The sequence below is a fragment of the Bacteroidia bacterium genome, from assembly GCA_016218155.1.
GTDB lineage: Bacteria > Bacteroidota > Bacteroidia > Bacteroidales > GWA2-32-17 > GWA2-32-17.
The window spans coordinates 1-57,671 of record JACREQ010000012.1 but is presented as its reverse complement, the minus strand read 5'-3'; the positions used below and the strand labels follow the sequence as shown (position 1 = coordinate 57,671).

The following is a 57,671-nucleotide window of genomic DNA, read 5'->3' as shown; positions in this document are numbered from 1 at the left end:
CCACCATATTTCTTAAATAAAGATTCCAACGCTTCATATTGAGGAGTAAAACCACATTTAGACGCAGTATTGACAACCAATACCTTTTTCCCTTTCAGGCTTGATAAAGAAAAATCATTCCCATCAATCGTTTTTACAGTAAAATCGTAAAAATTTCCAGTCTGTGCATTAATAATTAAAACACTGAACATAAACATAAAGAAAAATATTTTTTTCATGATTTTTTTAATTTTGATTATTAACAAATTTACAAAATATAAAGCTTATATATTTTTGGTAACAATTAATAATCACAAATTTTATAGTTTTTTAATATAAAGAGTGTTTATTAAAATCCATAAGTTTATTGAAGCGAATAAAATTCACATAGATATTATAGTAGTTTTACTTACTAAATCGGTTATCCTTTCAATGAAGTCATTGCGAAGCATACGAAAAAAAACTGAAGCAACAATTACGAACGAATTTCGTGAAAAAGTTCTCAAGCGCAGCAAAATCACATAATTTTTTAAATTTATAGAAACTAAAAATTCTACAATGAAATTGCAGGGTTTTAACCTTTATCTAATAAATTATAACCCTATTTCTTCACTTACTCTGCACATTGCTTTTACAGCAATTTCAGCAAACTGCGACAATGGAAGTCCAATCTTTTCGCACTCTAAAATATTTTCTCTTTTAACAGATGCAGCAAAATGTTTCTCTTTCATTCTTTTAACAACAGAGCTCGGCTTTACCGAAGCTACTTTTTTATCGGGATATACCATTGTTGTTGCAGTAATTAATCCGGTAATAGTTTCGCAACATGCAAGTGCATACTGAAAAGCTGTTGATCTTGGTAAACCGGCAGCAACTTCGTTATGCATTTTTATTGCATCAATTATTTCAGCATCTACTCCTAAAGGTTTTAATATATTTTCAGCTTCCAATGCATGAATATATGGATCTCCATTTGTAATTTCAACATCAATATCATGAAGTAAACCTGCAAGTGCCCATTTTTCTGGATCATGATTTAACATCACTGCCACATCATACATTACAGCTTCTGATGCAATACAATGAGCAATCATTCTGTCGTTTTTAATATACTTACTTAATAATTCCAAAGCATCTTCTCGTTTCATAAATAAAAATTCAAATTTTAAATACAAAATTACAAAACGAAAAAGAAAAATACTCATAAAAAATTCAACATGCTATATTCCATGTGATTAAAACAGATAAATTGAATTGACAAATCACTAATCAGAATTAATTTCAAATAATTATCTTTGCAATAAATAAAAAACCATATGAGTCTGATAGAATTAAGTGAACAGGAATTAGTGCGCAGACAAGCACTTGAAGAATTACAAAAACTTGGAATAGAAGCATACCCAGCAGAAAAATTTGAAGTTAACGTTACAACATCTGAAATACTTGCTTTTTACAGCGAGGAAAGTAAAAATTTCCAATCTGTTTCTATTGCAGGTAGAGTAATGAGTCGCAGAATAATGGGAAGCGCTTCTTTTGCTGAATTACAAGATGAAAAAGGAAGAATACAGCTTTATTTAAATCGTGACAGTATATGCACCGGTGAAGACAAAACTTTATATAATACAGTTTTTAAAAGACTTGTTGATATTGGCGATATTATTGGCGTTACCGGTTATGTATTCACTACAAAAATGGGTGAGATTTCAATTCATGTTAATGATATTAAAATATTAAGCAAATCGCTTCGTCCACTCCCTATTGTAAAAGAAAAAGACGGTCAGCTTTTTGATGCATTTACAGATCCTGAACAAAGATATAGAAACAGATCTCTTGATTTAATTGTAAATCCAAACGTTAAAGAGACTTTTATAAAACGCACCAAGGTTGTTAACACCATGCGCAATTTTCTTAATGAAAAAGGTTACTTAGAAGTTGAAACACCTATTTTACAACCTTTATATGGTGGTGCAGCTGCACGTCCGTTTAAAACACATCACAATGCACTCGATCAAACATTATACATGAGAATTGCTAACGAGCTTTATTTAAAAAGACTTGTGGTTGGTGGCTTTGATGGTGTATATGAATTTTCAAAAGATTTCAGAAACGAAGGAATGGACCGTTTTCATAATCCAGAGTTCACTCAAATGGAGCTTTATGTGGCTTACAAAGATTACTACTGGATGATGGATCTTGTGGAAGAAATGGTTGAAAAAGTTGCTCTTGCTGTTAATGGAACCACACAGATACAAGTTGGGGATAATGTTATAGATTTTAAACGTCCATGGAAACGATATACAATGTACAGTGCAATTCAGGAGTTTACTGGCATTGACATCTCTAATATGAACGAAGCAGAACTTAGAGAAACTGCATTAAAACTTAAAGTAGGTATTGACGAAACAATGGGTAAAGGAAAACTTATTGATTCTATTTTTGGCGACACTTGTGAAGCCAAATTAATTCAGCCAACTTTCATTATGGATTATCCTATTGAAATGTCTCCTCTTGCTAAAAAACACAGAACAACCGAAGGTTTGGTTGAACGTTTTGAAGCAATTTGTAACAGTAAAGAAATCTGCAATGCTTTCTCTGAACTAAACGACCCTATTGACCAGCGTCAGCGCTTTGAAGGACAATTAGAATTAGGGAAACGTGGCGACGATGAAGCTATGGTTTTAGACGAAGACTTTTTACGTGCTCTAGAATTTGGAATGCCACCAACAGCAGGTTTGGGAATAGGTATTGATAGGCTTTCAATGATTATGACAAACTCTGCATCTATTCAGGATGTTTTGTTTTTCCCACAAATGCGACCAGAAAAGAAAGCTGCAAAAGATGATAATGATAAATATACAGCATTGGGAATTCCTGAAGCATGGGTTAGTGTTATTCAAAAAGCCGGTTATAACACTATTGAACAACTAAAAAATGCTAATCCTAACAAATTACACCAGGAAATGTGCGGATTAAATAAAAAACTAAAACTCGAACTTCCAAACCCAAAAATTGAAGAAGTAAAAGCATGGATTGAAAATTAGTTAATAAGTTATAAAGTTAATGGTTAATAAAAAGAGCATTCTATAATTCAGAACCAGCGGCCTACTGTCATCCTGAGGAGCCTGCGCTGAACTTGTCGAAGGGGAGTCGAAGGAAGGTAGGCAAAGTAAAAGACTTTATCACTTAATGTAACATTTTGTAACGAAATAAAATCTAAATAACAAGTAACAGAACGATAATAATTAACAATATTCAAATATAAATCCTAAATCGAATATCGTAAATCCTAAATATTAAATTATGTCAATAGAAATTCGTGAAGCTATAACCAAAGACGACTTAAAGAAATTTGTAAAATTTCCATTCGAATTATATAAAGGCAATAAATACTGGGTTCCATCAATAATCAAGGATGAAGTTAAAAGCTTAATGCCAGAAACAAATCCTGCTTTTGAAAATTGCAAAGCTAAATTCTGGCTTGCTTATAAAGACAATAAAATTGTTGGAAGAATTGGTGCTATTATTAACCAAACATTTAACGAAAAAACAGGCGAAAAAAACGGCCGTTATACCCGTTTGGAATTCATCAACGATCATGAGGTTGTAAAAGCTTTAACTGAAAAAGCTGAAAAATGGCTTAAAGAACAAGGAATGACTCAGGTTATGGGTCCGCTAGGCTTTAACAATCTTGATTTACAAGGAATGTTAGTTGAAGGTTTTGACCACATACCTTCTATTGCTTCAGTTTATCACATGCCTTATTATTTAGAACATTTAGAAAAACTTGGTTACTTAAAAGAAATTGACTGGGTAGAATTCAGATTGACATTAACGGATGCTCCTGTTGACAAAGCTAACCGTGGTGCAGGATTAATTATGAAACGTTTCGGAATTGAAGTGGTTCAATTTAAAACCATGGATGAATTACTTCCACATTCTAATGAAATTTTTTCAATTCTAAATGATGCTTTTAGCGATTTACCTTTTGTTTCTCCATTCTCACCTAAAATGATGGCATTTTATAAAGAAAAATATATTAAAATTCTAAATCCTGAATTTGTAAAAATGCTCAGACTTAAAGGCGAAATGGTTGGCTTTATAATTGGATTACCAAGTCTATCTGAAGCAATGCAAAAAGCAAACGGAAAACTTTTCCCATTTGGATTTTTGCATATTCTTAAAGCCAGAAAAGGAATAGATGTAATGGATCAATTGCTAACCGGAGTTAAGAAAGAAGTTCTTGCTACGGGGGCTGGTGTTATTTTAATGGCTGAAATTCAAAAGCAAATGCTTAGCAAAGGCATGAAATATATTGAAACTACAGGTATATTTGAGACGAATATTAACGCAATTTCTAATTGGAAAAACTACGAACATATTCAACATAAGAGAAAAAGGTGTTTTAAGAAAGCACTATAATTTAAAAGATTATTAATTTCAAAAATATTCTGTAACTAATTACCTAACAACAAAAATAACTGATAACACAGCTTTGCAAATTCATAAACTATTATTATTATTTGAATAAATTTAAAAAGCTTATTAAAAACCAACCAAAAGATACTTTTTTTGGTTTTCATTTTTTTTACAATTTGCTTTTTACTTTTTTTCTTATTTGACATATTTTACGATTTAAAATTAAATTTCAAATCGCGTGTCCGCAATAAAGATAATATGCTTTTTATGCTTTCTAAATATTATTAAATTAATTGCTAGAAATATTTAGAATAGTGATAATTTGAAGATTACATTTGTCAAGCAACTATAAACAACCATTTGTTCTTAATTCTTGTTAAGAAAATTTTATAGAATTAAGTATTTATGTAACTTGCGTCGTGAAAGCATTAGATCAAATAAAGCATAAAATTGGCAGGTCTAAACTAAAAACCAGCCTTAAAACTCATGAGAGAAATAAATTCTTTCACAACTTTAACACAGCACGCAGTGTAGGAATAATTTTCGATGCAACTGACCATACAAATTATGAATCGGCACGTACTTTTGCTAAATTCCTAACAGAACGCAAAATAAGAATTTATGGTTTAGGCTTTGCTGACAGTAAAGAAGTTATGAATTTTTATTCTTACTATACCGGATTTAATTTCTTTACAATAAAGGATACTAACTGGCAAGGTATACCAAGTAATCATAACATAAACGATTTTATTAATGAAAAAATTGATATTTTAATAGACCTACATCAGGGAGAAAATTTTCAATTAGAATATATTAACGCAATGTCTAAAGCAGAATTTAAAATAGGACCATATACTACTAATCCTAATTATTATGATTTAATGATTGATATAAGCACTAATCCAACTGCTGACTTTCTTTGCGAACAAATAAAACATTATCTATCTATAATTAACCAATAAATAATTATGAAAAGTTTTACAGGAACAGGAGTTGCATTAGTAACACCTTTTAAATCTGATAAAAGCGTAGATTATATTTCATTAGAAAAATTAGTAAATCATGTAATAAATGGTGGTGTTGAATATCTTGTAGTATTAGGTACTACAGCTGAAAATCCTACACTTTCAGCAATTGAAAAAAATACTATCACAAAATTTATTGTAGAAAAAAATGCTGGCCATGTTCCTATAGTTCTTGGTGCTGGTGGATCTGACACTCAAGCTGCAATTGACAATATTAAAAAAGCTGACTTAACAGGAATTGATGCAATACTTTCCGTAACACCGTATTATAACAAACCAAACCAACAAGGACTTTTTGAACACTTCAGTGCAATTGCCAATAATTGTCCACTACCAATTATTTTGTACAATGTTCCTGGCAGAACAGGTGTTAATATGACTGCTGCAACAACATTAAAACTGGCAAACTCATTTAAAAATATAATTGCAATCAAAGAAGCTTCTGGTAACATTGAGCAAATAATGGGAATCATAGAGAAAAAACCTGCACATTTCGAGGTTATTTCAGGCGACGATGGAATCACTCTTCCACTAATTTCTGTTGGTTGTAGTGGTGTAATCTCAGTAGTTGCAAATTCTTTCCCAAAAGAATTCTCAAAAATGGTAAAACTTGCAATTGAAGGTAAATTCAATGAAGCAAAAACTCTTCATTATAAACTTTTAGAATTCTCAAGATTAATATTTGCTGAAGGCAGTCCTGTTGGAATTAAATCTGCTCTTACTTTACAAGGTTTAATTGAAAATCATCTAAGACTTCCTATAGTTCCTGCAAGTAAAGAGTTAGAAGAAAAAATCTCAAACTGGACTAAAGCATTTCACTCTTAATATTTCTGCTTTATAACATCTAAATATATTTTACAATTTGTAATTGAAGTTTTATATTTGCGGTATTCTAGTATTTATTTACCATTATTATTAATTAAAATTAAATTATATGAAAAGGATTAAATCAAAAATCAAGGTATTGCTTAAGATGCGGGTTGTAACAACAACATTAATTGTAGTTATAGTAATATTATTTTTATCAGCATTTGTTAAAGATTTATGGCAATGGGAACCCAGAAATGAAGTATGGGGCAAAAGATGGCCTTTAGAATATAGTTCATTTTTAGAAACTAAAGACACTACATTTAAGAGTTTGCATAATGGTAGTGCAAAAACAGACATGCTAGAAAAAGATCCAAATATGGTAATACTTTGGGCAGGATATGCATTTTCAAAAGAGTACTGTCAGCCACGCGGTCACTTTTACGCAGTTGAAGATGTAAGAAACACACTTAGAACCGGTGCACCTAAAAATGAAACAGAGGGTCCACAACATGGTTCGTGTTGGGTTTGTAAAAGTCCCGACGTACCAAGAGTAATGAATGAAAAAGGAATTGACGATTTTTATACAAAAAAATGGAGTGCATTAGGTTCAGAAATCGTAAATCCAATAGGTTGCTCTGATTGCCACGAACCAGTAACTATGAATTTAAGAATAACAAGGCATACACTAATTGAAGCCTACCAGCGACAAGGAAAAGATATTACAAAAGCAACAAAAGATGAAATGCGATCATTAGTATGCGCTCAATGTCATGTTGAATATTATTTTAAGGGAGATAATAAACGTGTTACATTTCCTTGGGATAAAGGTATGACAGTTGAGGATATTGAAAAATATTATGATGAAAATAACTTTACAGATTACACTCATGCTTTAAGTAAAACACCTATTTTAAAGGCTCAACATCCGGATTATGAATTATACACAACAAGTATTCATTTCGAGCGTGGTGTTACTTGCGCAGATTGTCATATGCCTGGTACTACAGTTGATGGAAAAGCAATTACCGATCATCATATTCAGAGCCCATTAAATAAAATTGAAAATACATGTGGTGTATGTCATTCCGGACACGAAGCAAAAGAATATGTGAAAAATGTTACAGACAGACAAAATAAGATACAAGAAATTAAAATAATGCTTGAAAATCTACTTGTTAAAGCTCATATTGAAGCTAAAGTAGCATGGGAAGCTGGTGCTACAAAAGAAGAAATGGATCCTGCAATTAAACTTATAAGAAAATCGCAATGGAGATGGGATTTCGCAGCTGCAGGAAACGGAAGTTCATTTCATGCACCATTGGAAACTGCAAGAATTATTTCAAACGGAATTGAGATGGGACAGGAAGCAAGACTTATACTTTCAAAAGTATTATTTACGCACGGTGTAACAAAAGTTGAATATCCTGATATTTCAACAAAAGAAAAAGCACAGAAGTACATTGGTTTAGATATTCCAAAATTGGTTGCAGATAAAAATACTTTTATTAATACAGTAATTCCTGATTGGAAAAGTAAAGCAAAAGAAAGAGAAACTAAATACGATACTGAAAAATACTAGTTGTTGATTTTAGGTTAAAAGGGACTGGCTTTAATTTGCTAGTCTCTTTTTTTATTTCTCCATTGCCTCATATACAACATCCAGCACTTTGTTGCGAACTCCAAGATTATTTAATTTTTTGTTTTCTGCATCAGGATAAACACGATTTGAAAGAAAAATATAAATTAAATTACTCTCAGGATCAACCCAAAAACAAGTACCTGTAAAGCCTTGATGTCCGTATGTTTTTAATGAAACAGGTTTTGATACTGGTGAATCTTTAGATTTATCAGGTTCAGGTTTATCAAATCCTAACCCTCTCCTATTCTTTGGACAAAACTGACATGAAGTAAAATCGTTTACCGTAGAATGTTCATAATATTTAACACCACCATACTCTCCTTCCCATAACAACATCTGGCATATTTTAGCAACATCATTTGAATTAGAAAACAATCCTGCATGACCTGCAACTCCGCCCATAAGTGCCGCTCCCTGATCGTGAACAAAACCCCAGACAGTTTGTTTTCTAAAAACAGTATCATTTTCAGTTGGTACAATCTGCAATTTATTATATCTTTTTAAAGGATTATAACCCATTGTTACAGCACCAATTCTTTTATAAATAATGCTATCAGAAATAAAATCCAGTGATTTATGAGTTATTGCTTCTGTAACAGAATGCATCAAATAAAAACCCAGATCAGAATATTTATACTCTTTAACAGGCAGTAATTTTGATTTAAAAATCTGTTTATATATAGAATCTTTATAAGAATTCATTACATACATACTATCAGCAACTTGCAATAATTTTTTCTTGTCAGGTAAAAATGAAAAATAAGTATTTCTTTTTACTTCATTAGTTATTAACCCCGGATAAAAAGGAATCCATGGTACCAATTCAGCCTGATGCGTAAGTATATCTTTGATTAACAGATTTTCCTTATCAGTGCCTTTTAGCTTAGGAAGATAATACCCCAGATTTTTATTATAATCAAATTTTTTAGCATCAAATAAATTCATTAAAACAAGTGTTGTTGATAATGTTTTTGTCATTGATGCTAGATCGTACAAATCATTATTATTTACAGGATATGTTTTATCATAAGTAAAGTACCCAAATGATTTATTATAAATAACTACACCATCTTTTGCAATAAGAACCTGACAACCAGGAGTAGCATGCTTTGCAATTGCATCATTAACTATAGAATCAATTGGTAAAAGTTTTTTACTTTCAATCCCTATATCCTCAGGAATTGAATATTTTAAACGAACCTGTTTGTCTGTTTCAATACCAAATCCATATGGAAAATCGGCAGAAATATTAACCGGTAAATGTCCCTTTGCAGAAATTCCACCAAATAAAACCTGTGGTGCAATCTCAGCAGGATAACGAGTATCGTCATATCCAATAAGAATTGCTTTTATTTTCTTAATGTTATTAATTCGTGAAATACTGTAAGGACTTGCAAAAAGGTTTAAAACAACATTATTTGAATCAGCAAGGTTTGAGATAAAATCAATACTTTGATCAGTAAAATTAAAAGTTCGGAATGAGTATCTGTTGGTTTGTTTTAAAGAAACAATTACAAGATTAAAATTTTTAAGAGTATCCTTTAACTGTTTCAATTCTGCAGTACTTAAATCTTTTTCAACATTAAACTGAGTTATTTTCGCATAAAGACTTAAACTCTCCTGAAATATACCTTTTTCAGTTTTTCCAAAGAATACTGAGGCAATCTTTAAAGTATCTAATCTGTTAAATGGAATGATTTTTTTTTCATTTTTAACAATAGTCAATGAATTTTCTGTAAGTCTTCTGTTTATTAACACATCTTCAGGAGTAAATAAGTCCTTCATTAAATTTGCTGTATCAACATACTGACAATGATCCAGACCAGCCCACTGTTTTACCTGAAGTATTCTTTTTACATGTGCATCAATATCCTGCTCACAAATAATTTCATCTTCAATAGCTTCTTTAATAAGACGAATTCCCATTGGGACTTCTTCAGGACAAAGCAAAATATCATTTCCAGCCAGCAATGCTTTTAAAGCAGCTTCACCTGGTTTAAAATACTTTGTAATACCTTTCATATTTAAACCATCAGTGAAAATTAATCCCTGAAACTTCATTGTATTCCTTAACAAATCATTAACTATTACAGGTGAGAGACTTGTAGGATATTTACTATTAGGATTTAAAGCAGGCACCTCTAAATGCGCTACCATCATTCCCCCTATTCCTCTGTTAATAAGCTGTCTGAAGGAATACAATTCCAAACTATCCAAACGTTTCCGTGTAAATCCAATATATGGTAAATCACTATGAGAATCAGTTTTTGTATCACCGTGTCCGGGAAAATGCTTTCCTACTGCAAGAACATGCATTTCCTGCTGGCCACGCATATATTCATATGACTTTTCTACAACCATTTTTTTATTATCACCAAATGATCGCATGTTAATTACCGGGTTTAACGGATTATTATTAACATCAAGCACAGGAGCAAAATTAATTTGGATACCCATTCTTTTCATCTGTCGTCCTATTGCTTTTCCCATCTGGTAAATCAAATCATTATCCTTAATTGCCCCAAGCTGCATTTGCAACGGGAATCTCATTGTAGAATCAACACGCATCGACAAACCCCATTCTCCATCAATACTCATTAACAAAGGCACAGAAGTAATTGCCTGCAAGTCATTCGACATTTTTGCCAATTTCAATGGATTTGATGATTTAAAAAATATTATACCACCTACTTTGTATTTTGATACAAGTTCTTCAACTTCTGCATAATGTTTTTTATCTTTCTCTGGATGTGCGGAAACCATGAAAAGCTGTCCTATTTTTTCATCTAAAGTTAAAGTGGACAAAACAGAATCTGCCCAGGCTTCAGATTTCTGTGAATAAATCCGGAATGGAATCTTTGTATCATCAACAGGTTCAACAGGAAAATTTTCTTCCATTCTGAATCCTGAAAATGAACTAAGTATACCTGGTAAAAATAAAATAAAAAGCCAGCGTTTCACAAAAATTGATTTTTAACAAAGATATAGGAATAGACATGCGATGTATAAAACGTAATAATTAGTTTTTAACATATAAAAGTTAAAAGATTTTTTCTCTTTATCAAGTTTTTTTATTGTCAGGTCTTTAAACCTTACATCAATATAAATATTATATATTTGTAAAAATAAATTATAATTAAAAATGTTTGGACTACAATCAGCTTCAATTAAAAGTTTAATGCTTCATAAAGTAGGCAACAAAACAGCAAATGAAGGAGTACATATTTCTAAAACTGAGTTAGACTTAAATGAGGAATTAAGAGAAATTCTTAAAAGATATTTCATTTCAGCTTTTAAATCCGAGGAATTCTTTAATCTGAATCACGAAAGTGATTTAAAATTAAATGAAATTTTTTCTTTTGCGTCTGAGATTTTTGATAATCCCGATAGTCTAGTAGAACAAAGTAAAAACATTGCAAAACATTTATACGAACAATCAACTCATCCTAAAGTAAAAGAAGGCGAATTTTATGTTGTGTATTTTGAAGGTGCAATTATTGAAGGTGAATCAACTAATGTTATTGGTTTATTTAAGTCAGAAAATAAGGATACTTTTTTAAAAATTTCTCAGTTAAAAGATAATTTTAACATAAACCTTGAAAATGGAATAAACATTAATAAACTTGATAAAGGATGTTTAATTATTAACAAAGAGAAAGAAAAAGGTTTTTTGGTTTCAATAGTTGACAACCTTAGTAAAGGTAACGATGCACAATACTGGAAAGATGACTTCTTAAATGTTAAACCAAGATCTGACAATTTTTATAATACAAATAATATATTAACATTATGTAAGAATTTTGTTATTGATAAATTACCCGAAGATTTCCAGGTAAGCAGAGCCGATCAGGCTGATTTATTAAATAAATCCGTAAAGTTCTTTCAGAACAATGAAAAATTCAGCATGGATAACTTTACAGATGAAGTGATTGAAGATCCAAAGGTTATAGCATCTTTTAATAATTACCGCCGCGAATTTTCTGATGATTTTGATGTTCCTATATCAGATGAATTTGAGATTTCATCACAAGCATTAAAAAAACAACAAAGAATATTTAAAAGCGTAATTAAGCTTGATAAGAATTTCCATATTTACATTCATGGAAATAAAGAATTAATTGAAAAAGGTTATGATGATGCTACTGGAATGCATTATTATAAAATGTTTTTTAAAGTTGAAAACTAAAAACTATAAATCAGATATGATAAATATAATTAAGATTACTACTATTTGCACATTATTATTATTAACCTTAAACATAAAATCACAGGATTTAATAATTTATAACAATAAAAAAGATACTGTAAAATGTAATATTATTAAAGACAATCGAAAATATATTGAATATCAGATTAACAACGACACCAATGTATATATAATGAATTATGACCAGTATGATTTTTATATAGATAATAAAGATACAGTAAGAAATAAAGATTTGCAAAAAGAAAAAGTTCAGAAGTCTGAAGAAGATTATAAAAAAGATAAAAAAACATTTATTGTAAAATATCCTCTTTTCAGTGCCGGCACCGGAATTGGTCTCGATTATGGTGGTTTTGGTTTAAGAGTAACATCTTTATCTACAAAGCATTTATCAATATTTATTGGTTTTGGTTATAATAGTTTAAATATGGGCGTAAATTTAGGAGGTTTGATACGTTTTTTACCTAGTCGTATGTTTTGTCCGACCTTTTGCGGGATGTATGGTTATAATGCAATGATAGTTATTACAGGTGATAAAAATATAACTGAAACCTATTATGGTCCATCTTTTGGAGTTGGGTTTGAATTAAGATCTAAAAAATTAAAAAACTATTTAAGCTTTGGTTTAATAATGCCTGTCAGATCACAGAACTATGAGGATGACATGAATGCTATAAGACGAGATCCTAATGCTACTATAACAAAAGAACCTGCAGATGCAATCATAACTTTAGGATATCATGTAATTATTTAATTTTAATTTTCAAAAACATGAAAAATAGAATAACTTTATTACTATTTGTTACAATAATAGCACTATTAAATACTTCATCAATATTTGCAAGACAAATTACTTATAATGAAGTTATATCAGTTTCAAATAACAAATTAATTGAACTTAAAAAAGCAGACATTATTTATGTAAATAATTGTGTTGAAATAAAAACAAATAGCATTATTGCATTTGTTGTAAATTTAAATCCCAAAGGCTATATTGTAGTTAGTGCAAATACTGATTTACCTCCAATTATTGCTTATTCATTTGAAAGTAATTTTGGTGAATTAAATGAAAGTAATCCTTTATTCTCAATAATAATTTCAGATTTAACAAATAGAAATAAATACTTTTCACAATCAAATATTGTAAGAAATAATAGTAAATGGGAAGAATTATTAAATGAAAATTACAAGCTACTACCAGATGAAACATTACAGCAATGGCCTGATGTTGGCGATGGCTGGTTAAAAACAAACTGGACTCAAAATGCTCCTTATAGTGACTTTTGTCCGATGGATCCAGTAACAAATGTAAGAAGTATTGCAGGTTGTCCATCTACAGCAATGGCACAAATTTTAAACTTTCATGCTACAACAAATAACACACAATTTAATGATTTTGACGATTACTATCATAATTATGCTGGTCGCCAATACTGGATTGACAATGATTATTTAGCCAGAGATTTTCCATCTTTTCCGGAACTAAATGTATATCTGGATACTTTAGAACAGCATTATTTAAATAACATTTTGCCAACAAACGAGGACAAAGCTGCACTTACATTTGCCTGTGGCATAGCAGCAACTCAGGTATACACCTCTGCCGGATCCGGCACATTTGGAGTAAATCAGGCATATGAAGCATATATGCGTTTTAATTGCACCACAGCTTCACTTCTTGACACTACAAACCTGGATTTATATGACAGATTAATGCAAAACATGAAAGATACACTTCCTGCACATCTGGCAATAGTAAATCCAACATGGACCAGCGGACACAATGTAGTTGTTGACGGATATAATACAGATAATTACTATCATTTGAATTTTGGTTGGGGTGGAAGTTATAATAGCTGGTATTTATTACCCCAGGAAATTCCTTACAATTTAACAGTTATTGAAGGGGTTATTGTTGACATAATGAAAAAAGAAAATACTTCCATTTTCGAATCAGATATTATAAACTCAAATATATCAGTATTCCCAAATCCATTTTCAGAATCGACTATTATTTCATACAATTTAACAAATAACACAAATATTTGTCTTTACATTTTTGATATTACGGGTAAAATTATTTTCTCCAAACAATTTTCAGAAGAAAAAGGTTATAATCAAATTTCAATAAATCTAAATTCCAATCCTGAGGGTATTTATTATTATAAATTAAAAGTTGGTAATAGCCTATATACCGGAAAATTAATTAAAATAGAAGGTAAATAATTATTTCGGGCAACGAAATTCTATTCTAATTTGTCTTAATTATATTAAGACTATTATTTATGAAAAAAATATTTACTATTATCCTGTTAATAAATATATTATATTTTAACAGCTTTTCCCAAAACAATTTATGTAATCTTTCTGATCCCTTTTGTACTGGAACAACATATAATTTTCCTGCAGGAGTTAACCAAGGTTCAGCTCAATCGGGACCAAACTATGGTTGTTTAGGTTCTGAACCAAATCCTGTGTGGTTCTATTTATTAATATACCAATCTGGAAATATACAATTAGAAATGCATACTGTTCCCCAACATGATGTTGATTTTGTTTGTTGGGGACCATTCACTTCTCAAACTACACCCTGCACTTCACAACTTACTGCAACTGGTCCAACACCTTCACATTATGATTCTTTATCAAGTCCTGATTATCCTGCAGGTAATATGATTGATTGCGGTTACAATTCTTCATATCAGGAATGGTGTTATATTCCTAATACTCAAACAGGTCAATATTATATTCTAATGATTACCAATTATTCAAATCAGGCATGTAACATTGTTATGACACAATCAAATATAGGGCATTCAGGTGCAGGATCAACTGATTGTGGTTGCAAATGTCCATCTATTATAGATATGAGCCATAATTCAAATCCATGTAATCCACTTACAAACCAATACTCAGTAAATGGTAATTTAATTTTTTATTTTTACGCAGGAAATTTTGTTATGACAGGTTCTGTTGTAATTGTTGATCAACCGAGTGGTATAACACAAACCATTGATGGACCTTTTACAAATTCATCAAGTCCTTTAAATTATCATCTCGACAGCATTCCTTCTGATGGATTGCAGCATACCATTACTGCAACATTTTCAGATGCGCCAACTTTAACATATTACATAAGCTATGCTGCTCCAGAAGCTTGTAATTTCACTTCAATTAAATCATACAATAATTTGCTTTTAAATGACCTATCAGTTTTTCCAAATCCTGCATCTAATGGCAAGTTCGAAATTAATTATTCATCAAACTATTTTGATGATATAACAATAAGAATAATAAGTATTGAGGGTAAAGATATTTTTAAATCTCAATTAACAAAGAATACTGAATTTATTAAAATACCAGTAGATATTGGAAATAATAATAAGGGGTATTATATTGTCGAATTAATTTCCGGGCAGAATGTTTGCAGAAAATCAATATTAATACAATAGTTTTTATTCTTTCACAGCTAAGAACCTAACAACAATAGCTTTTCCTTTGTGCAATTTACCCTCATCAAGAATAATTTCATGCTCTTTATTTTCCACGAGGTTAAGTCCATTAAATTCTTTTTGCAGCATCTCAGGGCTAAATAAAAGCTGAATTTCCTTTGGTCCACCCGAAGTATTATTTAACTGTTTTGGTGTAAATGCTTCTAATATTATTACTCCACCTTTTTTTAAGGACGAAATAATTTTTAAATAAAATTCTTTTCTGATATTTTCGGGCAAATGAAAATATGATAAAACTACAGCATCGTACTCATCAGGTTTAATTTCAAAATGTCTAACATCATACAAATCATATTGAATTTTCACATTTTTTGATTCTGCTAATTTCATTGCTTTTATTTTGCCAACTTCACTCATATCGAAAGCAAACACATCCCATCCTATACTTGCAGCATAAACAGCATCACGCCCCTCACCTGCTGCTGGAACTAAAATTTTACCGGGTTTAATTTTATTAATTGATTGTTTAAAATAAACATTTGGCTCAACACCATAAATATATTCTTCTGCTGAGAATTTTTCGTTCCAAAAATTTGGTTCCATTTATTTTTAATCTTTAAAAACTTGTTTAAAATAATCTTCAGTAATGTATTTTATTTTTCTTTCAGGAATACCTTTTCTTGCGTTATCATAATCAGGTGTCTCCAACTTATCTACAAATTCCTCTGTAGGATTTACTTTAAATAATGTTATAAAAAATGATTCACGTGTCATAGAATCATAATGTATTGCCATATTAAAATATTTTTTATTCTGAAACAAATTAAAAACAATTAGCAAAACAGCAAATGAGAGCAAAAACAATTTCAATATATTCTTTCTTTGTAACACAAATGAAACTATTGCAGCTAAAGGAATTGCCATTAATGCGTATGAGTCAATAAATGGTCTTAATCCAAATGAACCACCATACCACCAACACCACCATGATGATATTATATAAATATTAACTATGAAGAAAATAAATGTATTCCAAAAGAGTTTTCGATAATTATTAAACAATACGACAAAGCCGATACTTGCAAAAAACATTAATGGTGTATAAATAAACCAACCCTTTCTAAACCCAACCAAAACATCTACAAAATGAGGATTTGAGAAGAAAAAACCTTCATTATCATAAGAATAAAACAACCAGTTTCCGCTTACATATTTCCAATAAAATAATTGAGGAAGCCATACTAAAATCATTAATAACAATATGACAAATATTTTAAAATAATTTTTAAGAAATAAATAAAATCTTTCTTTTATATTAATCAAACTATCTATATTCCAAAGAATAAAAACAAGAACAATTAACCCATTTGTAGGCCTTATTAAAGAAATTAACCCCAATAAAAGTCCTAAATATATTGATCTTTTAAAGTTTGGATTGTCATGCCATTTAATAGTATTCCATATAAAAAACGAGAATAAAGCAAAACTAAAGCTATGTGAATATGCGGCTTCAGCAGTAAGGTAATTAGTAATATTTGTACCAAAAGCAATTAAAAATAACACCCAGCCAATTACTTTATTATTAAAATACAGACTAAGAGTTTTCTTTAATACAAACAATCCCAGAAAAAAATAAGTTAATGAAGCAAATACCAATGCTATTCCATATGGGCGAGTATAACCATCAGATGCATATTCGCTAAAATAAGTACTAACATGTGCTAAAGCAAAAAATGGTAAATACATAAACGAAAGTCCCATTGTAGTTTTAATTACATAATTTCCGTTTTCGAGTTTGTTTCTTGACCTGATTTTATCTGCATAAAATTCAGGATTTTGCTCAATGTATTTTAATGTAAGATCATGATTAATTAAAAAGGCTGGCAGAAAAGCATAGTATTCTTTAGTATCAGAAGCAATAACATCCATTGGACGTTTCCAGAAAACAAAGATAAAATGTAACAACAAATATATTATTGCTATTACTATTATTGAGACATTAGTTCTCCTCATTAATTCCAAATCTCATTTTTTCATAAAAGTATTGAATAAATTCAGAAATAAAATATTGCTGTTATTATTTTTTTCATACCTTTAACTCAACAACATTTTTTAAATATTACAACTATGAAAAAAATTACTGTTCTTCTTTTAACACTTGTATTCTTAACATTCGCTGGCTTTAGTCAGACTAACAAGGACACATCAAGCAAACAGATTAAAAAGATTGAAAAAAGAATTATCATCATGACCGATGATGGTGAACAAGAAAATATTGAGATTGAAAGTGACGGTCCTATGTGTGGTGGCAAAGAAATGTTTAATGAAAACTGTGGTAACAGTTGCAAAAAACATATGCAATTCATAAAAAAAGATAAACACGGAAAGAAAAAACTTAAGGCAACTCATCGTTTATACCCAATGACACATACAAAAAAAATATTTGCTCTTATGCCGGTTATATTGTTCCTATTTGTTTTTATCATATTCTTTTTCTGGCTACGTCGTGAAAACTTCAAACTTTCTGATGCTTTATCTTCAAAGGCTCCAGAAGTATTAAAAACTACAAATACACGCCAGGACCCAAATGATCCTTCAAAAACAATTACCGAAATAAAAGAAGAGATTTATTACTCACGAAGCACAAGTAAATTAATTGCATTTTTAACAGCAATAGCAGGTATAGTTGTTGTAATTTGCGGTTTATCATTCCATGCATACACAATGCTTAGCGGTATTGGAGCAGGTGGCAATAATTCACATCATGGTGGTGGAATGCTAATCATGGTTTTTGTGTTACTTATTGGCATGCTTCCATATATTTTCAGGGCAATGTTTAAAAAATAAGAAAGATCATTTGTGGTTGAAAAAGTTGAAGGCATTGTATTAAGAACAATTAAGTATTCTGATAATTCTTTTATTATACAACTTTTTACACGTGAACGTGGAAGAATTTCGTGTATTGCAAAAGGGTTACGTAGTAAAAGCTCGAAATTTTCACCATCATTTTTTCACCCTTTCTTTGTTATAAATGCAGAAATTTTTTACAATCAAAAAAAGGAAATACACCCCATTAAAGAAGTTAATTTAAAAAATTCTTTAAATAAGCTAAGAGAAGATCATACAAAACTTGCAATAGCAATGTTTCTTGCAGAGATATTAAACAAAGCAGTACGTTATCAGAATACCGACGAACAACTGTATGATTTTTTAGAAAATATGATATACAAATTGGATAATGAAACAAATACTTCAGCAAATTTCCATATTCATTTTCTATTGGGATTATCGCATTTCTTAGGTTTTTATCCGGTAAACAATTATAGTATTACCTATAAATATTTTGATTTACTTAATGCAAATTTTGTAGAGTTTCAATCAGGTTCACAAACTATAAATTCTGAATTTTCAGAAATATTATTTCAATTTATGACTATTGAAAATGAAGAATACTGGAAAATCTCATTGAACAGTACACAACGAAGAAAATTTATAGGAGCTTTGTTAAATTACTATACATTGCACACCGGGACTAATATGGATGTCAAATCGCTTGAGGTATTGACAGAAGTATTTAGTTAAAATTACTTCCTAATACTTTGAAACTTTAACAAAATAATGTTAGAATTTAACCCCATTACGATGAGTATTCCAACTGCCTCCTGGGCTTTGACCTCCATAACTTAAGTGAAGAGTAATAGAAGAATCTCCTAAAGTAAAACTACCTGAAAAATAATCCCAGCTTTTACCATAACCAACTAAGCTATAATCAGAATTAAGTACTTTTCCAAGAGGCCAAAGATCATGGTTATCAATTAAAAAATGTATCAATTGTGGAGAAACTGAATCTTTAATAACATGAATTGTATCAAATCCATTATAATAGGATGATCCTGACATATTATATGAATCAGAGTTATATGAACAACTATAATATCCTACAACTTTATCACGATAATCAGTTTGAATAATAATCTCATTATCTTCTAAATTATCTTCTATATTATCATCTATATTTTTATCTTTTTTGCATCCTAAAAATACAACCAATATTAAAATAAAATATAAAAATCTAATTTTCATTTTTATAACTAATTATAAGTAAAGTTAAACAAATTTATAAAAAGTATAGCAAATGCAAAATAAATTTATTCATCCTCATAAAAAACTATGGCGAAAGTTAATTGGGAACAAAGAATAGAGAACACTACTTTTTAAAAATAAAAGACAAATATGTATTTACTCTATTATTAATATCCTCACTAACTTTTGAGAAATAAATAAACAAACTAAAAACAATAAAAATAATTCCACTTCTGATAATAATATCAACAATAAAAGATTTCATTTCTGGCATGTAATATCCCGGAACATATGCTATTGCAGCAAATAAAAGTATTAAAAGATATTTATAATTAAATGGCTGAAATTCATACTTATTCCATAAAAATATCCATCTCATTAAATTAAAGATAAACAACGAAATAGCATTGGCAATTCCGGCACCTGTTATACCATAAATAGGAATAAATATGTAATTTGTTACAATAACAATTAACACAAATATAGCCATAAACAAGCTCTGAGCTTTATAGTATTTAGATGTAGAAATTATCATAGTATTAACACCTGTTGACATATCTATAAAACTACCTATACAAACCCATAAAATAACAAATTTTCCGACTATATATTTATCATCTAGAATGCGAAAGATGTTATCGATATTTGCCCATATACCAATTAAAAGTAATGCAGAAAAAATCATTTGATTTAAACAACTTTTATAATAAACATCTTTAACTGTATTTAAATCGTTAGTTTTCCATGCTTCTGCTACAACTGTTGACGATATTTTGGCAAGAGATCTTGATGGCATAGTAATTACTACACCAAAAAAGAATGCAATCGAATATATTCCAACTTCAGATAATCCAACCATTCTTTCAATCATTATTCTATCAACACTAAGAATTACAGAACTTGAAAACATAGCTATTATTCCAAATAAACTTACACTTATCATACTCCTTTTTAATTCCGGAGTTACAAATCCTTTGACTCTTTTAAAGCTCAGTTGTCTGTCGTTAAGAACTAATATAACTAATATCAATGTTGGCAAAGACAATGCAATAACATAAGCCAGAACAAAATCCTTAAAATTCAAAAAATGTAAAACATATAATAATATTGCAAAAACTATCAACAATCGCTGTAAAAACTCTTTTAAAAAAGTTCCTCTTACACTCTTAAATAAAACTCTTGAATATGAATCAAATGAACTAAAAATTAGTGTAAAAAAAGTAAGTGGTATAACAAAATATACATATTGCGAGAACAAGCTTGTAGTCTCAGCCAAATTTTCCACCATAAATGGTTTAAGAATAAGAAATAATATTGTAGATAATATCATTCCTACAGATAATGTTGAAATTAATATAAACAAAAAACCATTATGCTTATTTGATTCATTTCTAAAATATGGAAATAGTCTAAGTGTCACGTAATCAAAACCAAGACTGGCAAACTGAGCAAATAACAATGAATAAGCAACAAGTAAACTTAACAAACCAACTTCTTCTGTAGTAAAATACTCTGCAAGCAAAAAAAGATTTGTAACAATACCCAATACAGCACCTAAATATGTAAAAGCTGTACCCTTTATAGTTTGTGCTCTAATTACTCCCAAAACAATAATTTTTTAAACAAAAATATTTATAAATAATGTAGGTTAACGAATTAATTATGGAAAAATTATTGCTATTAATTTCTCGACATTGCAGTTTACATTAAAAAGATTGTTCAATATCCCTTTACGATGCCCTATTTCGTCAATATCAAAAGAAATGTTAAATAAATTATTTAACTGATTTTTGAACTCTGATGAATTTGACGCAATATGACACAAACCTTCTAAACCTGTATTTTCTACCATTAGCTTATTTACCAGACAATGTCTGCCTTTATAAAGTGCAGAAAGTAGTTTCAATTTTATTCCTGAACCATGATATGTAGTTAAAATATTTACATGTGCATTAGTTAGTAAATCATTCATTTTAGATTCATCCGGGTTAGAAACTAACTTAATATGCTTTTTATCGTTTATTGACGAAAATATTTTCTTATCAGGGTTCTTTCCAGCAATAATAAAAGGAATATTTACCGAATCAAAAACTTCATTAATTAAAAACAATGCACTTTTTATATTATCGGAAACAGAAAGATCGCCATGAAAAAGAGCATATTCACCTTTGCCATCAATAATCTGTACATTTTCATGTGGATGAAAAGCAGGAATTAAAACAGAATGACCATACTTATAGCTAAAATACTCTTTATCGGAAGGAGAAATAGCTGCAATGTGATTTGCAGACCGTAAAATTATTTCGTAATTCTTTAATTTTTTAGCCTCAAAATTAAAAAACATTTTCTTAAAGATATTTGATTCTGCATTTGCAAGACTTTTGTAATACTCATGCTCAATATTATGAGTTCTTACAATTATATTTCTGTTCCGAGAAATCAAATCAGGAAGAAAAAATGTTGAATGCAATCCTTCAAACAGAATTGGAAAATTATCAATAAGTAATCTAGTTTTTAACTCAGAAGCATTTCTTGTAGATACAATATATGGTAAAGCTTTTAATGTATAATGCCAGTCTTTTGGACGTTCATAATAATTTACCTCAAAACAAATATCATTAAGAATTTCAGAATGCTCTCTACCATATTCAAAACAATGAAGAATAACTTCAACACCCTGATCATATAATGCTTTAATTTTATAATATACATCAATCACTCCTCCGTAATCTGGCGGATAAGGTATATTAAATGACACTATATGAAGTCGTTTTGCCAACTATTAAAAATAAATATAAATTTTCAAAATCAAAAGTACAAAATTTGAGCATATTTATTGATGAACTAAAATATAAACACCACAATTAATATAAATCGAAAATAATTATTGAGTTATTGATATTTTTATTTAATTTGTACAACAATCTTAAAAGTAAACAACTTATGAAAAATAAAACGATAATTTCTATTATCTTAATTTTCATTCTGAATATTCAAATATCCGGAGTAATTGCTCAGGATAAATTTACTGTAATTAAAGTTACTGGGAATATTGTTATTCAAAGTACGGGTTCGGCATTGGGCATTGGAACAGCATTCGGACAAAATGAAGATTTGCTATTTAAAAGTACCGATTCACGTGCTGCAGTTATTAACCCTAAGCGCGGAAGGTTTTTATTAACTTCTAACAATGTGTCAGAATTTAAAAACTCTAAATCAAATTTCCTACCTGCAACAGGAAACATTAGTGCAAGGGCCGGCTCGTTTATCCTTAATATTAATGATTTAAAAAATTATTTTGAAGGAAATTATGTAATCTTTGATAAAATAAAAATCAAGATTAACCCAGCTGCTTTTCCAATGAATGATAAAAAATATTTTTATATAAGATACAACTATAAAAATGAAACAATAAATAAAAAATTAGGATTCAATGTTGACACATTAATTATTAATAAAGATGAATTACTTACAATTGACGGAAAACAGATTCCAAATCCAGAAATAACCGAAATGAAATTAATGTACATGGAAGAAGGAGAAAAGTATGTGTCGACTCCTATTTGCATTTTTACTCCTATATTTCCAGATTTTGAAATACTAAAAACAGAAGTGAAAATAATTTTAGAACAAATGAAAGATAAGCCTTATAAGGATAAAGTAAATGAAGTTTCGGCATACATTAATGATTTTTATGGAAAACCGGAAGAAAACAATTTAAAAAACTGGTTAAAAGAAAATTTTAACATAACACAATAAAAATTACTTCAAACATTAGTATGAAAGTAACTATACTATTACTCCTTTTAGTTTTTGTTTTTAATTGCTTTTCACAAAACCTTAAATACGAAATAAAATACTACTCTGCCAAAGATTACGGAAAAGGGCTTGAAGCTACTAACAGAGCTTGCGTTCAGGATAAAAATGGAGTGTTATATTTTGGAAATGCCGGCAGAATAATACAGTATGATGGCTCAAACTGGAGCTACATTCCCGTAAAACAAGAAAGTGTATGGATATTCTCTTTAGCAGTAAGTAATGAGAATAAAATATATGTAGGTGCTCAAAATGAATTTGGTTATTTAACTCCAGAATTAACCGGCAAATTAAAATATGTTTCTTTATCAGACAGTTTAAAAGAATCAGACAGGGTATTCTCGAAAATTATCAGAATTCATATTTTAAAAAACAAGGTCGTATTTCAATCAGAAGAAGCACTATTTATTTATGATAAAGGGAAACTAACTACTATTTTTCCTGAAACTTCATTTCACTTGTCATTTCTCGTAAATAATGAATTATTGATTAGGCAAAGAGATATTGGGTTAATGAAATTAGAAAACAATAATTTATTATTATTAAAAGGAAGTGAATTTTTAAAGAATTTTGGAGTTTTCTCTATTATTGAAAATAATGACTGCAATAAATTAACAATAATCACACGTGAAGACGGATTCTGGTCATACGATATAAAATCTAGTGAGAAAGAAAGAATAATATCAATTGATAGCACATTGTTAATATCATCAGAAATTTATGGTGCAATAAAACTTAGTGATGGAAATATTGCTTTAAACACATTATCTAATGGCATTTTAATTACAAATAATAATTTAAATATAATATCTGTTATAAATAAAAATAACGGACTAAAAGTAAATGGAGTACAATCGATATTACAGGATTACCAAGGTAATATCTGGGCACCTCTTGACAATGGGATATCACAAATACAATACTCATCTCCTGTTTCAATTTTCAATAACAAATCCGGCATTACCGGAATAATTACAGATATTGTAAGATTTAACAATGTTCTTTATACAGGAACTTCAGATGGACTTTTCTCAGAACAATCTGCTGATTACGCTACTTCATTTAATCTTTTTAAAAATTTTAATACAGCAGTAAAAAAGCTTTGTGTAATAGAAAATAATTTATTGATCGGAACTCAGAGTGGCTTATTCAAAATAAATAATAATAACATTTCAAAATTATTCGACTTAGATGTAAACACTATTTATTATTCAGAAAAATTAAAATTACTTTTTGTTGCAAGCAAAAATAAATTGATAATTTACAAATATTCGGGTACATTTAATAAATTGGTTGAATTACCTGAAATATCAGAAGAAATCACAAGATTTGAAGAAAAAAGGGAAGAAAATGGAATTACATTGTGGATGGGAACTTCACTTCAAGGAGCTATAAAATTACAAATCAATACTGACCTAAAATATCATATAGACAAATATAATTCAAATGACGGACTAATTGAAAACACATGGACTATTCCTTATAAAATAAATAATAAAGTAGTTTTCTCACAAAAATCGGGACTATTGCAATTTGTTGACGAAAACACTATTAAAAATCAATTACCGGATTCTTTAAAAGATAAACCAGAATTTTATAGAGGATACTTTGATTTTTTTAATATTGACAAAGAAGTAAAACATCCAAATTTGCCATTTTATGTAGTAAATGACAGTAAAAAATATCTTTATGTTAATCTTGATGGTGAATTAGGATTTTTCAACAAATCAAACAATTTTGAATGGATAACAGTTCCATTCTGTATTACAGATATTGGAAAAACAAATATCTTTTTTCACGAAAAAGACAGTATATGCTGGATTGGAGGTGATGATGGCTTAATAATGTTTAATGAAAATTACAAAAAGAATTATTACACTGATTTTAAAGTTATCTTAACATATATCACATGTGGTAGTAATGACTCTGTTTTATTAGACGGATTTAACAAAGTTGAAAACAATAATCAGTTTATTTTAAATTACAATTTAAATAATCTAGAATTCAGTTTTTCTTCACCATTTTATGAGGGGCAGGATAAAATGCTCTATTCATATGTCCTAATAGGTCAGGATACAGCATATAGTCAATGGAATTATTCGAATCATATTGCTTTTAATAATCTTTTGGAAGGTAATTATGTATTTAAAGTAAAAGCAAAAAATGTATATGGTAAAATCAGTTCAGAGTCTACATTTAGCTTTACTATTAAGCCACCATGGTACCGCACAGTTTGGTCATATTTATTGTACATTTTCTTGTTCATTGTTTTTATTTATATTGGAATAAGAATAAACTCGCGTCGCTTAATTGAAAAAAATAAAAAACTTGAAGCAATAATACTTGACAGAACTCAAGAAATAAAACAAAAAAACATAGTATTGATTCATCAGAAAGAAGAAATTCTTGATTCAATTAATTATGCGCTTCGTATTCAAAAAGCAGTACTTCCAGATGATGAATTGACAAAAGAATGGCTAGGCGAACACTTTATTTTATTCAGACCTAAAGACATTGTTAGCGGTGATTTTTATTGGACTACAAAACTAAAAAACAATGTATTCTTTTGTGTTGCTGATTGTACAGGTCATGGCGTTCCTGGTGCTTTTATGTCTATGCTGTGCATTTCATTCTTAAATGAAGTAGTTCTTAAAGAAGAAATAACTCAATCAGAAGAAATCCTAAATAAGTTAAGACTTTTAATAATGAGTTCACTTAAACAAAAAGGACTTTCCGGTGAACAAAAGGATGGAATGGATATAACACTTTGCATTATTAATAAAGAAACATTAGAACTTCAATATTCCGGAGCAAACAATCCACTTTATATAGTAAGGGCAAAAGATAAAGAACCAATACAATGTGATAAACAGCAGGATTTAGAAAATCTTAACTTATATGAAATTAAAGCAGATTCGATGCCTATAGCTATTCATGTAAATATGGAGTCATTTAAAAAACATAAAATACAATTAATAAAAGACGACAGAATATTTCTTTTTTCAGACGGATTTGCTGATCAGTTTGGCGGACCAAAAGGAAAGAAATTTATGTATAAATCTTTTAAAAATGTATTAATTGAAACATGCAAATATGATATTGAAGAACAAAAAAATAGAATTGAAGAAACAATTAATAATTGGATTGATTTTCAAAATCCTGAAAACGGAAAACCACATGAGCAAATTGACGATATTTGTGTTATGGGAGTGAAAATTTAAAAAATTTGTCAGTAATTAGTAAAACAGTGAGCAGTTCCCATTCCCATATATTAATTTATAACTTACACTATTTATAACAAGCGATAACTGACATATAAACAATCAATGAAGACAAAAACAATCTTAAGTTTTATCTTATTCTTCTCATTCATTAATTGCTTCTCTCAATCATGGCAAGCATCATACGAGAAATTCGCACAAGCATATCAGGAACAAAAATTTGAAGAAGCTATAAAAGCAGGAAATCAAACATTAACTGAAATTGGTGTAAAAGATAGTAATTATGTTAGTGTATTAAGATATATGGCATTTGCATATTATAGTATTCAGGATTACAATAAAGCAGTAGAAGCATATAAAGAAACCCAAACATTGTGCAAATTAATTTACGGTATAAACAATTATAATTATATTTTGGTTACATATAATCTGGCAATTAATTACACATATATAGGAAAATATTCAATGGCTTATCCTTTAATGGAAGAAGTTATAAATTATATCATAAAAGACCAGACAAAAAACTCTATGGATTATATAAATACAGCTAATCAGCAAGCTAATATCTATAATATTGCAGGGAGTTATGACAAAGCACAACAAATTTATGAAGATGTTTATGAAGTTGTAAAAAACAACTATGCCGAGACTGATTCAATGTATATGGCAACTGTAAATACTATTGCTCCATTTTATTTTGCACATGGCATGTATGAAAAAGCAGAACCATTCTATACTCATGCAATTGAATTAATGGAAAAAGCTTATGGCAAATTATCACAAAACTATATTGTAACACTTAACAGTCTTGGTGAATTTTATTTAAAAGCAGGCATGTTTGAAAAATCAGAAAAGGTATATTTTGAATTTGTTCAACTATGTGAAAAATTCTATGGTAAGAATACTGCTGATTATGCCACTTCGCTAAATAATCTCGCAGTAGTTTATGAAAAACAAGGCAAAAATAATCAAGCTGAAGATTTATATAAACAATGTTTAAAAGTAAAAGAAAAAGTATATAAAAAAGAAAGCAATTTTTATGCTTTAACACTTTCAAACTTTGCTGTATTATATGATAATATGGGAAAATATACAGAATCAGAAAGTCTGTTAACAGAGGCACTTGACATTTATAAAAAAATATATGGTGAATCAAATCCCAATTATGCAATTGCCCTAAATAATATGGTTTCCATTTATTCGTCAAATGGAAAGTATAAGGAAGCAATTAACTTATCTAAAAAGGCATTGGAGATTCAGAAATCTATTTACGGCGAAAAATATGATGCTTACATTACTTCATTAAATAATCTTGGACTGCTTTATGAGCAAAAAGGAGAATTAGATTCTGCAGAAATACATTTAGAAAAGACTGTAACATTAAGAAAGGAAACTCAAGGGGAAAATCATGCCGATTATGCAGTTGCTATATACAATCTGGCAAATATAAAAATTGCAAAAGGTGAATATCAAGTTGCACAAATATTATTAAAAAAAGCTTTAGAGATTCAGAAAAATGCAGTTGGTGAGAATCATGCTTCATATGCAAATACACTTAATAGCATTGCAGGTTTATATAGCACTATTGGCAATTTCCAACTTGCAGAAGAAAACTATAACAAATGTAAAAACATTTTCGAAAAAATATACGGTGACATGCATCCTGAATATGCAACATTTTTAAATAATTTAGGATTATTCTATTTTCAATCCGGCAACTATGATAAATCAGAAGAAGTATTAAAAAAGTCATTGAATATTGAGTATAATGCATTTGGTAAAGATCATCCGGACAATGTAAATATGCTTAGTAATCTTGCTAATACTATGATGAAGAAAGGTAATAATAAATTAGCAGAAGAATACCTTTTAGAAGCTGTAAGAATTACAAAAGAAAAATTAGGAACAGAACATCCTAATTATGTAACTGCAATATTAAGTCTTGGTGTATTTTATTACGAAACCGGAAGTTATGACAAAACAGAAAAATATTACCTTGAAGCTCTTGAAAAATACAAGAAACTATATGGCGAAAAAAACACAAACTACTCAACAGCTTTAAATAATCTGGGGACATTATATTTAGCAAAAGCGATTAATACTGAAAACGAAAAGGAAGCCAGTGAACTTACAACTAAAGCAGCAGATTATTTTTCAAAATCAGTAATAATTGATAGTTTAACATTAGGTACGGATAATCCGGATTATGCTCTTCACTTAAATAATTTAGCTGAATTATACAGGAATACTGGAAAATACGATAAAGCCGAACCATTATATTTAAAGTCAATAGAAATCGAGAAAAATATTTTCGGTGAAAATTATCCAAACCTTGCTGTATCATATCACAATTTAGCTTTGCTTTACAATGGCGCACAAAAGCTTGATAAAGCTGAAGAATATTGTTTAAAATCCTTAAAACTAAAACAATCGGCATTCGGAGAAAATAATCCTGTATGCTCTGAAACAATGTCTAGTCTGGCATATATTTATGAATGTTCAGGTAACTATAAAGATGCCGAATCATATTATAAAAAATCGTTAGAATTAAATTATGAGCTGATTAAAAATAACTTCTCTTATTTGTCAGAAGAAGAAAAATCAAATTATTTAAAATCAGTTTCAAATTATAAAGATATGTTCACTGCATTTGCAACAAAAAACAAAATATTTAACCTGTCAATTACAGGAATTTTATATAACAATGAACTAATAAGTAAAGGGATTCTGCTAAAATCTTCAACAAAAATTAAAAACGTTGTTCTTAGCAGTAATGACAACGATTTAATAACAAAGTACAATAATTGGATTGGAATAAAACAACAACTCGCTAAACTATACTCTTTACCAAAAGCCAGTCAGTTTGAGAACACTGACTCACTTGAAGAACAATCAAATATTCTCGAGAAAGAACTTGTTGTAAAATCAAACGAATTAAAACAAAGCAATGATCTTTTTAAACAGGATTGGGTAAATATAAAAAAACGATTAAACAGAAACGAAGCTGCAATTGAATTTGTCCATTACAAAAAACTTGAAAATAATAATTCATATAGCGATAATTATTGTGCCTTAATGATACTATCAATAAGTCAGTCACCGATAGTTATTCCCCTATTTGAAGCTAAAGAATTGGAAAATATTTTAGGTGAATTTGGTGGAAATAATTTCGATTATATTTCAAAAATTTATGGTACCACTAAAAATGGGAATAGAAATCTTTACAACATAATTTGGAAACCGATTGACTCATTACTTTCTGGTATAAACACAGTTTATTACTCACCAACAGGATTATTACATAAGATTTCTTTCTCCTCAATAATAACGTCAGAAAATAAGTTCTTATCTGAAAAATATGCTTTAAATTCAATTGCTTCAACAAATATTATAACAGAACAATCTGAGAATAATTTAAACTCTAATAACCTTAATTTATGTGTTTTTGGAGGTGCACAGTACAGCTCAGAAAATGGGGAACAGGAAATATGGAAATATCTCGAAGGCACTAAACAGGAAGCAAATAAAATAAATAAAATTTTTAGCGATAATAAAGTGAGTACAAAAGAATATTCAGGGTTACTTGCAAGCGAAGAAAATTTCAAGTCATTAGACGGGAGCAATTCCCCAACTATTTTGCACATTGCTACTCATGGCTTCTTTTATCCCGACCCAAAAGAAATAAATGCTAAAAAAGAAGAAAAATCAGAAGTTGGCGATATTGCTTTCAGAGGTGGAGGTAACGGAATTGAAAACTTTGTTAAAAACACAAACCCATTAATGCGCTCCGGGCTAGCTCTTGCAAGAGCAAACGATGTGTGGACAAAATCAATTATTGAAGGTGAGGATGGAGTTCTTACTGCTTATGAAGTTTCCAATTTGAATCTGAAAAACACTAAGCTTTTAGTTATGTCAGCATGTGAAACCGGACTTGGTGACATTAAAGGTAGCGAAGGAGTTTATGGTCTACAAAGAGCATTTAAAATTGCAGGTGTAAAATATATTATAATGAGCTTATGGCAGGTTCCCGATAAAGAAACAGAAGAATTTATGACTACCTTTTACACTAAACTATTAAAGATAAAAGATATTCGCAAATCTTTTAATGAAACTCAAAAAGAAATGCAACAAAAATATGATCCATATTACTGGGGAGCCTTTGTGTTAATAGAGTAAACCCATCCTGAGCCTGACGAAGGAGGGGTGCATTTGTGTTAATTGAATAATATTCTTAACACTACGAAAAATATAACAAATCTGTATTTTACAAATTATAGAAAATATTAAATTGGATGCAACTTATTTTATTGTAAATTTGTCTAAACAGAAAATATAATAGATTTTATTATTTATACACGTTATTATGAAACTTTTATTTTTTATTTTGTTAAGTATTCTCTTACCAATACTAACTATTGCTCAGATTAACTTTCAAGATATTATACCAGATAAAACTGTTAATCGTTCAAGCCAACCAGATACTTTTAAAATTGACTTAAATGGAGATTTGACTTATGATATAGGTTTTTTTGATATAGTAACATCTACATCTCCTCCGCCATCATATAAAATTGGCGTTATAAGTTATAGCAATGACATTTCTTTTTCAATGATTGGTGGCTTTGGAAAAGTATATAATCTTTATGATACCATTAGTAACAATTCAACTTGGAATAGTGGTAGCATTAGTCTAGTTCAATATTATATTTCGTATTCAGGAAACTGGGCAAATGGGAAAGATGATAAATTTTTAGGCGTAAGGAACATTATTGGGTCAGACACTTTATATGGATATATTCGACTATCTATTCCAGTTGACTTATCTTTTATTACTGTCCATGATTATGCATTTGAGACTGTAGCCAATTCAAATATTTTTGCAGGACAAGGTATTAATCATGCTGTAAAAAACATTTCTGTTGCTGATATTGGAAATGAAATGACTGGTGATGATTTATCAATAACATTAGAAAAAGCAATAGATGAATCTTTTGTTTCATCTTACCGGATTATTGTAGTTCCTTCTATCTTTGCAAATACATTTAATCTTGACTCTGCTATTATAGTTCAGCCATCATCTTACAAATCTATTATCCCTGGAGGAACAGACACAACATTTATTTTCGGAACCATAACAAGGGACACTAAAGGAGATTTCATTTCAGACCTTAAACCTTATAAAGTATTTGTATTATCTGTTCCAGATGGAATTTTCACTACAAGTTATGCATTATCATCACCTTCTTCAGCAATTGAACTACGCTCTGTAACTCAAACTGCAACTAATATTGTAGTTGAGGACATAGGAAATAATAATAATAGTAATGATATTAATATTTGTTTTTCTCGAGTAAGTTGTGAAACATGTATAAAAAATTACAGACTTTTTATTGTAAACGATTCATTAGTTGATTCATTCTCAATAGAAAATGCAATGATGGTATCTACTACTTCATATTATGATTTTAATTATACTCAATTAAATCCATGTTTAAACTTACCTTCTCTTTTATATGACGTACAAGGAGCTCCAGTTCAAAATAATGAGTTATATCGTTTTTTCATTATGACAGTTCCTGATTCAATTAATACAGATTATCCATCTATTTCTTTGCCTTCAAATTTATTTATGCTTCAATCTCCTAATATATTTACTACTGGCACAACAACAGATTGCAATTATACAGATATTATCCCAGACACAACTATTGGAAGTGGCTATGGTCCATCTATTTATTATTATATAGATTTAAATCATGACGGTATAAATGACTTTTATTTTGAAACATTTTATGGTGGTGGTCTTGGTGGAAATTATTCCCATTTATATATTGTTTCTTTAAATGGAAATCAATTTTTGACTAATAATTCATCTAACCTAAACCTTCCAGTTCTTTATCAAAAGGAGCTACTCTTTAATGAACAAAATTGGAATAGTGGAACTGGCTACCTTAGCGGTCATTTCTGGAGCATTTCTTCTTATTATATGAGCTATGGAAATTGGGCTAACATAAATGATGGTTTTATTGGAGTCAGAATTTTTAAAAACAATGACACTCTTTACGGATGGATAAACATTGGAGTTTCTGGAACAAATGTAATTACTATTAAATCATTCGCATTGAACATTACAAATAATTCCATTGAAAAAATAAATCAATTACCAGTAATGTTTTCGTTTTTTCCTAATCCTGTAAATGATTATATAGAAATAGATTGCGAAGGTTTTGATTTAAAAAAAACAAATTGTTCGTTTTATAGCATGAATGGGAAATTGCTATTTGTTAAAAAAATAATTCAAAATAAATCCAAAATAAATACAAAACTACTAACAGATGGCACTTTTCTTATTAAAATTGATGATGGTAAAAATATTATCACAAAAAAACTCATTAAGAAAAACTTGTAAGATTTAGACACAAAAAATTCAATTATAAGAAAGCAATTTCTCGAATTAGATTTGCTTATGATGTTTTTTATTCACTAAACAATCTTTTATAACCTTACTAATTAATAATTATAGATTTTTATTATTAAAAATCGTGGCTTTTCTATTAAAATAATTAAGTTTGTAATACTTAAAAAATCATATCATGAAAAAGAACTTGCTTTTAATTAGTTTGTCTTTGCTTATTCTAGTTTCTTGTAATAACAGTACTACCGAAACTACTGCAACAAGTGATAATCCTTTACTAAATAAATTTGAAACCCCTTTTGAAGTACCGCCTTTTGATAAAATAAAACCTGAACATTTCTTGCCTGCATTTGAAGAAGGCATGAAACAACAAAACGAAGAAATTGCAGCAATAGTAGATAACACAGAAGCTCCTACTTTTGCAAACACTATTGAAGCATATATGAATAGTGGTGAATTACTTGGTAAAGTAGGAAGTGTTTTTTCAAACTTAAACTCGGCAAATACAAATGCAGAAATTCAAAAAATTAATGAGGAAATCAGTCCAAAATTATCTTCTCACAGAGATGAATTAACTTTAAATCCAAAATTATTTGAAAAAATAAAATCTGTATATCAACAGAAAGAGAAGTTTAATCTTAATGAGGAGCAACTCTATCTATTAGAAAATATTTATAAGAGTTTTGTAAGAAACGGTGCACTATTACCAAAAGATAAACAAGAAGAACTTAAAAAAATTAACAGTGAATTATCTTCACAAGTTGTTAGTTTTGATCAGAATTTATTAGCAGAAACAAATGATTTCAAATTAATAGTTGACAAAAAAGAAGATCTTGCTGGTTTACCGGAATCAGTAATAGCTGCAGCTTCAGAAACAGCACAAAAAGACAGCATGCCAGATAAATGGGTTTTTACTACTTCAAAATCTAGCATGATTCCTTTTTTACAATATTCAGAGAACAGAACCCTACGTGAAAAACTATATAAAGCATATATAAACAGAGGAAACAACAATAATACAAATGACAATAAAGCAATTCTAGCGAAAATTGTTACATTAAGATCACAAAAAGCAAAATTATTAGGTTATGCAGACTATGCTTCTTACAAATTAGAAAGTAGAATGTCAAAAACTCCAGAAAAAGTTTTTGAATTACTTGACCGTTTATGGGTACCTGCAATTAAAGTTGCAAAAAATGAAGCCAAAGAATTACAATCTATTATTAATAAAGAAGGTGGAAAATTTAAACTTGAAGCATGGGATTGGGGATATTATGCTGAAAAACTTCATAAAGAAAAATACGATATTGATGAAAATGCAGTACGACCATTTTTTAAACTTGAGAATGTTAGAGATGGCGCATTTACAGTAGCTAACAAATTGTACGGTTTAACTTTCGAACCGATTAAAGATATACCACTGCCTCATGCCGATGCAACTGCTTTTGAAGTTAAAGAAGCTGACGGTTCACATCTCGGAGTACTTTATATGGATTTTTACCCAAGAGAAAGCAAAGAAGGTGGTGCATGGTGCGATGGCTATCGATCATATCATGTAAAAGACGGAAAACCTGTTACTCCTGTAATTACAGTTGTTTGTAATTTCACAAAACCTACAAAAGACTCTCCATCATTATTAAGTATGGACGAAACTGAAACTTTATTCCACGAATTTGGACATGCTGTTGAGGGTTTACTAAGTAAAAACACATATTCAACAAATTATGTTGCACAGGATTTTGTTGAACTTCCAAGCCAGTTAATGGAGCACTGGGCATTTAACAAAGATGTTTTAACATTATACGCTAAACATTATAAGACCGGCGAAATTATTCCTGATGAACTAATTGAAAAACTTAATAAAGGTGGTTTATTTAATCAGGGATTTGTTACAACAGAATACCTGGCTGCGTCATTCCTTGATATGGCTTATCATACACAAAAAGACATTAAAGAAATTGACATTGCTAAATTCGAAAAAGAATATTTCCAGAAGCTGGGACTTATTCCAGAAATTGACTCACGTTATAGAAGTACATATTTTGGACACATAACCGGTGGTTATGATGCAGGTTATTACGGATACATCTGGTCTGCAGTTCTTGACAATGACGCATTTGAAGCATTTAAAGAAAAAGGCATTTTCGATAAAGAAACTGCAACTGCTTTCCGAAAAAATGTATTGGAAAAAGACGGCACCGAAGATCCTACTAAAATGTATGTTAATTTCCGTGGTCGTGAGGCTAAAATTGAGCCTTTACTTAAAAGCAGAGGGCTATTATAATTATACTGTAAATTTTTAATATTTAACAATAAAGCAACTTTTTTATTGTAATATAAGTCTGAACTACATAGTGAGAAAATCTGGGATTCTTATATTATTTATTTTAACGGTTTTATTTTCGTGCAGAAAAGAAGACATTCATCCTCAATGGGATGTAAATTTACTAAGTCCTATTGCAAAAACTAAGCTGACATTAAATCAGATTGTTGCCGATAGTCTTATACAAGTAAATTCTGACAGTAGTATTTCTCTTATTTATCAAACTCCTCTGGCAGATATCAGACTTGATACTATAGCTGAATTACCCGATACTTCAATTACTTATTCGGCAAAACTTAGTACGATAAATATCAGTCCGATAAATATCGTTCATAGTGTATCTCTTGGCTCAATTGCAGAGCAAGACAAAATAACAAATGGACCAACTGGTGGTTTATACGAAACAATAATGACAGCACATAACACCGGAACTCAAACTACAATTTCTGCTATTGCTCCAATGTCATTTGACAGTATTGTTGTTGATGCTGGAAGTTATTTTCAGACTATTTCTGTAAACCAGGCATACATTGATATTAAGATAGAAAATCATCTTCCTATTACACTAACTAATATTATTTTTCGGTTAAAAAATAAAGTGAGTGGCATTGTACTATTAACTGACAGTTTTCTAGTTATACCTTCAGGTACATCACAAACAAAAACCGAGTTTCTAACAAATGTAATGATTGAAAACTTAATGTGGGGAGATGTTACTATCAGTTCTCCAGGCTCGGGTATTCCTGCAACAATTGACACAAGTCAATCTGCTACAACTTCGATAACCGTAAGAGACATTAAAATTGATTCTGCAATTGCCCGATTCCCATCTCAGGAAATAATAAATTACAACAATGATGCTGTTATTAATACTACTGACAATTTACAAATATCAGAAGCATGGGCAAAAACCGGACAGATTAGTGTAGATATTTTTAATACTATTGAGGAATCAATGCATTATCAATTTCAATTACCCGGAGCAAAATTAAATAATGTACCTCTTACATTATCAGGAATTATACCAGCAGCCATAGGAGGCAATGCGTCACACACTACTATCTCGCAGGATTTATCAGGATATAAAATCGATTTTAGTGGTAAAAATCAGGACACTATTAATAGCCTGAATTACATTTTAACAGGTAGTATAGATTCATCAGGAAACTTTGTAAGTCTTACAATGAATGACAGTATTTATGTGAATTGTTCATTCTCTAACATTCTTCCCGATTACGCCCGTGGTTTCTTTGGAAACAGACATATTGAACAGGATTCTACAATTAATTTTTCTGTACTTAACGATTTACAAATTGACGAACTTAGTTTTGATAACATTAAGGTTAGCCTTACTGTTGAAAACCAGATTGGGACTAATGCACAAGCTAATATTACAGAATTAACAAGCATCAATACAAATAACAATTCAAACATATCTCTTTCAGGAACTGCACTCTCCTCTCCTTTTAATATTTCAAAACCAAACGATCCTCACTCAACTTTAGTGGACGTTGTTCCAACAATTAACACATTCAATTTAAACAATACCAATTCAAATATTAATCAATTAATAAATATTTTACCTAATAAATTCAGATATCGTGTTGCATTAGATATAAACCAAGGAATTACACCTCCTGCTCCTGGCTCGGGAACTGATTTTATTTATTACGGAGATAAAGTAAGCTCAAAACTAAATATAGAAGTCCCATTATCATTTATAGCAGGAAACTTAGTTCTTAGAGATACTGTTGCACCTGATTTTGCAAATACCGATATCAGCAATGTTAATGGCGGAAGTATAATACTGAACTCAACTAATATGTATCCGATTGATGCATCTACAAAAATTTATTTCCTAAATGAGTTAAATGTTATTTATGATTCTCTTTCAATTATACCAATATTTATTGATGCAGCTCAGGTAAATCTTATATCTCAACGTGTAACACAACCAAGAATTTCAAAAAATATTATTCCGCTAACAAAATCCAAACTTCAAAGTCTGTTTTTATCTAAAAAGCTAATTATTGAAGCAAAATTTAACACACAACCTGCACATACACATGTTAAGATATACAGCGACTATTATATTGATTTTAAACTTATAGGCGATTTTAGTTATAGAGTAGAAAAATGAAGCAGGTTTTAAACATTATTTTACTTTCTATTCTGTGTTTTAATTTAAAAGCACAGGTTGTTCCATTATTATCTCAAATAAAAAATAGCGAGGATTCTATCTTTACAGAAACAGGTGCAAATTTTTATTCATATCTGGGATCAAATTCTATTAATAATAAATTTGCGACAACACTTTTTAAAAGTGGTTTTATTGATGATGATTTAAAAAGTTCAAACCACCTAAAAGGAAAAAACATTTTAGGAACAGATCTTTTTTCAGAAATTTATATTGCAAATATGCCCGATTCAATGTGGGGGTTATCAAATTTCGGTTATAGAATCGGAATAGCACATAAACAATTCAGATCAGTTAATTTTAGTGATGATTTATATAACCTAATATTTTTCGGTAATAAACAATTTGCAGGAGAATCTGTTAATTTCAGCAATACAAAATTCAGATCGATTGATTACCAAAAGTTAGAACTCGGATTATTTAAAAATTACAGTGATAATGAAACCAGAGTAAACATCTATTTCGGACTGAATTTACTTAAGGGACAACAGATACAATCTTTGAATATATTTGAAGGATCATTCTACACTGCCGATGACGGAAGTTATTTAGACTTAAACACAAAATTATCATACCTAACATCAGATCAGTCCCACAAAAGAATTAGCGACTTTAATGGAATAGGATTTTCATGCGATGCTATTTTTACAGTTGAAGATATAGACTCTAAACTTAGCTTTACATTTGCAAGTCAGGATTTGGGATTTATTTCGTGGTCTAAAAAAAGCTACTACTCTAACCTAGATACAGCAATTCACTTTGATGGTATTGAAATAACAAATATTTTAAATGTTGCTCAGGAAAATATTCATGGAATGTCAAAAGACAGTTTAATGGATATTTTATATAACAACAATGACACAGTACCATTTAAAGTTACTATTCCTGAAAAACTCAGTTTGGAAATTAAAAAAGAATGGTCAGGTTTCTTAAACTCTGCTATAATTGGAATGAGTTATATATTTGACACCGGGCAACCTCTTCCACAATTTTATGCTGTTCAAACTGCTAAGGTTTCAAAATGGCTGAATATTGGATTAATTGAAAACTATGGAGGATTCGCAGGATTTAATGCAGGAATATTATTAAAAATAAAACCTAATAAAAAATTTGCAGCAACTTTATCATCTGGTGATCTAACAGGATTTATTTTTCCTCGTGAAGCATATGCAAGAAGCATAATGGTAGGGGTATCTTATAAGTTTTAATTTCATACTTTAATTTATTATAATTTGTTATGATAAATTATTTGACATAGAATAAAAATTAAAGTATTTTCGTAAAAAAATATACAATGAACTCGATTTACAATAATATATTAAAAAATAAAAACTTTTTCCTTATTGCAGGTCCATGCGTTGTTGAGAGCCATGAAATAACTTTTATGGTTGCTGAAAAAGTTAAAGCACTGTGTGAAAAATTTGAGATACCTTTTATTTTTAAAGCTTCATATAAAAAAGCAAACCGTTCAAGTATTAGTTCATTTTCAGGTATTGGAGATATTCAAGCATTAGAAATTATAAAAGAGATAAAAGAATCATTAAAAGTACCGGTAATTACCGATATTCACAGCACCGAAGATGCAGAACTTGCTTCAAAATATGTTGATATGCTTCAGATTCCTGCATTTTTATGTCGTCAAACCGATTTACTTTTAGCAGCTGGAAAAACAGGTTTACCAGTAAATATAAAAAAAGGACAATTTGTATCACCAGAAGCAATGAAGTTTGTAGCTGACAAAGTTAAAACTACCGGAAATTCAAACATTTTACTTACCGAACGAGGAACAACCTTTGGATACGGCGATTTAGTTGTTGATTACAGAAGTTTACCAATAATGCAGAAATTCGGATATCCTGTTGTTTTAGATTGTACTCATTCACTACAACAGCCTAATCAATCAACCGGAGTTACAGGTGGATTACCAGAACTTATTGAAACTATATCAAAAGCAGGTGTCGCAGTTGGCGTAGATGGTTTGTTTATTGAAACTCACCCCGACCCATCAAAAGCATTATCTGATGGCGCAAATATGTTAAAACTTGACTTATTAGAAGGCTTGCTTGAAAAGCTTGTTAAAATAAAGAAAGTAATAAACTAAAAATGCAGTCAGGTCATTCGACCTCACTGCATTTTATAAGATAGCAGACCTATAAGCCGGGTTCTGTTTCCCATAAGGGATTTCTATCATTTGTCTTGTTTCGCAATCACTCACGAAATCTAGCAACCTACCCTCCGGCATTGGACGAGCAATCCTATAGCGCCGGTTTACATGGTCTTGCAGCTCACAAGGTACACAGCTGTTATGTTACCACAACACTGGTAGGCTCTTACCCCACCTTTTCGCCCTTACCACAATAAATTGTGGCGGTTGTTTTCTGTTGCATTGCTATACCCTTGCAGGTATCTTCCAGTTAGGAAGTGTGACGCTCTGCACTGCCCGGACTTTCCTCCCCGCAAATAAATACGGAGCGATAGAACAGTCTGCATCTTGCAAAGATACACAATTTAAATTTTTATTAAAATACCTTAAAACCAATACAAAATATAGAAATAATTTATATATTTCGTAATAATTATCCATCTTTGCAGGATGTCAAACCCAATCTTAAGTAAATTAAAATATCTTTTGTGCTCTAAACATGAGAAAGGATTTGGAATTCATTCTCCTTTTCTGTTTGATTTAATTACTTTAATTTTTAATGACAAAAGCGACAAAATTGCATATCGTAAACTTGATTTAATAAGAAAAGAATTACTTGAATCAGATAAAGTTATAACTGTTACAGATTTCGGTGCAGGATCAAAAGTTTTTGAAACAAATAGCAGAAAAATTTCAGAAATAACAAAGTACTGTACAATAAAGAAAAAATATGGTAAATTGTTATACAGGCTGGCAGCATATTACAAACCAGAAACGATATTGGAACTTGGATCCTCGCTGGGCTTAAGTGCATCTTATCTTGCTTTAGGCAATCCTAATGCAAAGGTTGTTACAATTGAAGGGTGTAGTGAAACTGCAAAAATTGCACAGGATACATTTACATTGGCAAATGCAAATAATATTACAATTGTAAATGGCAAATTTGAAGAAGTATTGCCACTAACTTTTTTTGATTTACGCACCTTAGGTATTGTTTATTTTGACGGCAATCATACAAAAAAAGCTACATTAGATTATTTCGAAAAATGTATTCCATTTATTAATAATAATTCACTTTTTATTTTTGATGATATTCATTGGTCAGAAGAGATGGAAGAAGCATGGAATGAAATCAGAAAAAATAAGAATGTAACATTATCAGTTGATTTATTTCAACTTGGACTTGTATTCTTTCATAATGAATTAACAAAGCAAGATTTTACTATAAGATTTTAATCCAATTTCTTTACTTAAATATTGCTAACTTGCATTACACTTTTAAATAAGAAAAATGAGCGAAGAAATAATCACACTTAAAAAAATCTATAAATACTACCAAATTGGAACCGAGGTAGTAAAAGCTCTTCGTAATATTGATCTGACAATTCTCAGAAATGAATATGTTGCCATAATGGGGCCATCAGGTTCAGGAAAATCTACTTTAATGAATTTATTAGGCTGCCTGGATACTCCTTCCTCTGGGGAATATTTTCTTAACAAAAAAGATGTTAGCAGAATGAGTGACAATGAGCTTGCCGAAGTCAGAAATATTGAAATTGGTTTTGTTTTTCAAACATTTAACCTGATGCCAAGATATAATGCATTGGAAAATGTAATTCTGCCATTGGTTTATTCTGGAAAAAGCAAAGCAGAAAGAAATAACAGAGGCATAGATGTATTGAATAATGTGGGACTTTCTGACAGAATGAAACACAAACCTAATGAATTAAGCGGTGGTCAACGCCAGCGTGTAGCTATTGCTCGTGCTATGGTTAATAACCCTTCTATAATTTTGGCCGATGAACCAACAGGAAATTTAGATTCTAAAACCTCAGTTGAAATTATGCGTCTTATAGATGATATTCATAAAAAAGGCAATACAATTATTTTAGTAACCCATGAAGAAGATATTGCCAGATATGCTCATAGAATAATCAGATTAAAGGACGGCAGAATTGAATCTGATTTACAAAACACAGAACGAATTAATATGAGTCTTTTAAATGAAAATATACACTAAAACCGGAGATAAAGGAACAACTTCACTAATAGGTGGTAAAAGGGTTCAGAAATTTCACGAACGTATAGAAGCCTACGGAACAGTTGATGAATTAATTTCTCATGTAGGTTTGTTAAGAGATCAGATTTCTGATAATAACATAAAGGAAAATTTACTTTTTATTCAGGATAGGCTTATGACCTGTGCTACAATACTAGCAACAGATTGCGATGGGTGTAACTTAAAACTTCCGATATTAATTGAAGCAGATATAGAAAAATTAGAATCAGAAATTGATGAAATGGAGAAACAGCTTGAACCATTACATTCGTTTATTCTACCAGGTGGTCACCCTTTGGTTTCACAAGCTCACATTTGCAGAACAGTTTGCCGTCGTGCAGAAAGACATACTCTTGCTCTTAGCCAGAATCACAAAGTAGATGAATTAGTGATTAAATTCCTAAACCGTTTATCAGATTATTTATTTGTTTTTGCAAGATATATTTCAAAATTGCAAAATGCAAAAGAGATTCCATGGAATCCGAAATATTAATTCTTTAATTACTGATTTTCATGAAGATTTATCCGTCAATTCTACTTTTATCAACCACTATACTCTTAATTTTATATTCAATTTCTAATATTATTCTTTCATTAATTTCCTTAAATAGTCCTATGCCATCAAGTGAATTTGATGCTATGCATAATGTTGCAATGGGACTTTACAGTTTGCTAATTTTAGTTTTTAGTTTAAATATTGCAGCTACAAGTATTTTTATTCTTAAATTAAAAAAATGGGCCTATATTTTGAATTTTATTTTATTATTTTTCACTTTGTTATTATTAGGAATAAGCGATCTTAAAGAAATTTCAATACAAACTTCAATTAGTTCAGAAATTTCAATCACAAAAGAAGTTATTCCAATTTTTATTTTAATCCTCTTACTTATAAATTTCAAACATTTTTGGTTCAAGAAAAGAGCCATTCATTAATGAATGGCTCTTTAAAACAATTTTAAACAAAATTATTCTGTAATTATTATTTTTGCAGTATAAACTTCATCAGAGGTTTTAACTTTAACAAAGTACAACCCTTTACCATTTAGGTGTAACGAATGCTTAAACTCAATATTTGAAATCGACTCAATTATTTCATTCAAAACTATTTTACCCAAAATATCAGTAACTTCAATTGAAACTGTTCCATTATTATTCAAATTACAGGCTAACATAAAATCGCCTTTTGAAGGGTTTGGCCAAACATTTAGCACATTATCATAAAATTTGGAATATGTTACAAACTGTATCTCTTCTATCATTGTAGAAACAGTATTAGTCATAACAGGCTGATTAAAATCAAAATATATATAAGCTGTATTTTGAACTTCATCGCCAATACCAAGAGTGTTTTCAGGTTTTACTTTATATGAAACATAACCATTGCTGCCAGCTTGATTTATTCCACTATCAGGTAACTGTATATTATTAAAAACAAAATCAACTATACCGGCATCATGAAGATTAAAATTGCAAGGGTGGCTTGAAGATACCATCTCAAAACTTGAAACATCAAGATTATAACTTAAAGTATCAGTTATGTGAATATTGAAAGCTGTATCTGTTCCTGTATTCTGGAATCTGATTGTATAATTTAAATAATTACCTGCTGCAACCAAAGCTGGTGGAAAAACCCCACTAGGTGAAACTGCCTTATCATTTGGATCCCATGAACCAGAAACAACTCTGTTATCTGAAGAATAATTATTTGCAGGATTATCATCTCCAACAATAGGAAGTATAGTTGCATCAGAACTCACTATAGTACCTAGAGTTATAGTTGGCGGAATGTTAACATAAAAATAAATATAATGATAAACATTCGGCTCTATTCCGGTAATATTCCATGTATATAAATTACCAGAATTAGATGAATAAGCAGGAGAACAAGAAGTATAAACAGGAACATTACTCAAGTTTAAATTTATTGTAGCATTCATAGTATCGGTACCATCATTGTAATATGTTATATAATACACTGAAGCAAATCCGGGGCGCATTGCCGAGCTACTTAAGATTACTCGCAAATCGCCATGTGCAGAAACATATACACCGAAATCATTTAAAGCATCTGTTTGATATGCATTGTACATTGTTGCAGTATGTGATGCAGGACTCATTGTTGTATAAACCGAGTTGTTTACAGGTGTTATTACAAAATTACCGGTATCTACAAGAAATTCGTAGTACCCACTTGAGTTTGAAGTTGCATATAACGGACCCGGTGTTAACATTGCAACCATATTTTGCAAAGGATTTTCACCAGCATCTTTTATACCATCATTATCCAGATCTTCATAAAATGTACCCGAAATAGTATTACAATGCTGAACCAGATTAACATTAATATTATCTGTTGCTGTACACCCATAAGCATCTGATACAGTTAATGAATAATTAGAAGTAACTGTAGGACAAATAACCAATGAATCATTAGTAGATTGATTGCTCCATAAATATGACACAATAGTTGATCCACCAATTGGATGAACAGTAATAGTATCGCATATTCCGTTACATATCGAATAATCTGAACCAAGATTTGCAGAAGGAGCTAAATTATTTACAGTTGCAAATGCAACAGCAGTGCAACCATTAGATTCTGTTGCGGTAACAGTGTATGTACCCGCAAAGAGATTTGTAATAGTAGGCATATTCGCTGCGGTACTCCATGTATACATATAAGGAGCATTTCCTCCACTGGCATTTATACTAGCAGTACCATGACCCTGGCTACATGTATCGGGTACAGAACTTGCAGTTGCTACAAACAAAGGTGGTTGAGATACCACTGCAGTTGCAGCAGTTGTACAACCATTATTATCTGTTATAGTAACAGTATAAATTCCTGCACAGGCATTAATGGTTGAAGTTGTAATCATTCCATTTGACCAAAAATATGTAAATGGAGGATTTCCTCCCATAACATTAGCAGTAATAACACCATTACAATCACCAAAACAAATCACATTAGCTGTAGTTAGGGTTACTACTATTTGTATGGGCTCTGTTATTGTTACAGATGCAGTTGTAGTTGCAGCAAGATAATCAGTTACAGTAACAGTATATATACCGGCACAAAGATTAGTTGCAGTTTGTGTTGTATTGGCAGGCACATTACTCCAGTTATAAGTATAAGGTGCCGTACCTCCGGTTGCTGTAACAGTAGCAGACCCATTACATAAACCGTGACATAGAACATTAGTTTGCGAACTTATTGTTGCATTTAGCTGTGCAAATCCGTTTATTGTTATAGCCATAACAATAAGAGAAAGAAATATTTTATTCATGTTTGTTTGGTTTTTAATTGAAGACGATAAATTGTTTTTACGGTTGCCTTTTTTAATATATACTACTAAATTAGTGACAATTACTATATTTGCATTTCTACATATTTTAATATGATATTTATTTCAATTAATAACTAAAAAAAATAACATCAAACAGTAAATAGAATAAAAAAGATATATTTGCTAAAACAATTTTTATGCAGCGAATCTTAATCATTATTTATACAATTTTAACAGCAACTATTGCAATTACCAGTACTATTTTAGAAGCTCAGCCTGCTCTGTTCTTTATTAACATTTTTGCTCCGCATGAAGGCGACAGTTATAGCATAAATCTGGTAGTACTGTTAACATGGATTATCTTACTCTCCCCTGTTTTCGTTTTTATAACAGTAAGTAAACTCCTTAGAAAAAAATCAGAAGAAAACATATCAACCGATAGAACAGGAATTTTTGTTACAAGAAAAAAAGCATTTCAAAGTTCAATGGTTGGAATTCCCATTTTTATAAACGATAAAAAAGCGGGCATAATTGATAATGGCAGAACAAAGTTTTTTGATACCCCTTTGGGTATAATAACAATTCAGGCAGGCAAAGGAAAACAAGCATCAGAAAAAATTCAGATGAATATTGCAGAAAGACAACAATTAAAATTTGAGATGAAAATTAAACAAACTGCATTCACTATTAAATTTGTTTTAATACAGATTGAAGAAACAAGTTTTACTTAAATTATGTAGCTTAATAATACACAAAAAATAATTATATTAGCGGTTTAAAACTATTTAGGCAAGTATTAAATAATTTTGATACACAGCTTCAAACTAAGGTCTATGGCTATTATTAAAACAAATTATTAAATTAAATAAAAATGGAAAAGATTGTAAAATTTCCTTGGAATTTTCCTTTATATGGAATGCTTTTAGGATTTATCATGTTAATTGTTATGGTTTTTGTACCAAGCATGACATTACTTGTTACCAGTCTGATAATACTACATGTGTCAGGGTTAATTCTTGCTGCAAAATTTATCCTATGTATAACTGGGTTTTACAGCTCTGTTTTAGGTAAATAGCATCAAATAAAAAGTCCACTCATTTATGAATGACCTTTAGATAGTGCCCAGAACAAGACTCCCCTCCATTTGTCGGGACAGGCTTCTCGTCTTGTCAAAAAAAATAAAAAAAGTCATTCTTTTGAATGACCTTTAAATAGTGCCCAGGACAAGACTCGAACTTGCACACCCATACAGGCGCCAGCCCCTCAAGCTGGTATGTCTACCAATTCCACCACCTGGGCAATTTGCATTGCAAAGATATAAAATAATTTTGAAATAACTTTAGTGCCCGAAACAAGACTTCCCAACCATTTGCTCCCAAATGTCGGGATAAACTTCTCGTCCTGTTAAAAAAAAGATTTATACTTTTTGTAAAAGTGCCCGAAACAGGACTCGAACCTGCACAACCTCACGGATACTAGTACCTGAAACTAGCGCGTCTACCAATTCCGCCATCCGGGCAAAACAAAGGCAAAATTATAAATTAACAGCTATAAAATCTGTCATTCGGGAAAATAAGTGATACCTTGTATTTCTGCCAGTATAAATCCCGTGATTACTATTAGGATAAAATTGTGATTCAAATTGTTTGTTACCTTCAACAAGTTTTGTAACTAACTCCATACTGTTTTGAAAATGCACATTATCATCGGCGGTTCCATGACATAATAAATATTTTCCTTTTATTTTCTTTGTGTGGTTTATCGGTGAATTATCATCATAACCTGTAGCATTATCCTGTGGCAAACCATTATAACGCTCAGTATAAATTGAGTCATAATATCTCCAATTTGTTACAGGAGCGACAGCAATTGCCATTTTAAACACACCTGCACCTTTTTCCAAACAAAGTGTAGAAAGATATCCTCCAAAACTCCAACCCCAAATACCAATCCTTGATCCATCGATATAATTTAATGTTCCAAGATATTTGGCTGCCTCAATCTGATCAATAGTTTCTATATTGCCAAGATTCCGATAAGTTACTTTTTTAAACTCAGCTCCCCTGGCTCCTGTTCCACGGTTATCAACACATGCAACAATATAGCCTTTTGACGCTAAATGCTGATGCCATACCTGATAATAATCCCACTTATCTAATACTTCCTGTGAACCAGGTCCACCATAAACAGTCATTAATACAGGATATTTTTTAGAAGCATCAAAATCAGCAGGTTTAATCATCCATCCATTTAACTCAACACCATCAGATGTTTTAAATTTAAAAAATTCTTTTTTAGAAAAATTACTAATATTAACCTTTTCAAGCAAACCGGCATTGTCTTCAATAACTCTTATTTGCTTACCTTTATTATCATTTAAAGTATAAAAGTTAGGATTAGTTGCGCTTGAAAAATTATTAATAAAATATTTTAAACCAGTACTAAAACTAATATCATTAGTACCATCATGGGTTGTCAAGCGTTTTTTATTTTTGCCATCTGCACCAATAGAATACAAATTACGTTGTAATGGCGAAACTTCAGATGATGTATAATATACTATATTTAACTTTGCATCATAACCTTTAAAAGCATCTACATCCCAGTTTCCATCAGTAACCTGACTTACCAAACTTCCATGCATATCATACATATAGATATGATTATACCCACTTTTATCACTTACGGTAAAAAAATATTTTCCATCATCAGTAAAAACTAGATTATCGGTAATTTCTATATATGATTTATTTTCTTCAGTATAGATAACAGTTGAAATGCCTGTTGAAGCTTCAGCAGCAAATAATTCAAGTTTATTCTGCAATCTGTTCATTCTAATAAAACTTAAAACTCCCGGAGTTTTTGTCCACATTAGTCTTGGAATATACTGATCTATTTCCTGCCCTATATCAACTGGTATTGTTTTTCCTTCGGCAACATTATATACATGTAATGTAACAATGCTGTTTTTTTCGCCTGCTTTTGGATATTTGTATTTGTATTCTGTTGGGTATAAAGTACCATACATAGGCATACTAAATTCTTTCACATCACTTTCATTAAATTTCATAAATGCAAGATCTTTTCCATCAGGCGACCATGAAAATGCGCTTGAGAAGCTAAACTCCTCTTCATATACCCAGTCAGGCACACCATTAATAATAAAGTTAAATTTACCATCATTTGTTACTTGGATTTCGGTATTTTTAACAATATCCATAATAAAAATATTATTGTCCCTCACATAAGCTACTTTATTTCCATCAGGTGAAAGTTGTGCAATTTGTTGCTTACCATTTTCTGACAAAGAAGTAAGTTTCTTATTTGCAATATCCCATACATAATAACTTGCTTTAAAAGAGTGGCGATAAATTTGTTCTTTATCACATGAAAAAAGTATTTTGGTTTCATTTTCGCTAAATGAATAACTTTCTATTTTAACTGGTGTTTTATCTGACTTTGGTAATTGTGATAATGAAAACAAACTACCAATTTCTTTACCTGATTTATAATTATATTTTACAATATTATTATCAGTTAAAAGCAAAGTATAGCTTTCACCATCTTTCATTGATGCAAGGTCATCAAGTCCTGATGCATAAAATTTATAAGTTACCCATACATCTTCTAAAGAGACTTTCTGCCCAAAGCCAGTGTATACAAAAAGTATTAATAATAAAGAACCAATTATTCGTTTCATTATTTTAAAGATTAATTTTATGTAAAGGTTCAAATTTTTTAAAAAATAAAAAAGTCCAGTAAAATATTTTACCGGACTTATCTTTTATAAAAAAAGGTATTGATTCCTTTTCTTATGAATTATAACCACCACGATCCTGACGTTGTGGTCTTTCGCTATTTCTTTCGAAAGCTTTTTTAACTGCTATGTTTTTTCCTTGAACTTCTTTACCTTCAAGTTCTTTGATAGCTGTATTTGCTTCTTCGTCATTTGACATTTCAACAAAACCAAAACCTTTTGAACGACCTGTTTCACGATCAATAATTACGCGAGCTGAGTCAACTGTTCCGAATCCTTCAAAAAGTTGTTTTAATTATTCGTCCTGAACTTTATAGTTCAAATTTGCAACAAAAATGTTCATAAAATAATAAAAATTAATTAATTAGAAAATAAATTAATCGAAAAAATAATCTTTGCAGATTTTTTTACAAAAAAAGTAAAAAAAAACCTATAACTGACTGATTTTTCAATTATGAGGCAAATATATGATAATTTGAATATATATACCAAATATTTATCAAAAAAATTGATAATCAATGAATAAAAAAGCAAAACGGGAACTTTCTTTACGAAAATCCCCGTTTATCAAACAGGAAGTAAACTTCCTAATCGATTCAGATTACTGTTATTGCGGTCAGTTAAAAATGATAAATCTTTTTTAACTCCGGGAACGTTTGCCTCAATAAAGAAACACCGTATTCCCATCACTTGCAAAAGCAGATCATTTATTTGCACGTCGTTACCAACGTTCAACTTGCTGATCCGGCATCGAATGTGACAACCGGTTTAGAGTTGCCTTTTCCTTTGCCTTGGCTGTTAACAATTACCCTGCTCAGTTTTACCCTTGCATTACCCGAAACATTTCGGCATCGTGATCTGGTTACCCAAATTCGCGAATTTTAGTGGTGATTAAACCAACCTATTGCAGATAAATATATGACTTGCGTCTTTTGTATTTATCTTCGCTTCTAAAGCTTTAACTTTATTTGCGATTCGGCTCATTAACTGCGAGCCTTGTTACAATTTTTCAATTGCTTGAAAGAACCCGGAAATGTTTTATTGAACCTTTTACAGAGCAACTCTGCATTTCCCTTACTTTGGCAGGTTAACCTTTTATCGCTCACCTGATGATACAAATATACAATAGTAACAACTCCAAATGCAAGCATTTTATATTGTTTAAATAAACAACTCATTAACATGAGTTATTCACAATTTGTTAGTTTAATATAAAAACCTTTACTATTCTAGATTTAAATAAATAATACTAGAATATAGATTATTATATATTTAACTCAAAAAATCAAGCTAAGATTGAGTTTTATTAGTTATTAACAGAAATTCAGGTTTTTAACAAAATCTTTATTTCTGTATTTTGTTATTAATATAATCTATGCATTTATTGTAATCCTCTTCTTTTTTAAAACAAAACAATATATATCTTTGGCAAAAAAATACATTATGGAACTTTTCAAACATATTTTAGATTTAGATTTTGAATGGCTAATTAATACATACCAAACTTATATTTACTTAATTCTGTTCCTTGTTATTTTTATTGAAACAGGAATCGTAGCAATGCCATTTCTACCAGGAGATTCACTATTGTTTACAGCCGGATTATTTGCAAACCAACTTGATAAAGTTACAGGCGAGCCACTGCTTAATATTGTATACCTTATTGTTTTGCTATTTTTTGCAGCAGTATTAGGCGATAACTCGAATTACTGGATTGGAAAAACTCTTGGACTAAAAGTGATGAAAATAAAATTCAGAGGAAGATTTATTGTAAAGCAGAAATATCTTGATAAAACACATACTTTTTACGAAAAATATGGCACAAAAACAATAATTATGGCCCGATTTGTTCCAATAGTAAGAACCTTTGCTCCATTTGTTGCTGGTATTGCTGAAATGAAATATAGAAGATTCCTTTCATATGATATATTAGGAGGTGCTGTTTGGATTTGCAGTTTGACTTTTGCAGGTTACTTTTTAGGCACTATTCCTTGGGTAAAAAACAATATAGAACTTGTAGCTATAGGCATTGTAATAGTTTCAGTACTACCAATAATAATAACTGTTATAAAAAATAAACTAAAGAAAACAGCTTAGTTTAATGCCTGTGACTACCATCACAAAATGGTAACCTTTTTGATTTCGCGCACCTGCAAAGTGAAACCTTATCAGCACATGAGATTATATTACCATTCTCATCAATTAGTTTAAAATTTCCAGAAATACGAATCTGCCCATTCTTCATTAATGCAATTTCGGTTTCCTTTTCCTTGTCTTTTTCAACAGCTACTTCTGTTTTTTCGACTTTTTTCCATGTTAAGGCTCTTGTGGGACAGAGATCAACAACTCTTTGTATTGCTAACGAAGGAGCCCCATCCATAATAATCCATGGTCTTTTAATACTATTAAAAACATCAGGCAACTCACTTATACAAACCCCGGAATGATCGCATAGCCGTGGTGTCCATGTTACTACAATTTCACCATTTGTATAATCCTTTCCATTTTTATCCATTTTATCAAATGCCATAACAAACTAGTTTAAAGGTGAATATTTTAATATTTCTTCAAAGGATTTTCGAATCCGTTTTTTTTCGTTTTCGACTTTCTGTATTTCAACAGGAAGATCTTCAATTTTTCCTATATATCCTATTGCAATAACAGAAACAGGTTCATGATTTTCAGGCAAGTTTAATAATTCTTTCATTTTATCAAACTTTACCCCTGCCATCTGATGCATAAATAAGTTCATATCAGTTGCCTGATTCATCATATTTCCAATAGCTAAGCCTAAATCATGAAATGCATATTTGTTAACATTATTATTGTGATCATATGTAGTTTTAACTACTGTTAAAATAAGAACAGGAGCAGATCTAGCCCAAAGCTTATTAAAATCTGTAAGACAATCTATTGCTTTATTGTAAAATTCTTCATTTTCGCTTTTAATTGCAATAAAAAAACGCCATGGCTGATTATTAAAAGCAGATGGAGCCCATCTGGCAGCTTCAATTAAAAGTTCAATTTTTTCTTTCTCCACATTCTTTTTATCAAATGAACGTGGGCTATGTCTGTTTGAAATAGTACTTAGAATATTCATTTAAAATAATTATTACCAAAGTTACAAAAAAAAACAATTATTATTTAGAATTAATGTAAATAATTTTAAATTTATGATATCGTCAAATTTCATGTTTAATATTGGTTCATTTTTTAAATTAGTATATCTTTGAATCTGAAAATATTCAAAAATGAAAAACATAATCTACTTTATTGGAATTTTGTTATTTGTATATTCAATTAGTTCAGGATGCAAAAAAACAAAAGACACAATACCTGATCAGCAGCAGATACTTACATACGATACTTCCGGAATGACAGGAAAATTAACTGTATATGTAAAATATTTAAATCCATCTAATCAAGTTGTAAACGCATCTAATACAGACGTATTTTTATATGCTTCACGTGATGATATAACAGCCGATTTAGCTGCTTCAAATAATGATCTTGCCATTTACAGATTATATACCGGAACAGGAAATACCGCATATTTTGGTTATATAAATTATGGGAATTACTATGTCTTGGCTTTTAATAATAATATTGGTGGATTAAGTTATTCAAAAACTTCAATAGTACAGGTAAGACCTCAACAAAACGAAGTTTTAACTATTACAATGATTCATTAAAAACACATAATTTTATGTTAAAATCAATGACCGGCTTTGGGAAAGCAATAAGTGAGAATGCCGGTAAAAAAATCTCAGCTGAAATAAAATCTTTAAATAGCAAACAGGCTGATGTGTACTTAAAAATACCTTCAACCTACCGAGAAAAAGAAACTGAAATCAGAAATGAAATTGTAAAAAAGCTTGAACGCGGAAAAATTGAATTATCGGTTTATCTGGAATCAAAACAAATTGAAAAACCGGTTTCTGTAAATAAGGATGTTTTTGCGAATTATTATAACCAGTTAAAACCGATACAACAAGAACTTTTCCCTGATCAAAATACCGATTGGGCAAGCATCATAACAAGACTTCCAGATGTGCTTTTACAACCAAACAATGAATTGGATGAAAATGAGTGGAGTATTGTGCAGGAAACAATAAACAATGCAATTCATCAATTGATAATATTCAGAAAAACTGAAGGAGAAGTATTAGAAAAAGAACTTTTACAAAGAATTTACAATATTGAAGCACTACATAATCAAGTTGAAAAATTTGAGCCTCAAAGAATCGAAACAGTTAGAAACAGGTTAAATCTAAATTTAAATGAGCTTTTAACTAAAGAAAATTTTGATAAAAACAGGTTTGAACAAGAACTGATATATTATCTTGAAAAAATGGATTTTACTGAAGAAAAAGTTAGACTTAACAACCATTGTAAATATTTTATAGAAACCTGTAAAGAAGAAAATTCAGGAAGAAAACTAGGTTTTATCTGTCAGGAAATCGGACGAGAAATTAATACCCTTGGATCTAAAGCAAATCATTCAGAAATTCAACAAATAGTTATTCAAATGAAAGATGAACTGGAAAAAGTTAAAGAACAATTATTAAACATACTTTAATGGTTGGAAAAGTAATAATATTCTCGGCACCTTCAGGAGCTGGAAAAACGACAGTTGTAAAACATTTATTAAATATTTTTCCTCAACTTGAATTCAGTATTTCGGCTACAAGCCGCAAAATAAGAGGTAATGAAATTCATGGTAAAGATTATTTCTATATTTCTGCAGATGAATTTAGGGATAAAATAAATAATCAAGATTTTATTGAATGGGAAGAAGTTTATGAAAATTGTTATTACGGAACTTTACGTTCAGAAATTCATCGTATATGGACAAAAGGTAATGTAGTTGTTTTTGATGTAGATGTAAAAGGTGGAATGAATCTGAAAAGAGTATTCGGTGATAATGCTTTATCAATATTTATTAGTCCGCCAAGCCTTCAGATTCTTGAAGAAAGGCTAAGAGCAAGGTCAACTGATGACGAAGAATCTATAATTAAAAGAATAAATAAAGCAGGATTGGAAATGAATTTCTCAGGTCATTTTGATAAAACACTTCTAAATAACGACTTGCAAAACACTCTGAAAATTGCAGAAAACTGGATAAAAGAATGGATTTAAAATAGCATTTATTTAGTCTACACTTGCAACCTTTTTGTCAAAAAAACAGACTTAATTGTAAATTCAAGCAAAAAATGTTGTATTTTTGGTTATAAAACATAAAATCGACAATATGAAAAAAATATTTTTTCTTTTAATAATAATTTCAGTTTTTGCAGCTTCTTGCAAAAAAGCATCCAAAGATGATAGTGGAATTCAAACTCCATTGGAATTTGTAAGTCTTTCTTCAAATGATACAACGCTATTAGTTAATGCTTTTATTGATTTAACAGCTGTTGCAAAAGGGGATGAATTAAAGTATGAATGGTCTGATGTTCAGAATGGAACTAGTTTAAGTTGGGGTTCATTTGTTGATTTAGGAAATGGTAATGCAAAATGGACAGTTTGCCATTCTGCAAAATTTATTATTACATGTAAGGTTATTGACAAACATGGAAACAATGCAGAAAAATCAATTAGTGTACATGTTAGATAGATTTATTCTTATATTTTTTTTATTTTTTTCTCTTAATTCAAATATTTATTCACAATGCTGTTCTGCCGGTAGCCCAGTAAGTGCTTCTATTTATGTTGGTATTTTAGAAAAAAATTCATTAAGGATAAATTCATTTTACCGACATAGTCAAAACCTTTATTATTATGAGGGTACTAAAAAATTAACTGAGTATGGAATTTATAAATATACTCGTCTTGATTTTACAAGTTTATCTATAGGATACGGATTAGCCAAAAGAGTTTCAGTTGAATTTGAAACAGGTTATTTTATTGATAAAAAAAGAGAATTAAAAGATTTTGATTATGTTGAATTGGGAAGGGGTATTGGTACTGGAAATATATCGTTTAAGTACTGCCCATATAAAAGTATACCAAAAGAGATTGAAGTTACATTGAGTGGTGGTTTAAAATTTCCTTTCTCAAATGAAAACTCCCACGATATAAACCATCCAAATGTAGAATTATCTAAGGATCTTCAACCATCAACTCATTCATATGGGATATCGGCAAACTTTTTTATCACAAAAAATTTCCCAAAACATAATCGAAGATTATTTACAAACAACCGAATTGAATATAATTTTTTAAATAAAGATTATCAGTATGGTTGGTTATTATCTAACTCATTATTTATTTCTAATCAACTTTTTAAAAGATGTTTTGCCGTTTTGGAAGTTAGAAATGAATTGAGAGGTGTCGATAAAATACTCCAGACAGATAACGTTATGTTAGAACTGAATGACAGAACCGGTGGCCAGATAGTTTTGGTTTCTCCAAGAATAATGTATGCCATTGGAGGAAAATGGAACATTTCAATCTTATATGATATTCCTGTATATAGAAATTATAATGGAAAACAAATGGGTCTAGAAAAAAGCATATCAGTAAGTTTATCTAAAGATTTTAGTTTAAATAAAACTGCTAAACCTCTGTGATATTAATTAACTTAATTGACCAAGTATACTTAACACAAACTAATAAAAAATGAGTCTATCATTCGAATTCCTCAAGATGACTCACTTTTGTTATAATAAATCTTACAAATCCCTTTCCTCGTCAATAAATTTAATACCGTATTTCTCAAGTTCATCTAAAATCGGATTATACAATTCTGGAATTACCGGAACATGAACTCCTGTAACTTTTATCTGACCTTTCAATAACATTTCTGCTGCAATAGCTACAGGCATTCCAACAGTAATAGCCATAGCTGTATCGGTTGAATCTTTTCCTATAACAACAAGTGATGAAGTAATTTCTTTACGTTTGCCATTAAGTTCATATTCAAACTTATGTTGCATCACAATTAAATCTTTGTCTTCGGGAGAAAGTACCCATTTAGGTTCAAGTAAATGCTGTAATACCTGAGCTGGCGTAGCTTCTTTTAATCCTATTAGTTTTTTTTCAAAAATACCTAACCATAACAATTTTTTCATTGTTTCTGATTTTGGATCTACATCCAAAAGCTTGCACAATTTTTCTTCCACAGATAATTTCTCATCGTATTGTAAAAAGAGGTTTATAAAATCACGGTATGTCATTTTATCTACATTCTCTAATTGATAAGTATCATCGGTTGCACCAAGCTGAACAAAAACATCCCATGCCTGGCAATAACCAGGACGACGCATTGTTCCTCTGAAAATAGTAGGAATGTTCTGTAAACCATAAACCTCTCTATAACCTAGCGAATCGCGGTTGGCATAAACATCAAACTCTCCCATATTTAATACACTTGTTCTGTATATTCTACGGAATAACTGAGTATATGGAATATATTTTAAGGTTCCTTTTTCGATATACTTTGCAACTCCCTGCCCTGCAACAACAACATTTCTTGGATTCCATGTAAATTTATAATTCCATGGATTATTATCATATTCGGGTGCAATTAAGCCACCTGTATTTGATGAAAACGCAAGTAATTTACCACCTTCGTTTTTAATTTTATCTATTACTCTCATAGCCGACATATGATCAATACCGGGGTCAACACCTAATTCATTCAGTAATGCTAATCCTTTTGAACGGGCTTCACTGTCTAAATTTTTCATATCATTAGAAACATATGAAGCTGTAACCATATGCTTACCCTGTTTTACACACTCTTTAGCAACAATTGGATGCATAAAAGCAGGAAGAAAAGAAATAACTAAATCTGCTTTTGATATTTCTTCTATTTTTTGATTTTCGTTTTTAATATCGAATAAAATTGCTCTTCCAAGAGGATTTCCGGCAACTTTCTTTTCTGCAATTTCTTTTGAAATATCTCCAACAGTAATGTTCCAGCTATTTTCTTTTGCTTTATTAAGCAAATATTTAATCATAACACCAGCTGAAAAACCAGCACCAAGAATTAAAATATTTTTCATAAGATTTAAATAAAATTATCTTACAAAAGTATAAAAACCTAAAAGCTTAAAGTATGAGAAAAGGCTTAGTTTGAAAAAAATTATAAAATTGTAAATGAAAGGCCGAATGATACAGGAATCACATCGGGACCTTTATTTTTTTCGAAAAGTGAACTTAAAGTATAATTAACAATTCCGTTTATTTTACCATAACCTATTCTAAGAAATATACCATATCTATAAGGGAGAGTATTTGACATATTATATTCTTTAAACTTCACAAACTTTTTAGACGATACTCTAAAATCATCTCCACTATATTTAATATAATTTGAAATCATATAACCGAATTTACCACCTAATGCTACTTTAAAGTTCCTTTTCTTAATATTAGGTTTTGTTCTAAAACGAACCTCGATTGGGATATCTATATAAGCAGCAGTAAATTTATTCTTTATATACTCATAACCACCAGGTATTTGCCTAAAATAAGTTACTCCTAAACTATCATAAGGTAATGCATTATGGTGAACATTTGTTGCTCCAACCCCGCAACCTATAGCTAAACTTAAAGCAGAATTTTTTCCAATTATCGGAGTCATAGTATATACCTCAGTACCAATTGAAACAGGCATAAGTGTAATATCTGACGGGGAATTTAGCCAAGTGTTCGATAAAATATTTATCACAATTTGATCATTTGGCATTTTCAATGAATCAACAGGCGTTTCATCTTGTGCTACAGATACTAAACTAACAAAAAACACCAAAGATATTAATACAAAAATTATCTTTTTCATATTTTTTTTTGATAAAGGTAGATATTTTTTTTTGTTGAAAATAAAATTTATTACTTTTGC

45 protein-coding genes, 2 tRNA genes, 1 other RNA gene and 1 pseudogene (1 of these 49 running past the window's edge) are annotated in these 57,671 nt (G+C 30.0%); 31 read left to right on the top strand and 18 right to left on the bottom strand.

Annotation, left to right across the window (positions count from 1 at the left end):
• Together HY951_02275 and HY951_02270 are read right to left on the bottom strand one after the other, a co-directional pair.
• Nucleotides 1–218: the beginning of a glutathione peroxidase gene (locus HY951_02275; GenBank protein ID MBI5538855.1), read on the bottom strand. It extends 322 nt beyond the left edge of the window; only the first 218 of its 540 coding nucleotides appear in the window; its start codon is at nt 216–218; its stop codon lies beyond the left edge, outside the window.
• 354 nt (nt 219–572) lie between these two features.
• Nucleotides 573–1,127 carry an HDIG domain-containing protein gene (locus tag HY951_02270; GenBank protein ID MBI5538854.1) on the bottom strand — a complete coding sequence of 185 codons (555 nt, stop codon included), beginning with the start codon at nt 1,125–1,127 and terminating at the stop codon, nt 573–575.
• A 168-nt stretch (nt 1,128–1,295) separates the two neighbouring features.
• On the opposite strand from HY951_02270, the gene lysS reads away from it, so the two are divergent.
• From lysS to nrfA, 5 genes are all read left to right on the top strand, one after another.
• Nucleotides 1,296–3,020, top strand: a complete 1,725-nt coding sequence (gene lysS / locus HY951_02265) for a lysine--tRNA ligase (GenBank protein ID MBI5538853.1) — start codon at nt 1,296–1,298, stop codon at nt 3,018–3,020.
• Nucleotides 3,021–3,279: 259 nt separating this feature from the next.
• Nucleotides 3,280–4,398 (top strand): hypothetical protein, encoded by a 1,119-nt coding sequence (locus HY951_02260; GenBank protein MBI5538852.1) that lies wholly within the window; start codon nt 3,280–3,282, stop codon nt 4,396–4,398.
• Nucleotides 4,399–4,814: 416 nt separating this feature from the next.
• Nucleotides 4,815–5,357 carry a hypothetical protein gene (locus tag HY951_02255; GenBank protein ID MBI5538851.1) on the top strand — a complete coding sequence of 181 codons (543 nt, stop codon included), beginning with the start codon at nt 4,815–4,817 and terminating at the stop codon, nt 5,355–5,357.
• 6 nt (nt 5,358–5,363) lie between these two features.
• Nucleotides 5,364–6,245, top strand: coding sequence for a 4-hydroxy-tetrahydrodipicolinate synthase (locus tag HY951_02250; GenBank protein ID MBI5538850.1), 882 nt, complete (start codon nt 5,364–5,366; stop codon nt 6,243–6,245).
• Between the two features lie 148 nt (nt 6,246–6,393).
• Nucleotides 6,394–7,809 carry an ammonia-forming cytochrome c nitrite reductase gene (nrfA, locus tag HY951_02245; protein ID MBI5538849.1) on the top strand — a complete coding sequence of 472 codons (1,416 nt, stop codon included), beginning with the start codon at nt 6,394–6,396 and terminating at the stop codon, nt 7,807–7,809.
• Nucleotides 7,810–7,860: 51 nt separating this feature from the next.
• On the opposite strand, the gene HY951_02240 is transcribed toward nrfA, so the two are convergent.
• Entirely contained in the window at nt 7,861–10,830 is a 2,970-nt protein-coding gene (locus HY951_02240; GenBank protein MBI5538848.1) for a serine hydrolase, read from the bottom strand.
• A gap of 181 nt (nt 10,831–11,011) precedes the next feature.
• On the opposite strand from HY951_02240, the gene HY951_02235 reads away from it, so the two are divergent.
• From HY951_02235 to HY951_02220, 4 genes are read left to right on the top strand one after another with little or no spacing between them, the layout of a single operon-like run.
• Nucleotides 11,012–12,055 (top strand): nucleoid-associated protein, encoded by a 1,044-nt coding sequence (locus HY951_02235; GenBank protein MBI5538847.1) that lies wholly within the window; start codon nt 11,012–11,014, stop codon nt 12,053–12,055.
• A 16-nt stretch (nt 12,056–12,071) separates the two neighbouring features.
• Nucleotides 12,072–12,827, top strand: a complete 756-nt coding sequence (locus tag HY951_02230) for a hypothetical protein (GenBank protein ID MBI5538846.1) — start codon at nt 12,072–12,074, stop codon at nt 12,825–12,827.
• A 17-nt stretch (nt 12,828–12,844) separates the two neighbouring features.
• A complete protein-coding gene (locus tag HY951_02225; GenBank protein ID MBI5538845.1) occupies nt 12,845–14,299 on the top strand; it encodes a C10 family peptidase in 1,455 nt (484 codons plus the stop codon).
• A 59-nt stretch (nt 14,300–14,358) separates the two neighbouring features.
• Complete coding sequence (locus HY951_02220; GenBank protein ID MBI5538844.1) at nt 14,359–15,525, top strand: T9SS type A sorting domain-containing protein; 1,167 nt, start codon at nt 14,359–14,361, stop codon at nt 15,523–15,525.
• A gap of 3 nt (nt 15,526–15,528) precedes the next feature.
• Here HY951_02220 and HY951_02215 read toward each other — a convergent pair whose 3' ends face one another.
• Together HY951_02215 and HY951_02210 are read right to left on the bottom strand one after the other, a co-directional pair.
• Entirely contained in the window at nt 15,529–16,128 is a 600-nt protein-coding gene (locus HY951_02215; GenBank protein MBI5538843.1) for a class I SAM-dependent methyltransferase, read from the bottom strand.
• A 6-nt stretch (nt 16,129–16,134) separates the two neighbouring features.
• A complete protein-coding gene (locus HY951_02210; protein MBI5538842.1) occupies nt 16,135–17,538 on the bottom strand; it encodes a hypothetical protein in 1,404 nt (467 codons plus the stop codon).
• 114 nt (nt 17,539–17,652) lie between these two features.
• On the opposite strand from HY951_02210, the gene HY951_02205 reads away from it, so the two are divergent.
• Together HY951_02205 and recO are read left to right on the top strand one after the other, a co-directional pair.
• Nucleotides 17,653–18,372, top strand: a complete 720-nt coding sequence (locus HY951_02205) for a hypothetical protein (GenBank protein ID MBI5538841.1) — start codon at nt 17,653–17,655, stop codon at nt 18,370–18,372.
• Nucleotides 18,373–18,384: 12 nt separating this feature from the next.
• Complete coding sequence (gene recO / locus HY951_02200; protein MBI5538840.1) at nt 18,385–19,107, top strand: DNA repair protein RecO; 723 nt, start codon at nt 18,385–18,387, stop codon at nt 19,105–19,107.
• A 39-nt stretch (nt 19,108–19,146) separates the two neighbouring features.
• On the opposite strand, the gene HY951_02195 is transcribed toward recO, so the two are convergent.
• The 3 genes from HY951_02195 to HY951_02185 all read right to left on the bottom strand — a co-directional run bounded on the left by HY951_02195 (nt 19,147) and on the right by HY951_02185 (nt 22,366).
• The gene (locus HY951_02195) at nt 19,147–19,608 is read right to left on the bottom strand and encodes a hypothetical protein (GenBank protein MBI5538839.1); all 462 of its coding nucleotides are present in this window, start codon (nt 19,606–19,608) and stop codon (nt 19,147–19,149) included.
• Nucleotides 19,609–19,732: 124 nt separating this feature from the next.
• On the bottom strand, nt 19,733–21,214 hold the full coding sequence (locus HY951_02190) for an oligosaccharide flippase family protein (GenBank protein MBI5538838.1): 1,482 nt from the start codon (nt 21,212–21,214) through the stop codon (nt 19,733–19,735).
• Nucleotides 21,215–21,268: 54 nt separating this feature from the next.
• Entirely contained in the window at nt 21,269–22,366 is a 1,098-nt protein-coding gene (locus HY951_02185) for a hypothetical protein (protein MBI5538837.1), read from the bottom strand.
• Nucleotides 22,367–22,551: 185 nt separating this feature from the next.
• Between HY951_02185 and HY951_02180 the strand changes: the two genes are divergently transcribed.
• From HY951_02180 to kdsA, 8 genes are all read left to right on the top strand, one after another.
• Nucleotides 22,552–23,367, top strand: coding sequence for a hypothetical protein (locus HY951_02180; GenBank protein ID MBI5538836.1), 816 nt, complete (start codon nt 22,552–22,554; stop codon nt 23,365–23,367).
• A gap of 20 nt (nt 23,368–23,387) precedes the next feature.
• Nucleotides 23,388–26,645, top strand: coding sequence for a SpoIIE family protein phosphatase (locus HY951_02175; protein ID MBI5538835.1), 3,258 nt, complete (start codon nt 23,388–23,390; stop codon nt 26,643–26,645).
• A gap of 105 nt (nt 26,646–26,750) precedes the next feature.
• Complete coding sequence (locus tag HY951_02170; GenBank protein ID MBI5538834.1) at nt 26,751–30,821, top strand: tetratricopeptide repeat protein; 4,071 nt, start codon at nt 26,751–26,753, stop codon at nt 30,819–30,821.
• Between the two features lie 187 nt (nt 30,822–31,008).
• Nucleotides 31,009–33,054 (top strand): T9SS type A sorting domain-containing protein, encoded by a 2,046-nt coding sequence (locus tag HY951_02165; GenBank protein ID MBI5538833.1) that lies wholly within the window; start codon nt 31,009–31,011, stop codon nt 33,052–33,054.
• A gap of 184 nt (nt 33,055–33,238) precedes the next feature.
• Nucleotides 33,239–35,344 carry a M3 family metallopeptidase gene (locus HY951_02160; protein ID MBI5538832.1) on the top strand — a complete coding sequence of 702 codons (2,106 nt, stop codon included), beginning with the start codon at nt 33,239–33,241 and terminating at the stop codon, nt 35,342–35,344.
• A gap of 70 nt (nt 35,345–35,414) precedes the next feature.
• Complete coding sequence (locus HY951_02155) at nt 35,415–37,523, top strand: hypothetical protein (GenBank protein ID MBI5538831.1); 2,109 nt, start codon at nt 35,415–35,417, stop codon at nt 37,521–37,523.
• On the top strand, nt 37,520–38,788 hold the full coding sequence (locus HY951_02150) for a hypothetical protein (protein MBI5538830.1): 1,269 nt from the start codon (nt 37,520–37,522) through the stop codon (nt 38,786–38,788). Before HY951_02155 ends, HY951_02150 begins: the two co-directional genes overlap by 4 nt.
• A gap of 86 nt (nt 38,789–38,874) precedes the next feature.
• Entirely contained in the window at nt 38,875–39,681 is an 807-nt protein-coding gene (kdsA, locus tag HY951_02145; GenBank protein ID MBI5538829.1) for a 3-deoxy-8-phosphooctulonate synthase, read from the top strand.
• A 35-nt stretch (nt 39,682–39,716) separates the two neighbouring features.
• Here kdsA and rnpB read toward each other — a convergent pair.
• An RNA gene (gene rnpB / locus HY951_02140) (RNase P RNA component class A) lies at nt 39,717–40,071 on the bottom strand.
• Nucleotides 40,072–40,173: 102 nt separating this feature from the next.
• Here rnpB and HY951_02135 point away from each other — a divergent pair.
• The 4 genes from HY951_02135 to HY951_02120 all read left to right on the top strand — a co-directional run bounded on the left by HY951_02135 (nt 40,174) and on the right by HY951_02120 (nt 42,715).
• Nucleotides 40,174–40,959, top strand: coding sequence for a class I SAM-dependent methyltransferase (locus HY951_02135; protein ID MBI5538828.1), 786 nt, complete (start codon nt 40,174–40,176; stop codon nt 40,957–40,959).
• Nucleotides 40,960–41,026: 67 nt separating this feature from the next.
• A complete protein-coding gene (locus HY951_02130; GenBank protein ID MBI5538827.1) occupies nt 41,027–41,743 on the top strand; it encodes an ABC transporter ATP-binding protein in 717 nt (238 codons plus the stop codon).
• The gene (locus HY951_02125) at nt 41,727–42,275 is read left to right on the top strand and encodes a cob(I)yrinic acid a,c-diamide adenosyltransferase (protein ID MBI5538826.1); all 549 of its coding nucleotides are present in this window, start codon (nt 41,727–41,729) and stop codon (nt 42,273–42,275) included. Before HY951_02130 ends, HY951_02125 begins: the two co-directional genes overlap by 17 nt.
• 20 nt (nt 42,276–42,295) lie before the next feature.
• On the top strand, nt 42,296–42,715 hold the full coding sequence (locus HY951_02120) for a hypothetical protein (GenBank protein MBI5538825.1): 420 nt from the start codon (nt 42,296–42,298) through the stop codon (nt 42,713–42,715).
• A 32-nt stretch (nt 42,716–42,747) separates the two neighbouring features.
• On the opposite strand, the gene HY951_02115 is transcribed toward HY951_02120, so the two are convergent.
• A complete protein-coding gene (locus HY951_02115; protein MBI5538824.1) occupies nt 42,748–45,069 on the bottom strand; it encodes a T9SS type A sorting domain-containing protein in 2,322 nt (773 codons plus the stop codon).
• Nucleotides 45,070–45,266: 197 nt separating this feature from the next.
• On the opposite strand from HY951_02115, the gene HY951_02110 reads away from it, so the two are divergent.
• Together HY951_02110 and HY951_02105 are read left to right on the top strand one after the other, a co-directional pair.
• Complete coding sequence (locus HY951_02110) at nt 45,267–45,800, top strand: hypothetical protein (protein ID MBI5538823.1); 534 nt, start codon at nt 45,267–45,269, stop codon at nt 45,798–45,800.
• Between the two features lie 140 nt (nt 45,801–45,940).
• A complete protein-coding gene (locus tag HY951_02105; GenBank protein ID MBI5538822.1) occupies nt 45,941–46,144 on the top strand; it encodes a hypothetical protein in 204 nt (67 codons plus the stop codon).
• Between the two features lie 140 nt (nt 46,145–46,284).
• Here the strand turns inward: HY951_02105 and HY951_02100 are convergent.
• The 4 genes and pseudogenes from HY951_02100 to HY951_02085 form a co-directional block, all read right to left on the bottom strand.
• Nucleotides 46,285–46,368 (bottom strand) — tRNA-Leu (locus HY951_02100).
• A 136-nt stretch (nt 46,369–46,504) separates the two neighbouring features.
• Nucleotides 46,505–46,588 (bottom strand) — tRNA-Leu (locus HY951_02095).
• Between the two features lie 15 nt (nt 46,589–46,603).
• Nucleotides 46,604–48,769, bottom strand: a complete 2,166-nt coding sequence (locus HY951_02090; GenBank protein ID MBI5538821.1) for a S9 family peptidase — start codon at nt 48,767–48,769, stop codon at nt 46,604–46,606.
• Nucleotides 48,770–48,881: 112 nt separating this feature from the next.
• Nucleotides 48,882–49,169 (bottom strand): annotated as a pseudogene (locus HY951_02085) (RNA-binding protein).
• A 1,100-nt stretch (nt 49,170–50,269) separates the two neighbouring features.
• On the opposite strand from HY951_02085, the gene HY951_02080 reads away from it, so the two are divergent.
• Nucleotides 50,270–50,923 carry a VTT domain-containing protein gene (locus HY951_02080; GenBank protein ID MBI5538820.1) on the top strand — a complete coding sequence of 218 codons (654 nt, stop codon included), beginning with the start codon at nt 50,270–50,272 and terminating at the stop codon, nt 50,921–50,923.
• Between the two features lies 1 nt (nt 50,924).
• Here HY951_02080 and HY951_02075 read toward each other — a convergent pair whose 3' ends face one another.
• Together HY951_02075 and HY951_02070 are read right to left on the bottom strand one after the other, a co-directional pair.
• The gene (locus HY951_02075) at nt 50,925–51,356 is read right to left on the bottom strand and encodes a (4Fe-4S)-binding protein (protein ID MBI5538819.1); all 432 of its coding nucleotides are present in this window, start codon (nt 51,354–51,356) and stop codon (nt 50,925–50,927) included.
• Between the two features lie 6 nt (nt 51,357–51,362).
• On the bottom strand, nt 51,363–51,926 hold the full coding sequence (locus HY951_02070) for a nitroreductase family protein (GenBank protein ID MBI5538818.1): 564 nt from the start codon (nt 51,924–51,926) through the stop codon (nt 51,363–51,365).
• 151 nt (nt 51,927–52,077) lie between these two features.
• Here HY951_02070 and HY951_02065 point away from each other — a divergent pair, with 151 nt between their 5' ends.
• The 5 genes from HY951_02065 (at nt 52,078) to HY951_02045 (ending at nt 55,395) form a co-directional block, all read left to right on the top strand.
• Nucleotides 52,078–52,518: a hypothetical protein gene (locus tag HY951_02065; protein MBI5538817.1), complete on the top strand. Its 441-nt coding sequence runs from the start codon at nt 52,078–52,080 to the stop codon at nt 52,516–52,518.
• A 14-nt stretch (nt 52,519–52,532) separates the two neighbouring features.
• The gene (locus HY951_02060) at nt 52,533–53,405 is read left to right on the top strand and encodes a YicC family protein (protein MBI5538816.1); all 873 of its coding nucleotides are present in this window, start codon (nt 52,533–52,535) and stop codon (nt 53,403–53,405) included.
• Nucleotides 53,405–53,965, top strand: a complete 561-nt coding sequence (gene gmk / locus HY951_02055; protein ID MBI5538815.1) for a guanylate kinase — start codon at nt 53,405–53,407, stop codon at nt 53,963–53,965. The genes HY951_02060 and gmk overlap by 1 nt, the downstream gene beginning before the upstream one ends.
• A 112-nt stretch (nt 53,966–54,077) precedes the next feature.
• Nucleotides 54,078–54,440: a hypothetical protein gene (locus HY951_02050; GenBank protein ID MBI5538814.1), complete on the top strand. Its 363-nt coding sequence runs from the start codon at nt 54,078–54,080 to the stop codon at nt 54,438–54,440.
• On the top strand, nt 54,406–55,395 hold the full coding sequence (locus HY951_02045; GenBank protein ID MBI5538813.1) for a hypothetical protein: 990 nt from the start codon (nt 54,406–54,408) through the stop codon (nt 55,393–55,395). Before HY951_02050 ends, HY951_02045 begins: the two co-directional genes overlap by 35 nt.
• 102 nt (nt 55,396–55,497) lie before the next feature.
• Here the strand turns inward: HY951_02045 and HY951_02040 are convergent, their stop codons facing one another.
• Together HY951_02040 and HY951_02035 are read right to left on the bottom strand one after the other, a co-directional pair.
• Entirely contained in the window at nt 55,498–56,832 is a 1,335-nt protein-coding gene (locus HY951_02040; GenBank protein ID MBI5538812.1) for a saccharopine dehydrogenase NADP-binding domain-containing protein, read from the bottom strand.
• An 80-nt stretch (nt 56,833–56,912) separates the two neighbouring features.
• A complete protein-coding gene (locus HY951_02035; GenBank protein ID MBI5538811.1) occupies nt 56,913–57,611 on the bottom strand; it encodes an outer membrane beta-barrel protein in 699 nt (232 codons plus the stop codon).
• Nucleotides 57,612–57,671: the final 60 nt, after the last annotated feature.

Excerpts from the sequence above, each read along its gene's own strand:
- HY951_02270 (MBI5538854.1), bottom strand. The coding sequence starts at position 1,127 with ATGAAACGAGAAGATGCTTTGGAATTATTAAGTAAGTATATTAAAAAC.
- lysS (MBI5538853.1), top strand. The coding sequence starts at position 1,296 with ATGAGTCTGATAGAATTAAGTGAACAGGAATTAGTGCGCAGACAAGCA.
- HY951_02260 (MBI5538852.1), top strand. The coding sequence starts at position 3,280 with ATGTCAATAGAAATTCGTGAAGCTATAACCAAAGACGACTTAAAGAAA.
- HY951_02250 (MBI5538850.1), top strand. The coding sequence starts at position 5,364 with ATGAAAAGTTTTACAGGAACAGGAGTTGCATTAGTAACACCTTTTAAA.
- nrfA (MBI5538849.1), top strand. The coding sequence starts at position 6,394 with ATGCGGGTTGTAACAACAACATTAATTGTAGTTATAGTAATATTATTT.
- HY951_02235 (MBI5538847.1), top strand. The coding sequence starts at position 11,012 with ATGTTTGGACTACAATCAGCTTCAATTAAAAGTTTAATGCTTCATAAA.
- HY951_02230 (MBI5538846.1), top strand. The coding sequence starts at position 12,072 with ATGATAAATATAATTAAGATTACTACTATTTGCACATTATTATTATTA.
- HY951_02225 (MBI5538845.1), top strand. The coding sequence starts at position 12,845 with ATGAAAAATAGAATAACTTTATTACTATTTGTTACAATAATAGCACTA.
- HY951_02220 (MBI5538844.1), top strand. The coding sequence starts at position 14,359 with ATGAAAAAAATATTTACTATTATCCTGTTAATAAATATATTATATTTT.
- HY951_02215 (MBI5538843.1), bottom strand. The coding sequence starts at position 16,128 with ATGGAACCAAATTTTTGGAACGAAAAATTCTCAGCAGAAGAATATATT.
- HY951_02210 (MBI5538842.1), bottom strand. The coding sequence starts at position 17,538 with ATGAGGAGAACTAATGTCTCAATAATAGTAATAGCAATAATATATTTG.
- HY951_02205 (MBI5538841.1), top strand. The coding sequence starts at position 17,653 with ATGAAAAAAATTACTGTTCTTCTTTTAACACTTGTATTCTTAACATTC.
- HY951_02195 (MBI5538839.1), bottom strand. The coding sequence starts at position 19,608 with ATGAAAATTAGATTTTTATATTTTATTTTAATATTGGTTGTATTTTTA.
- HY951_02180 (MBI5538836.1), top strand. The coding sequence starts at position 22,552 with ATGAAAAATAAAACGATAATTTCTATTATCTTAATTTTCATTCTGAAT.
- HY951_02175 (MBI5538835.1), top strand. The coding sequence starts at position 23,388 with ATGAAAGTAACTATACTATTACTCCTTTTAGTTTTTGTTTTTAATTGC.
- HY951_02170 (MBI5538834.1), top strand. The coding sequence starts at position 26,751 with ATGAAGACAAAAACAATCTTAAGTTTTATCTTATTCTTCTCATTCATT.
- HY951_02165 (MBI5538833.1), top strand. The coding sequence starts at position 31,009 with ATGAAACTTTTATTTTTTATTTTGTTAAGTATTCTCTTACCAATACTA.
- HY951_02160 (MBI5538832.1), top strand. The coding sequence starts at position 33,239 with ATGAAAAAGAACTTGCTTTTAATTAGTTTGTCTTTGCTTATTCTAGTT.
- HY951_02150 (MBI5538830.1), top strand. The coding sequence starts at position 37,520 with ATGAAGCAGGTTTTAAACATTATTTTACTTTCTATTCTGTGTTTTAAT.
- kdsA (MBI5538829.1), top strand. The coding sequence starts at position 38,875 with ATGAACTCGATTTACAATAATATATTAAAAAATAAAAACTTTTTCCTT.
- HY951_02135 (MBI5538828.1), top strand. The coding sequence starts at position 40,174 with ATGTCAAACCCAATCTTAAGTAAATTAAAATATCTTTTGTGCTCTAAA.
- HY951_02125 (MBI5538826.1), top strand. The coding sequence starts at position 41,727 with ATGAAAATATACACTAAAACCGGAGATAAAGGAACAACTTCACTAATA.
- HY951_02120 (MBI5538825.1), top strand. The coding sequence starts at position 42,296 with ATGAAGATTTATCCGTCAATTCTACTTTTATCAACCACTATACTCTTA.
- HY951_02115 (MBI5538824.1), bottom strand. The coding sequence starts at position 45,069 with ATGAATAAAATATTTCTTTCTCTTATTGTTATGGCTATAACAATAAAC.
- HY951_02110 (MBI5538823.1), top strand. The coding sequence starts at position 45,267 with ATGCAGCGAATCTTAATCATTATTTATACAATTTTAACAGCAACTATT.
- HY951_02105 (MBI5538822.1), top strand. The coding sequence starts at position 45,941 with ATGGAAAAGATTGTAAAATTTCCTTGGAATTTTCCTTTATATGGAATG.
- HY951_02090 (MBI5538821.1), bottom strand. The coding sequence starts at position 48,769 with ATGAAACGAATAATTGGTTCTTTATTATTAATACTTTTTGTATACACT.
- HY951_02080 (MBI5538820.1), top strand. The coding sequence starts at position 50,270 with ATGGAACTTTTCAAACATATTTTAGATTTAGATTTTGAATGGCTAATT.
- HY951_02075 (MBI5538819.1), bottom strand. The coding sequence starts at position 51,356 with ATGGCATTTGATAAAATGGATAAAAATGGAAAGGATTATACAAATGGT.
- HY951_02070 (MBI5538818.1), bottom strand. The coding sequence starts at position 51,926 with ATGAATATTCTAAGTACTATTTCAAACAGACATAGCCCACGTTCATTT.
- HY951_02065 (MBI5538817.1), top strand. The coding sequence starts at position 52,078 with ATGAAAAACATAATCTACTTTATTGGAATTTTGTTATTTGTATATTCA.
- HY951_02060 (MBI5538816.1), top strand. The coding sequence starts at position 52,533 with ATGTTAAAATCAATGACCGGCTTTGGGAAAGCAATAAGTGAGAATGCC.
- gmk (MBI5538815.1), top strand. The coding sequence starts at position 53,405 with ATGGTTGGAAAAGTAATAATATTCTCGGCACCTTCAGGAGCTGGAAAA.
- HY951_02050 (MBI5538814.1), top strand. The coding sequence starts at position 54,078 with ATGAAAAAAATATTTTTTCTTTTAATAATAATTTCAGTTTTTGCAGCT.
- HY951_02045 (MBI5538813.1), top strand. The coding sequence starts at position 54,406 with ATGCAGAAAAATCAATTAGTGTACATGTTAGATAGATTTATTCTTATA.
- HY951_02040 (MBI5538812.1), bottom strand. The coding sequence starts at position 56,832 with ATGAAAAATATTTTAATTCTTGGTGCTGGTTTTTCAGCTGGTGTTATG.
- HY951_02035 (MBI5538811.1), bottom strand. The coding sequence starts at position 57,611 with ATGAAAAAGATAATTTTTGTATTAATATCTTTGGTGTTTTTTGTTAGT.